Annotated in this window: 51 protein-coding genes and 1 pseudogene (1 of these 52 running past the window's edge); 39 read left to right on the top strand and 13 right to left on the bottom strand. The window is 39.0% G+C overall.

The window, feature by feature from the left end:
• The 26 genes from FC81_RS05575 to FC81_RS05450 form a co-directional block, all read left to right on the top strand.
• A protein-coding gene (locus tag FC81_RS05575; protein WP_057744034.1) for an Atu2307/SP_0267 family LLM class monooxygenase crosses the window boundary here: on the top strand, positions 1–793 show its 3' portion. 248 nt of this gene lie to the left of the window's left edge; only the last 793 of its 1,041 coding nucleotides appear in the window; its start codon lies beyond the left edge, outside the window; its stop codon occupies positions 791–793.
• 4 nt (positions 794–797) lie between these two features.
• The gene (locus FC81_RS05570; protein WP_057744031.1) at positions 798–1,451 is read left to right on the top strand and encodes an NADPH-dependent F420 reductase; all 654 of its coding nucleotides are present in this window, start codon (positions 798–800) and stop codon (positions 1,449–1,451) included.
• A 142-nt stretch (positions 1,452–1,593) separates the two neighbouring features.
• Complete coding sequence (gene hemH / locus FC81_RS05565) at positions 1,594–2,544, top strand: ferrochelatase (protein WP_057744028.1); 951 nt, start codon at positions 1,594–1,596, stop codon at positions 2,542–2,544.
• Positions 2,545–2,808: 264 nt separating this feature from the next.
• A complete protein-coding gene (gene lspA, locus FC81_RS05560; RefSeq protein ID WP_057744025.1) occupies positions 2,809–3,255 on the top strand; it encodes a signal peptidase II in 447 nt (148 codons plus the stop codon).
• Positions 3,248–4,153 (top strand): RluA family pseudouridine synthase, encoded by a 906-nt coding sequence (locus FC81_RS05555; RefSeq protein ID WP_057744022.1) that lies wholly within the window; start codon positions 3,248–3,250, stop codon positions 4,151–4,153. Before lspA ends, FC81_RS05555 begins: the two co-directional genes overlap by 8 nt.
• 149 nt (positions 4,154–4,302) lie before the next feature.
• The gene (gene pyrR / locus FC81_RS05550) at positions 4,303–4,839 is read left to right on the top strand and encodes a bifunctional pyr operon transcriptional regulator/uracil phosphoribosyltransferase PyrR (RefSeq protein WP_057744068.1); all 537 of its coding nucleotides are present in this window, start codon (positions 4,303–4,305) and stop codon (positions 4,837–4,839) included.
• 141 nt (positions 4,840–4,980) lie between these two features.
• Positions 4,981–6,264 carry a solute carrier family 23 protein gene (locus FC81_RS05545; RefSeq protein ID WP_057744019.1) on the top strand — a complete coding sequence of 428 codons (1,284 nt, stop codon included), beginning with the start codon at positions 4,981–4,983 and terminating at the stop codon, positions 6,262–6,264.
• Between the two features lie 15 nt (positions 6,265–6,279).
• Positions 6,280–7,230, top strand: coding sequence for an aspartate carbamoyltransferase catalytic subunit (locus FC81_RS05540; RefSeq protein ID WP_057744015.1), 951 nt, complete (start codon positions 6,280–6,282; stop codon positions 7,228–7,230).
• Positions 7,227–8,513: a dihydroorotase gene (locus FC81_RS05535; protein WP_057744012.1), complete on the top strand. Its 1,287-nt coding sequence runs from the start codon at positions 7,227–7,229 to the stop codon at positions 8,511–8,513. Before FC81_RS05540 ends, FC81_RS05535 begins: the two co-directional genes overlap by 4 nt.
• A 2-nt stretch (positions 8,514–8,515) precedes the next feature.
• A complete protein-coding gene (locus FC81_RS05530) occupies positions 8,516–9,601 on the top strand; it encodes a carbamoyl phosphate synthase small subunit (protein ID WP_057744009.1) in 1,086 nt (361 codons plus the stop codon).
• The gene (carB, locus tag FC81_RS05525) at positions 9,594–12,782 is read left to right on the top strand and encodes a carbamoyl-phosphate synthase large subunit (RefSeq protein WP_057744006.1); all 3,189 of its coding nucleotides are present in this window, start codon (positions 9,594–9,596) and stop codon (positions 12,780–12,782) included. The genes FC81_RS05530 and carB overlap by 8 nt, the downstream gene beginning before the upstream one ends.
• Before the next feature lie 32 nt (positions 12,783–12,814).
• Complete coding sequence (locus FC81_RS05520) at positions 12,815–13,591, top strand: dihydroorotate dehydrogenase electron transfer subunit (RefSeq protein WP_057744004.1); 777 nt, start codon at positions 12,815–12,817, stop codon at positions 13,589–13,591.
• Positions 13,588–14,535: a dihydroorotate dehydrogenase gene (locus FC81_RS05515; RefSeq protein WP_057744001.1), complete on the top strand. Its 948-nt coding sequence runs from the start codon at positions 13,588–13,590 to the stop codon at positions 14,533–14,535. The genes FC81_RS05520 and FC81_RS05515 overlap by 4 nt, the downstream gene beginning before the upstream one ends.
• Positions 14,525–15,241 carry an orotidine-5'-phosphate decarboxylase gene (gene pyrF / locus FC81_RS05510; protein ID WP_057743997.1) on the top strand — a complete coding sequence of 239 codons (717 nt, stop codon included), beginning with the start codon at positions 14,525–14,527 and terminating at the stop codon, positions 15,239–15,241. The genes FC81_RS05515 and pyrF overlap by 11 nt, the downstream gene beginning before the upstream one ends.
• The gene (gene pyrE / locus FC81_RS05505) at positions 15,241–15,864 is read left to right on the top strand and encodes an orotate phosphoribosyltransferase (RefSeq protein WP_057743994.1); all 624 of its coding nucleotides are present in this window, start codon (positions 15,241–15,243) and stop codon (positions 15,862–15,864) included. The genes pyrF and pyrE overlap by 1 nt, the downstream gene beginning before the upstream one ends.
• A 187-nt stretch (positions 15,865–16,051) precedes the next feature.
• Entirely contained in the window at positions 16,052–17,305 is a 1,254-nt protein-coding gene (glyA, locus tag FC81_RS05500; protein WP_057743991.1) for a serine hydroxymethyltransferase, read from the top strand.
• Between the two features lie 361 nt (positions 17,306–17,666).
• A complete protein-coding gene (gene pflB / locus FC81_RS05495; protein WP_057743989.1) occupies positions 17,667–19,925 on the top strand; it encodes a formate C-acetyltransferase in 2,259 nt (752 codons plus the stop codon).
• Positions 19,926–20,049: 124 nt separating this feature from the next.
• Positions 20,050–20,847 carry a pyruvate formate-lyase-activating protein gene (gene pflA / locus FC81_RS05490; RefSeq protein WP_057743985.1) on the top strand — a complete coding sequence of 266 codons (798 nt, stop codon included), beginning with the start codon at positions 20,050–20,052 and terminating at the stop codon, positions 20,845–20,847.
• Between the two features lie 304 nt (positions 20,848–21,151).
• Positions 21,152–22,120 (top strand): LysR family transcriptional regulator, encoded by a 969-nt coding sequence (locus FC81_RS05485; RefSeq protein WP_057743982.1) that lies wholly within the window; start codon positions 21,152–21,154, stop codon positions 22,118–22,120.
• Between the two features lie 36 nt (positions 22,121–22,156).
• The gene (locus tag FC81_RS05480; RefSeq protein ID WP_057743979.1) at positions 22,157–23,077 is read left to right on the top strand and encodes a manganese-dependent inorganic pyrophosphatase; all 921 of its coding nucleotides are present in this window, start codon (positions 22,157–22,159) and stop codon (positions 23,075–23,077) included.
• Positions 23,078–23,275: 198 nt separating this feature from the next.
• On the top strand, positions 23,276–24,055 hold the full coding sequence (locus tag FC81_RS05475) for a DeoR/GlpR family DNA-binding transcription regulator (protein ID WP_057743977.1): 780 nt from the start codon (positions 23,276–23,278) through the stop codon (positions 24,053–24,055).
• Between the two features lie 491 nt (positions 24,056–24,546).
• Entirely contained in the window at positions 24,547–24,876 is a 330-nt protein-coding gene (locus FC81_RS05470; RefSeq protein ID WP_057743973.1) for an ASCH domain-containing protein, read from the top strand.
• Positions 24,877–25,155: 279 nt separating this feature from the next.
• Positions 25,156–25,698, top strand: coding sequence for a biotin transporter BioY (locus FC81_RS05465; RefSeq protein WP_057743970.1), 543 nt, complete (start codon positions 25,156–25,158; stop codon positions 25,696–25,698).
• A 234-nt stretch (positions 25,699–25,932) separates the two neighbouring features.
• Complete coding sequence (locus tag FC81_RS05460; RefSeq protein ID WP_057743968.1) at positions 25,933–27,099, top strand: pyridoxal phosphate-dependent aminotransferase; 1,167 nt, start codon at positions 25,933–25,935, stop codon at positions 27,097–27,099.
• Positions 27,100–27,263: 164 nt separating this feature from the next.
• Entirely contained in the window at positions 27,264–28,052 is a 789-nt protein-coding gene (gene murI / locus FC81_RS05455; RefSeq protein ID WP_057743965.1) for a glutamate racemase, read from the top strand.
• A 265-nt stretch (positions 28,053–28,317) separates the two neighbouring features.
• On the top strand, positions 28,318–28,986 hold the full coding sequence (locus FC81_RS05450) for a helix-turn-helix transcriptional regulator (RefSeq protein WP_057743963.1): 669 nt from the start codon (positions 28,318–28,320) through the stop codon (positions 28,984–28,986).
• A gap of 184 nt (positions 28,987–29,170) precedes the next feature.
• On the opposite strand, the gene FC81_RS11130 is transcribed toward FC81_RS05450, so the two are convergent.
• On the bottom strand, positions 29,171–30,319 hold the full coding sequence (locus FC81_RS11130) for a CobW family GTP-binding protein (RefSeq protein WP_057743961.1): 1,149 nt from the start codon (positions 30,317–30,319) through the stop codon (positions 29,171–29,173).
• A gap of 240 nt (positions 30,320–30,559) precedes the next feature.
• On the opposite strand from FC81_RS11130, the gene FC81_RS05440 reads away from it, so the two are divergent.
• The gene (locus tag FC81_RS05440; RefSeq protein ID WP_057743958.1) at positions 30,560–30,916 is read left to right on the top strand and encodes a hypothetical protein; all 357 of its coding nucleotides are present in this window, start codon (positions 30,560–30,562) and stop codon (positions 30,914–30,916) included.
• Between the two features lie 50 nt (positions 30,917–30,966).
• On the opposite strand, the gene FC81_RS05435 is transcribed toward FC81_RS05440, so the two are convergent.
• Positions 30,967–32,667, bottom strand: a complete 1,701-nt coding sequence (locus FC81_RS05435) for an MFS transporter (RefSeq protein ID WP_057743955.1) — start codon at positions 32,665–32,667, stop codon at positions 30,967–30,969.
• A gap of 106 nt (positions 32,668–32,773) precedes the next feature.
• Between FC81_RS05435 and FC81_RS05430 the strand changes: the two genes are divergently transcribed.
• Positions 32,774–33,313, top strand: coding sequence for a DUF6262 family protein (locus FC81_RS05430; RefSeq protein WP_057743952.1), 540 nt, complete (start codon positions 32,774–32,776; stop codon positions 33,311–33,313).
• Between the two features lie 126 nt (positions 33,314–33,439).
• On the opposite strand, the gene FC81_RS05425 is transcribed toward FC81_RS05430, so the two are convergent.
• Entirely contained in the window at positions 33,440–35,080 is a 1,641-nt protein-coding gene (locus FC81_RS05425) for a peptide ABC transporter substrate-binding protein (RefSeq protein WP_057743948.1), read from the bottom strand.
• A 323-nt stretch (positions 35,081–35,403) separates the two neighbouring features.
• Here FC81_RS05425 and FC81_RS05420 point away from each other — a divergent pair, with 323 nt between their 5' ends.
• Entirely contained in the window at positions 35,404–35,982 is a 579-nt protein-coding gene (locus FC81_RS05420; protein WP_057743945.1) for a VanZ family protein, read from the top strand.
• A gap of 268 nt (positions 35,983–36,250) precedes the next feature.
• Here the strand turns inward: FC81_RS05420 and FC81_RS05415 are convergent, their stop codons facing one another.
• From FC81_RS05415 to FC81_RS05400, 4 genes are all read right to left on the bottom strand, one after another.
• Positions 36,251–38,167 carry a copper-translocating P-type ATPase gene (locus tag FC81_RS05415; protein WP_057743942.1) on the bottom strand — a complete coding sequence of 639 codons (1,917 nt, stop codon included), beginning with the start codon at positions 38,165–38,167 and terminating at the stop codon, positions 36,251–36,253.
• Positions 38,167–38,538: a cupredoxin domain-containing protein gene (locus FC81_RS05410; RefSeq protein ID WP_057743939.1), complete on the bottom strand. Its 372-nt coding sequence runs from the start codon at positions 38,536–38,538 to the stop codon at positions 38,167–38,169. Before FC81_RS05410 ends, FC81_RS05415 begins: the two co-directional genes overlap by 1 nt.
• A 25-nt stretch (positions 38,539–38,563) precedes the next feature.
• Entirely contained in the window at positions 38,564–39,013 is a 450-nt protein-coding gene (locus FC81_RS05405; RefSeq protein WP_157054718.1) for a CopY/TcrY family copper transport repressor, read from the bottom strand.
• A gap of 325 nt (positions 39,014–39,338) precedes the next feature.
• Entirely contained in the window at positions 39,339–40,211 is an 873-nt protein-coding gene (locus FC81_RS05400) for a carotenoid biosynthesis protein (protein ID WP_057743937.1), read from the bottom strand.
• 170 nt (positions 40,212–40,381) lie between these two features.
• Here FC81_RS05400 and FC81_RS05395 point away from each other — a divergent pair, with 170 nt between their 5' ends.
• The 5 genes and pseudogenes from FC81_RS05395 (at position 40,382) to FC81_RS05375 (ending at position 45,929) form a co-directional block, all read left to right on the top strand.
• On the top strand, positions 40,382–40,957 hold the full coding sequence (locus tag FC81_RS05395; RefSeq protein ID WP_057743934.1) for a TetR/AcrR family transcriptional regulator: 576 nt from the start codon (positions 40,382–40,384) through the stop codon (positions 40,955–40,957).
• 1,023 nt (positions 40,958–41,980) lie between these two features.
• Positions 41,981–43,627: a peptide ABC transporter substrate-binding protein gene (locus FC81_RS05390; RefSeq protein ID WP_057743931.1), complete on the top strand. Its 1,647-nt coding sequence runs from the start codon at positions 41,981–41,983 to the stop codon at positions 43,625–43,627.
• Positions 43,628–43,636: 9 nt separating this feature from the next.
• Complete coding sequence (gene pepT, locus FC81_RS05385) at positions 43,637–44,890, top strand: peptidase T (RefSeq protein WP_057743928.1); 1,254 nt, start codon at positions 43,637–43,639, stop codon at positions 44,888–44,890.
• 263 nt (positions 44,891–45,153) lie between these two features.
• Positions 45,154–45,695 (top strand): annotated as a pseudogene (locus tag FC81_RS05380) (ATP-binding cassette domain-containing protein); the annotation flags it as partial.
• A gap of 3 nt (positions 45,696–45,698) precedes the next feature.
• The gene (locus FC81_RS05375) at positions 45,699–45,929 is read left to right on the top strand and encodes a P-loop NTPase family protein (RefSeq protein ID WP_057743922.1); all 231 of its coding nucleotides are present in this window, start codon (positions 45,699–45,701) and stop codon (positions 45,927–45,929) included.
• 423 nt (positions 45,930–46,352) lie between these two features.
• On the opposite strand, the gene FC81_RS05370 is transcribed toward FC81_RS05375, so the two are convergent.
• The 3 genes from FC81_RS05370 to FC81_RS05360 all read right to left on the bottom strand — a co-directional run bounded on the left by FC81_RS05370 (position 46,353) and on the right by FC81_RS05360 (position 49,269).
• Positions 46,353–46,610, bottom strand: a complete 258-nt coding sequence (locus FC81_RS05370; protein ID WP_057743919.1) for a hypothetical protein — start codon at positions 46,608–46,610, stop codon at positions 46,353–46,355.
• Between the two features lie 793 nt (positions 46,611–47,403).
• On the bottom strand, positions 47,404–48,861 hold the full coding sequence (locus FC81_RS05365; RefSeq protein WP_268871908.1) for a glucose PTS transporter subunit IIA: 1,458 nt from the start codon (positions 48,859–48,861) through the stop codon (positions 47,404–47,406).
• Positions 48,862–49,269, bottom strand: a complete 408-nt coding sequence (locus FC81_RS05360; RefSeq protein ID WP_057743914.1) for a PTS transporter subunit EIIB — start codon at positions 49,267–49,269, stop codon at positions 48,862–48,864.
• A 199-nt stretch (positions 49,270–49,468) separates the two neighbouring features.
• On the opposite strand from FC81_RS05360, the gene rpe reads away from it, so the two are divergent.
• From rpe to FC81_RS05345, 3 genes are all read left to right on the top strand, one after another.
• Positions 49,469–50,119, top strand: a complete 651-nt coding sequence (gene rpe / locus FC81_RS05355; RefSeq protein WP_057743911.1) for a ribulose-phosphate 3-epimerase — start codon at positions 49,469–49,471, stop codon at positions 50,117–50,119.
• 12 nt (positions 50,120–50,131) lie between these two features.
• Positions 50,132–50,626: a ribose 5-phosphate isomerase B gene (rpiB, locus tag FC81_RS05350; protein ID WP_057744062.1), complete on the top strand. Its 495-nt coding sequence runs from the start codon at positions 50,132–50,134 to the stop codon at positions 50,624–50,626.
• Between the two features lie 81 nt (positions 50,627–50,707).
• A complete protein-coding gene (locus FC81_RS05345; protein ID WP_057743908.1) occupies positions 50,708–51,730 on the top strand; it encodes a LacI family DNA-binding transcriptional regulator in 1,023 nt (340 codons plus the stop codon).
• Positions 51,731–52,069: 339 nt separating this feature from the next.
• Here the strand turns inward: FC81_RS05345 and FC81_RS05340 are convergent, their stop codons facing one another.
• From FC81_RS05340 to FC81_RS05330, 3 genes are all read right to left on the bottom strand, one after another.
• On the bottom strand, positions 52,070–52,495 hold the full coding sequence (locus FC81_RS05340; RefSeq protein WP_057743905.1) for a hypothetical protein: 426 nt from the start codon (positions 52,493–52,495) through the stop codon (positions 52,070–52,072).
• Positions 52,496–52,572: 77 nt separating this feature from the next.
• Positions 52,573–53,406 carry a helix-turn-helix domain-containing protein gene (locus FC81_RS05335; protein WP_235804636.1) on the bottom strand — a complete coding sequence of 278 codons (834 nt, stop codon included), beginning with the start codon at positions 53,404–53,406 and terminating at the stop codon, positions 52,573–52,575.
• A 107-nt stretch (positions 53,407–53,513) separates the two neighbouring features.
• Entirely contained in the window at positions 53,514–54,455 is a 942-nt protein-coding gene (locus FC81_RS05330; RefSeq protein WP_057743902.1) for a LysR family transcriptional regulator, read from the bottom strand.
• A 194-nt stretch (positions 54,456–54,649) separates the two neighbouring features.
• Here FC81_RS05330 and FC81_RS05325 point away from each other — a divergent pair, with 194 nt between their 5' ends.
• A complete protein-coding gene (locus FC81_RS05325) occupies positions 54,650–55,978 on the top strand; it encodes a D-serine ammonia-lyase (RefSeq protein WP_057743899.1) in 1,329 nt (442 codons plus the stop codon).
• Between the two features lie 483 nt (positions 55,979–56,461).
• Complete coding sequence (locus FC81_RS05320) at positions 56,462–57,475, top strand: acyltransferase family protein (RefSeq protein ID WP_057743894.1); 1,014 nt, start codon at positions 56,462–56,464, stop codon at positions 57,473–57,475.
• Positions 57,476–57,671: the final 196 nt, after the last annotated feature.

The raw sequence follows: 57,671 nt of genomic DNA, 5'->3' as shown, positions 1-57,671 counted from the left end.
TGTAACCGTTCTTAGTTCAGATGATCCGGTCCGTGTCTATGAACGATTTGCAACACTTGATGCACTTTCTAACGGACGGGCAGAAGTCGTTTTAGGTCGTGGTTCATTTACAGAATCTTTCCCGCTATATGGTTATGATCTAAGTGACTACAACTTACTTTTTGAAGAAAAAATTGAACTTTTTACAAAACTGCTAACGGAAAAAGCTGTTACGTGGTCTGGAAAAACAAGGGCTGCTTTGACTGATGTTGAAGTTTATCCAAAAACAGAGCGAGGTAGACTAGCTGCACGAATCGCAGTTGGAGGTTCACCGGAGTCTGTTGTCCGGGCTGCCCGTTATGGGTTTCCAATTACGTTGGCGATTATTAGTGGATCACCCAAGCGTTTTGTATCTTACGTTGAGCTGTACCGCAAAGCAGCTCAAAAATTTGCGACGCAAGCTTTCCCAATCGGTATTCACTCCCATGGTGTGATTGCTGAAAGTGATGAGGAAGCGGTTGATCTAGCTTGGAAACACATTCGTAAAAGCTTTGTTCGTATTGGGAAAGAGCGTGGTTGGAGACCAATGGGGAAAGCTCAATTTGAAAAAGAGGTTAAGAACGGGTCAATTTATGCTGGAGCACCGGAGACGGTAGCCCAGCGATTGGCAGCAACAATTAAACAGCTTGATGCAGGCCGGTTTGAACTGGCATATGGAGCAGGTGAATTGCCGGTGCAAGCACGTCTTAAAACGATTGAATTATATGCAACTAAAGTAGTTCCGCGGGTCAAAGAGCTTTTAGCGAAGGAGTAAGCATATGACAACGACGATTGGGATCTTAGGTGCAGGTAAGTTAGGAACGGTTTTAGCCCAGTTAACAACAGCAGCGGGCTATCATGTTTTGATTGCCGGGTCAGGCCATGTAGCTAAGATCCAACTGACGGTTGAAGTTTTGATTCCTGCAGCGGTTCCGACAACGATTGCTGAGGTCTGCCACCAAGCTGACATCGTTATTTTGGCCTTGCCGCTCAGTAAATACCAGACTTTGTCACCAGCAGCTTTAGCAGGGAAGTTGGTTATTGACGCAATGAACTATTGGTGGGAAACAGATGGAAACCGGGAGGATCTAACTAACACACACTATTCATCTAGTGAACAAGTTGCTCGCTATTTTCATAAAAGTCATGTTGTTAAAGCCTTGAACCATATGGGCTACCATGATTTATTTGATGAACCACGGTTGCAAGGACAGCCGGGACGCAAGGCGATTGCAATTGCAGGGGATGAAGAGAAATACGTTGAAGAAACGGTAAAATTAGTTGACCGGTTGGGCTTTGATCCGGTTCGTGCTGGTTCTCTAGCTGACAGCGGTAAGATGGAACCAGGTAGTGCGGTTTTTGGGGCGAATGTTACGAAAAAGGAATTAAAGAAACTGTTGACAGATTTTTCTAAAACAAAATATGGACAGTAAATACTGATTAAGTGTACGTCAAAAATCTCTAATTAAGTTATGTTAAGAAGAAAGACGGATTCTAGCCAGTTTAGATGATAAGATGAGCTGGTTTAAAAGAATTCATAGAGCTTTAAAAGAATGAGAGTGATGGGGGATCATAATGCATAAAGCTGTCTTATTAGTAAATACTGGCACACCTGCAACGTCTACCCGCGAAGATGTGCGTTCCTATTTAAAATGTTTTTTAAGTGATCCACATATTATTAATATGCCGTACTGGCAGTGGCAACCAATTTTAAGGTTGATGATCTTGCCATGGCGGCCTTTTAAATCAGCTAAATTATATCAGCAGATTTGGCTAGCCGAAAAGGGCTCACCGTTAGAATATTATACCAAACAGCAGGCGAGAAAACTGCAGACGCAGCTGCCTGAGTACATAGTTAAGTATGCTATGAGTTATAGTAAACCGACTATTGCAGAAGTTTTAAAAACATTTGAGCAAATAGGTATAGATTCTTTAACGGTCATCCCACTGTATCCACAGTACTCGCGGACTACAACTGGAGCTGTAATCGATGAGATTCATCGCTTCTATACACAAAAGGCTGCTAAACCAGTACTGCATATAGTGAAAGACTTTTGCAGTACCGAAGAATATATTAAAGCATTGACGACTCAGATAAAAGAAGGAGTTGCAACATTTAAACCTGATAAAGTTCTTTATTCATATCACGGGATTCCTGTCAGTTATGTTGTTAAGGGTGATATTTACCAAATGCGGTGTAACCTCACGACCAAGTTGTTAGCGAAAAGCTTGCCACAGATTTCTGCTATTCAAACTTATCAATCACGTTTTGGGTTTGCACCATGGTTGGAACCGGCGACTAAGGCGACTTTAAAACAGCTGCCAGCTAAGGGGATTAAGCATGTCTTAGTTGTTGCCCCTAGCTTCGTTGCCGATTGTTTAGAGACACTAAATGAATTGGCAATCGAAAATCGAGCGGCCTTTCTGAAGAGTGGCGGAACGGATTATCATGTTTTGCCAGCCTTGAATGACAGCCAGATGTTTATTGATGTTCTTGAACAACTAGTCAGACGAGTGGAAGAATAAGAACTAGTTAGGGTTAAGTAAACTAACTAGGGAGCTGTCTTAAAAAATTGAATTTGTTTTTAAGATAGTCGACAAAAAAGGAAGTTTTAATTACAGTTTACAAAAAAAGAATCATAGGATTGCTTTATGCCAATAAAAGTGTTAATTGTTCGGTATTAGGCGCTAGTTGTGAAAAAGATTTGAAGAGTTGTTCTTAATTGTTGTATAATTAACTATCCGTGTTTAAACGATCTGGACAAAAAAGAAAAGAGGTGCCCTCCGGTAATGGTGATTTATTTGTTATTGATATGTGCAATAGTGTTACTTGATCAGTTAGTAAAATTTTATGTTGTACATAATGTTCCACTTAATACAAGTTATGATTTTATTCAACATTTCTTGGGGATCGCGCATATTAGGAATTATGGAGCAGCTTGGAATATCTTTACTGGTCAAAAATGGTTGCTGTTTATCATAACGGTGGTTGCGCTTGGTGTCTTAGTTTATCTGTTTAAAAAAATGTGGACTAACTGGATATACGCGTTAGGGCTCAGTCTGATCATTGGGGGAACGATTGGTAATTTTATTGATCGAATTCGTTTGGGATACGTAGTTGATATGTTTCAACTGCTATTTATTAACTTTCCAGTCTTTAATGTGGCTGATGCATCCTTAAGTATCGGAGTGGTTATTTTTCTGATAGCGTTACTGCGAGATGATAAGGATGACTGAGCGTCAGCGAGTTAACTCACAAACAGGACGCTTAGATAAAGTTGCTGCACAGCTCTTCCCTACCTATTCGCGTTCGCAGATCAAAGACTGGCTTTTAACAGGCAGAATGGTGGTCAATGGGCAACCAAAAAAACCTAAATACCAAGTAGTCAGTGGTGACTTAATAGAATTAGACCGTCCTGAAGTACAGCATATTGCAGTTGTGCCTGAGGATCTCCCGTTGGATATTATCTATGAAGATAAGGATGTTTTGGTAGTTAATAAACCACAAGGGATGGTCGTTCATCCCGCACCAGGTCATCCTAACCATACGTTAGTTAACGCGTTGTTGTATCATAGTCCTTTGTCGACGATCAATGGTGAATACCGTCCAGGGATCGTCCATCGGATCGACAAAGATACTTCCGGATTATTGATGGTAGCTAAAAATGATTTAGCACACCGCAGTCTCGCGGCACAATTAAAAAAGAAAACCAATATCCGTGAATACACAGCACTCGTTCATGGCAGAATCAAGCCGAATAAAGGAAAAATTGATGCTCCACTGGGTCGTTCGCCTAAAAACCGCAAAAAACAAGCTGTTGTCGCCGGTGGACGTAATGCTGTCACTTATTTTGAAGTAGTAAAACGATACCGTGATTATACGCTGATCAAGTGTATTTTGGAAACAGGCCGGACGCATCAAATCAGGGTGCACATGAAATATATTGGTCATCCTTTGGTTGGCGATCCACTCTATGGTCCAACTAAAACAATTAAGGGACAGGGACAGTTTTTGCATGCTGGCAAACTTGGATTTAAGCATCCTGTGACAGGTGAAGAAATGGTTTTTGAAGTACCATTACCAGTTATTTTTAGAAAAACGTTAGATAGGCTTGACAAAACTAATGACATTTAGTAGATTAAATGTAATAAAGGTCCTTTAAAGATAGTCCCGTGAGGCTAGGAAGGCAGCGTCTTATTCGAACTTGAGATAAAGACAACGGTCTGACCACTTAGCTTAACGCTAGGTGGTCTTTTTTAATGGATAAAAAAGGGGAGAAGAAAATGGCAAAAGAAGTTATTGATTCAATGGCAATGAAACGTGCTTTGACAAGAATGACCTATGAAATTATTGAGAAGAATAAAGGGATCGATGATTTAGTATTGGTTGGAATCAAAACACGCGGAATATATTTGGCACAGCGTATCGCAGACCGTTTAAAACAATTAGAAGGCGCTGCTGTTCCGGTAGGCGAATTAGATATTTCACTTTACCGGGATGATCGGCATGATTTATCACAAAAGCAAGATCCAGTAATCAACTCATCTAAGTTGGGTATCGATATTACGAATAAACAAGTTATTTTGGTAGATGACGTTTTATTCACCGGCAGAACGATTCGCGCGGCCTTAGATGCTTTGATGGACCAGGGACGACCACAAAAGATTAATGTTGCTGTTTTAGTTGACCGTGGTCACCGTGAGTTGCCTATTCGTGCTGATTTTGTCGGTAAAAACATCCCAACATCGCTTGATGAACAGATTTCGGTTTCTGTTGAAGAGATCGATCAAAAAGATGCGATTGAGATTAAAAAAATTTAAATTGGAACAACCATTTTAATTGACTCCAGAGAGGGCAAAAAGGTTGATATATACTTTGAAAAAACTTTTCAAGGGAAACCTTATGCTAGCCTGGATCAATAAAGATTCAGGTTTTTTTGTATAGAAGGGGAGATTTTTTCTGTGAACGGTAAGAAAGAGGAATTTAGAAACGAAGAGGCAATCTTAGATATTCAAGATAGACCCACATTTACGCATTGGCTTGTCTTATCAATTCAGCATTTATTTACAATGTTTGGGGCAACGGTTTTAGTCCCTTTGCTGGTAGGGATCAACCCTAGTATTGCGCTTTTTAGTTCAGGTGTGGGGACACTTGTTTATATCCTATGTACCAAGGCTAAGATCCCAGCTTACCTCGGATCAAGTTTTGCATTTGTTGGGACTATGCAGGTTCTAATGAAAGTAGATGGGTATCCAGCAATTGGACAGGGTGCGATTGCAGCAGGGTTGGTTTATGTGATCGTATCACTAGTGATTGGCCGTTTCGGTTCAGAATGGGTCGATAGTCTTTTACCACCAGTTGTCGTTGGACCGATTATTATTGTAATTGGGCTCTCACTTGCAACTACGGCCGCTAACGATGCAATGATGAACAATTCACATTATGACTTAAAGTATTTTGGAGTAGCACTTTTTACGCTGATCATCACAATTATTTTCAATATGTTTCTTAAAGGTTTTGCAAGCATGATCCCAGTCTTGCTGGGGATCGTTTGCGGGTATATCTGTGCTGTTCTGGCCGGAATCGTTGATTTTCAAAGTGTTGAAGCAGCTAAGTGGTTCTCACTGCCAGCATTTAACGTAATGTTTGTTAATTATGATTTCAAGTTATATCCGGGAGCTATTCTTGCAATGGCCCCGATCGCCTTTGTCACAATGACTGAACACATGGGTCATGTGATGGTTTTGAATAAGTTAACTAAACGGAATTTCTTTAAAAAGCCTGGTCTACATCGAACACTATTCGGTGATGGGCTTTCCTCTATCATTGCCGGTTTTGCTGGTGGACCACCAACTACTTCATATGGTGAAAACATTGGTGTGTTGGCAATGACGAAGGTCCACAGTGTGTGGGTACTAGGCGGTGCGGCAATTTTTGCAGTCCTTTTCAGTTTTGTTGGCAAAGTCAGTGCGTTGATCCAGTCTATCCCAACACCAGTTATCGGTGGGATCAGCTTCTTGCTTTTTGGAATGATCGCATCGAATGGATTACGGATCTTAGTTGATAATAAGGTCGATTATGAGTTAAAACGCAATTTAATTATTACAGCTGTTATTTTAGTAATTGGAATTGGAGGAACTTATCTACAGATTGGACAGTTCCAGCTAACGAGCATCGCCTTAGCAACGATCTTTGGAATTGTTGCCAACCTCGTGTTACCTGAGAAAGCCAATAGCGAAAGATAGTAAGGAGATAAAATGATGCTGAACACGCAAAAACGTTTAAAGCTTCAACATTTCTTGACCATAAAAAATTTACAGAATGAACAAGTCAACAGCTTGATTGAACGTGCTGAATATTTTAAGGCTGGTGGAAAGGTTCTGAACTATGAACAGCCAGTTTATGCAGTTAATATGTTTTTCGAAAATAGTACGCGAACACACTGCAGTTTTGAAATGGCTGAAAGAAAACTTGGGATTGAAACGATTCCTTTTGATCCAGCTGCTAGTTCGGTTAAAAAGGGTGAAACACTTTACGATACCTTACTGGCATTGAACTCAATTGGAGTTGAACTGGCAGTAATTAGACATCCGCATAATGAATACTATAGAAAACTAGTTAACTTATCTGCTGCTCAAAAACTTAATATTGGTATCATTAATGCCGGAGACGGCAGTGGACAGCATCCCTCACAATCTTTATTAGATATGATGACGATCCATGAACAATTTGGTGGCTTTAAAAGGTTAAAGGTTGCAATTATTGGCGATCTAACGAATTCGCGAGTGGCTCGTAGTAATATGCGTTTACTAAAGCAATTAGGGGCAGAGGTATATTTTTCCGGTCCTGAATATTGGTACTCCCAAGAGTTTGCGGAGTATGGAACCTATGGTAAGGTTGATGATCTGCTGGATCAGATGGATGTGGTTATGTTATTGCGGGTGCAGCATGAACGCCACCAACAGGAAACAGCTTTTTCAACAGAACGATATCATCAACAGTATGGGTTGACGCTCGAACGTTATGAACGCTTGAAGAAACAAGCAATTATTATGCATCCTGGTCCTATAAATCGTGGGGTGGAACTGGCATCGGAACTGGTTGAAGCTTCACAATCACGTTTTACAACGCAAATGCAGAATGGTGTGTTTATGAGAATGGCGATGATTGAAGCGGTAGTTGAGGGACGAAACTTAGGAGGAAAAAGATGAACATTTTATTAGAAAACGGATTGGTTTACCAAGCAGGGCAGCTGCAGCAGCTTGATATCTTGATTATAGACGATAAGATCGCGGCACTTGGGCAGGATTTAGCTGAATTAGGAATTGACCTTCAAAAAAGAATTGATCTTACCGGTAAATTAGTGACTCCTGGTTTAGTTGATGTTCACGTTCATTACCGTGAACCGGGTTTTACGTATAAAGAGACGATCAAAACAGGCAGTCAAGCAGCTGCCCATGGTGGATTTACCACTGTTTGTGCAATGCCTAATCTTGATCCAGTTCCTGATAATCCAGCACAACTGCAGAAGATCCAAGCACGCAATGTTGCAGATGGTGTCGTACACATCAAACAATATGCTTCTATTACATTAGGGCGCCAAGGCGAAAAAATAGCCGATTTTAAGGCACTCAAAGCAGCTGGAGCTTTCGCCATTAGTGATGATGGTAGTGGCATCCAAACAGCTGGAACGATGTACCTAGCGATGAAACAAGCGGCAGCATGCGGGATTCCGTTAGTTGAACATACCGAAGATAATTCACTGCTTTTTGGGGGTGTTATGAATGAAGGCGAGCGTGCAACCGAATTAAAGTTGCCTGGGATGCTCGGGCTCAGCGAATCATCACAACTAGCACGTGATTTGATTCTAGCACAACAAACTGGGGTGCATTACCATGCTTGCCATCTCTCAACAAAGGAAAGTGTTGCATTGGTCCGCTGGGCTAAAGCACAGGGAATCCATGTGACTTGTGAAGTTGCACCACATCATTTACTGCTTGCCGATTGTGATATTCCAGCTGATGACGCTATGTATAAGATGAATCCACCGTTGCGTTCTAAGGAAGATCAGCAGGCGCTTATTGCTGGCTTATTGGACGGAACGATTGATATGATTGCAACAGATCATGCACCACACAGTGAAGATGAGAAACAAGGAAGTATGTGTGAAGCATCCTTTGGAATTACTGGCAGTGAAACGGCCTTCTCCTTGTTATATACACATTTTGTTAAAACAGGGATCTTTAAATTAGAACAGTTACTAGACTGGATGAGTGCTGCACCAGTTCAGAAATTTCAAATAGAGGATGCAGGCTTTATCTTACCAGGGAAAACGGCTGATATCGCTGTCTTTAACTTAAATGATGAATTTGAACTTAAAGAGGAAGATTATCTATCTAAGGGAACGAATACCCCATTTACAGGAACAAAAGCGTATGGTGAAACAGTAATGACACTCGTTGCAGGCGAAATTGTTTACCAGAAGGAGGACTGACAGTGAAACGTTATTTACTTTTAGAAGACGGAACGATCTTTGAAGGCGAAGGTTTTGGTGCACCTAGTACTACTAGTGGTGAAGTCGTTTTTACGACTGGGATGACTGGTTATCAAGAAGCAATTACTGACCAATCATTTTCAAACCAGATTTTAGTTTTTACTAATCCCCTAATTGGAAATTATGGAGTCAACTTTGATGATTATGAGTCGATTGAGCCAACGTGCAAAGGGGTCATCTGCCATGAAGTAGCACGTGTTTCAAGTAGCTGGCGGCAACAGACTTCACTTCCTGCTTTTTTGGAGCAGATGGATATCCCTGGGATTACAGGAATTGACACCCGTGCGTTAACTAAAAAACTACGTTCACGCGGAACAATGAAGGGTAGTATTGTCGATGCGAAATCCGACTTAGACCATGCTTTTGACCAGCTGAACGCGATGGTGATCAATCATAATCTCGTTCAACAAGTATCAACTAGCAAGCCTTATCCTAATCCGGGTGATAAAAGAAATGTCGTTGTGGTTGATTATGGTCTCAAACACAGTATTTTACGGGAATTAGCCAAACGTGGCTGCAATACGATCGTCTTACCATACACGGCGACAGCGGAGGACATTTTCAAGCTGCGACCAGATGGTGTCCTCTTGTCGAATGGGCCGGGGGATCCCAAATCATTGCCGCAAGCAATTGAGATGGTAAGCGAAGTTGAGAAGAAACTGCCACTTTTTGGAATATGTTTAGGGCATCAACTTTTCGCGCTTGCTAACGGAGCGGATACTTACAAAATGAAATTCGGACACCGTGGCTTTAATCATCCAGTCAAAGAAGTGGCAACCGGACGAATCTGCTTTACCTCGCAAAATCATGGCTTTGCGGTTGAACCAGCGTCAATCGATAACCAGAAACTAAATGTAACTTACCGTGAGATCAACGATGATACGGTTGAAGGATTGCGGCATAAAAATTATCCAGCCTTCAGTGTTCAGTTTCATCCGGACGCAGCTCCTGGCCCACATGATGCAGCAGACCTGTTTGATGATTTCATGCACATGATCGATGTAAGAAAGGATGAAAAAAATGCCTAAGAGAACGGATATTCATAAGATAATGGTAATTGGTTCTGGACCGATTATTATTGGTCAAGCAGCAGAATTCGATTATTCAGGGACACAAGCATGTCTAGCATTACGTGAAGAAGGATATGAAGTTGTGTTAGTCAATTCAAATCCGGCAACGATCATGACAGATACTGAGATCGCAGATCGTGTATACATTGAGCCCTTGACAACGGAGTCAGTCTCACGGATTATCCGACAAGAATATCCTGATGCTATTTTACCGACGTTAGGTGGGCAAACCGGTTTAAACTTAGCAATGTCACTTTCTAAGACGGGTATCCTAGAAGAACTTGAGATTGAATTGTTAGGGACGAAGCTTGATGCAATTAATCAAGCTGAAGATCGTGAATTATTTAAGGAACTAATGAACGAACTTGGTGAACCTGTTCCAGATTCAAAAACAGTCAGCACGATAGAAGAAGCGTTAGACTTCGCAGCCGAGATCGGTTACCCAGTTATCGTTCGTCCCGCGTTTACAATGGGTGGAACTGGTGGTGGTCTATGTGATAATAAAGAGCAATTAGCTGAGATCGCTGCTAACGGTTTAGACCTTTCGCCAGTAACACAGTGTCTAATTGAAAAAAGTATTATGGGTTATAAAGAAGTCGAATTTGAAGTAATGCGTGATAGTGCTGATAATACAATGGTTGTTTGTTCGATGGAAAACTTCGACCCGGTAGGAATCCATACAGGAGACTCAATCGTGTTAGCACCAACTCAAACTTTGTCGGACCGTGAATACCAGATGCTGCGGGATGTGTCACTCCGGTTGATTAGCGCATTGAAAATCGAAGGCGGTTGTAACGTTCAGTTAGCTCTTGATCCATACAGCTTTAATTATGATGTTATTGAAGTCAATCCGCGGGTCAGTCGCTCATCAGCTTTAGCTTCTAAAGCTACTGGATATCCAATTGCCAAAATGGCAGCTAAGATTGCGGTCGGTTTAACACTTGATGAGATTAAAAATCCAGTTACTGGAACAACTTTTGCAGAGTTTGAACCAGCCCTAGATTATGTTGTTGCTAAGATCCCCCGGTGGCCTTTTGACAAGTTTCCGCGTGCTAACCGTAAGTTAGGAACGCAAATGAAGGCTACAGGTGAAGTAATGGCAATTGGGAGAACGGCAGAAGAAGCAATTCAAAAGGCAGTTCGTTCACTAGAGATTGATGAAACTGATCTATTATCACCAGAAGCTCACGAAGCGAGTGATGATAAATTAGAAGAAAAACTAGTGCACGCGCAAGACGACCGGCTCTTTTATATTGCGGAGGCATTCAGACGTAGTTATACACTAGATGAGGTTAATGAATTAACCAAGATCAATCACTATTTCCTTGATTTAATTAAACATATTACTGAACTTGAAGTTGAGATCTGCAAGAATCCCGAAGATAAAGATCTTTTGCCAAAGGTTAAAAGATATGGTTTTAGTGATGCTACGATTGCTAAACTATGGAATATTACAGAGAGAAAAGTCCGCGCATTACGTAAAGAGACCCAAGTCTTGCCAACGTATAAAATGGTGGATACTTGTGCTGCGGAGTTTGAATCGCAGACACCGTATTTTTACAGTACTTATGATTTAGAAAGTGAAAGCCATCCAAGCTCAAAAGATTCTGTCTTGGTTATCGGCTCAGGGCCAATTCGAATCGGACAAGGTGTGGAGTTTGATTATGCAACAGTTCATAGTGTAAAGGCTATTCAACGGTTAGGCTATGAAGCGATTGTTATGAATAGCAATCCCGAAACAGTGTCAACTGATTTCTCCATCTCTGACAAGCTTTATTTTGAACCGTTAACACTGGAAGATGTTCTAAATGTGATTGAACTTGAACATCCCTTGGGGGTCATCGTTCAATTTGGTGGGCAAACGGCGATTAATTTAGCTGCCGATCTGCAGGCTAATGGAGTCAAAGTGCTTGGAACAAAAGTTGAAGATGTTGATCGTGCGGAAGACCGTGAACTTTTCGATCAAGTTATCAATAACCTGGGGTTGAAACAACCAGTCGGCAAAACGGCAACGACTCAGGAAAAGGTTATCGCAACGGCTAAAGAGATTGGCTACCCAGTTTTGGTTCGTCCAAGTTATGTGCTAGGTGGTCGTGCAATGGAAATTGTAAATAATGAAGCTGAGCTGGAAGACTATCTTGAACAGAATGTGACGGCAGCAATTGACCATCCGATCTTAGTTGATGCATATCTTGAAGGTCGGGAATGTGAAGTTGATGCAATTTGTGATGGTGAACGAGTCTTACTACCAGGAATTATGGAACATATTGAACATGCGGGCGTTCATTCGGGTGATTCAATGGCGGTTTACCCCCCACAATCTTTTTCAGAAAAAATCAAGCAGCAGATTGTTGATGCTACGCAAAAATTAGCCGTTGCTTTGAAGTGTGTGGGAATTATGAATATCCAGTTTATTATTCATAATGATGAGGTTTATGTTCTTGAAGTCAATCCACGTGCGAGCCGGACAGTTCCATTCTTGAGCAAAATTACTGGAATTGAGATGGCACAAGTCGCAACCAAAGTTATTTTAGGAAAATCATTACGTGAGTTAGGTTATGAAACTGGGCTCTATCCTGAAAGCAAGTCGATCCATGTCAAAGCACCAGTCTTTTCATTCAGCAAATTAGAAGATGTTGATAGCTACCTTGGACCGGAGATGAAATCAACAGGAGAAGTTATGGGGAGTGATCGGACCTTTGAGAAGGCACTTCTTAAGGCCTTTGCAGGTGCTAAAATGGAATTACCACTTAGCGGCAGTGTCCTGCTAACGATTGACAGCCATGATAAAGATATCGTTTTACCACTCGCTAAAAAGTTTAGCCAAATTGGTTACCGACTCTATGCAACTAGTGGGACAGCACAGTTCTTGAATGATAACGGGTTACGGGTAAAAACAGTTAATAAGATCGGTGAGGATGCTGTAGATCGGATGGGGATCCTACAGCTGATAAAAGAAGGTAAGATACAGCTGGTCATTAATACGATGGGGCATGATCATGAGGTAACTTCGGATGGTTTCACGATTAGACAAACGGCGATTGAACACAATATTCCGCTGATAACCTCACTCAACACGGCAGAAGCCCTTGTCAAAGCACTTGAAAACCGGACTTTTGCAACGGATGTAATGAAGTAAAGGGAAATCTGATCGTATGGAAGGGGCTGAAAATGCTTACGAAAAGTGATATGCGAATTATTGCGCAAGAGGAATTAGCACCTAGTATTTACCGGATCGTTTTGTACGGAAAATTTGATTATGCTCAGGCAAGACCAGGATGCTTTGTGATGCTGAAACTTCCGGATGGAACCTATCAGTTGCGGCGCCCACTGGCAATTGCGGCGCTTGCTCCACTGCAAGAGACAATTACTTTGATTTACCGGGTGGTTGGCGATGGAACACATTTGTTACAGCAGACGGCTGTTGGGGCACAGTTAAATATTTTGGGGCCGCTAGGAAATGGGTTCCCAATAGAAAATGTAGAATCGACAGAGAACGTTTTACTCGTTGGTGGTGGAACAGGGGTGCCACCATTGATGTTGCTTGCACAGGCCTTGAAAGATAAGGGGTGTAAGGTAACAACTGCTATTGGTTTTCGGACAGCGGCACTGATTTTTGGTGAGAAAGAATTTGAAGATAATGGTCAGTTGCTCTTGGCAACAGATGATGGTTCAAAGGGTTTTCAAGGGAATGTTGGTCAGCTTCTTGCTACTCAGCCCGAGCAGACTTACACCAAGGTTTATGCTTGTGGGCCAAACGGGTTGCTTCAGATGGTCCAGACTCGTTTTGCAGGAACCACAGCCGAGATTTATCTTTCGTTGGAAAGCAGGATGGCTTGTGGCGTAGGTGCCTGTGAGGGCTGTGTTGTCTCGACTAAAGATGGCACTTATAACAAGCGAGTCTGTGTTGAAGGACCTGTTTTCAATGGTCGGGAGGTCAGACTATGACAGCGGCAAGCCGATTAGCAGTTGAACTTCCAGGTTTAAATTTAAAAAATCCAGTGATGCCGGCAAGTGGATGCTTTGGTTTTGGCGATAATCGCTACGCTGAGATGTTCGACTTGAATGAGTTGGGAGCAATTATTATTAAAGCTGCAACTCTTAAACCACGAGCAGGGAACCCCGTACCGCGGATCGCAGAGACAACAAGCGGTGTTTTGAATGCGGTCGGATTGCAAAACCCTGGTGTTGACGTTATCCTGCGAGAAAAATTGCCGGTTCTTCACCAGAAATATCCTACATTACCCGTGGTGGCCAATATCGCGGGTGCGACGCAAGCTGAATACGTTGAGGTTGCTAAGCGTATGTCTGCTTCAGGAATGGTTTCTGCACTTGAACTGAATATTTCGTGTCCTAATGTTCATGAAGGTGGAATGCTTTTTGGAACTGACCCACAGATAGCGCAACAGTTGACGAAGGCAGTCAAAGAGGTTTCACAAGTACCAGTTTATGTCAAACTTTCACCAAATGTGACGGATATCGTTGCGATTGCCCAAGCAGTTGCGGCTGGTGGAGCAGATGGTTTAAGTATGATTAATACTTTGTTAGGTATGCGAATTGATTTAAATTCACGTAAACCGATTCTGGGCAACAAAACGGGGGGGCTTTCTGGCCCAGGAATAAAGCCGATTGCTGTTCGAATGATTTACCAAGTCAGTCGGGCAGTCGATCTACCGATCATTGCCATGGGTGGGATCGAATCAGCTGCGGATGTCCTTGAGATGTACATGGCAGGTGCAAGCGCAGTTGCCATTGGGACAGCACATTTTAATAACCCAACGGCATGTCCGGATATTATTAAAGCTTTACCTTCAAAGATGGAAGATTTAAAAATTAATAGTCTAAGTGAATTAATTGCAGAAGTTAGGGGGGGATATCCGAATGACGATTAAGCGACCGATTATTGCATTAGATTTTCCAGATCGACAAGCAGCAGCTGTTTTTCTGAATAAATTTCCGGAAGAAGAAAAGCTATTTGTTAAAGTTGGGATGGAGCTCTTCTATAGTGAAGGGCAGGAAATGGTTAAAGCTATTTTGGATCAAGGTCATGATGTCTTCTTGGATTTGAAGTGTCATGACATTCCGCATACGGTTGAGAGTGCGATGCGCGTAATTGGTAAACTAGGCGTGACGCTGACGACTTTGCATGCAAGCGGCGGCAGTGAGATGATGCGTGCTGCTAAAGAAGGTCTGCTTGATGGTAGCGGTGGGAACAGCAATGCCAAACTACTGGCGATCACACAGTTAACTTCGACAGATCAGAAAATGGTAACAGAACAGCAGCAAGTAGTCGGTTCGCTTGAGCAAAGTGTCTTGCACTATGCGCGTTTGGCGCAGACTGCAGAGATGGACGGCGTAGTTTGTTCTGCCTACGAAGCAAATGCAATTTTAACTGCAACTGGAACTGACTTTTTGCGGGTTACACCTGGGATCAGACTAGCCGGTGGTGATCAAGGCGATCAGAAACGAGTTATGACGCCCGAACAGGCTGCGGTCAGAAAAAGTAGTGCGATCGTAGTTGGACGTGCAATTACACAGGCAGCAGATTGTGTTGCTGCATACCGATATATCAAAAAAGTGTGGGAGGAAAATATTTAATGAAGCAAGTTGCAAAAGATCTTCTAGAAATTAATGCGGTAACCCTTTCCCCGAATAAACCTTTTACGTGGGCAAGTGGGCTTAAAAGCCCGATTTATTGTGATAATCGGTTAACGATCAGTTATCCCGCAATTCGAACAAGAATCGCACGCGGGATTGCAGCTTTGATCAGAGAGTCCTTTCCAGAAGTTGAGTTGATCGCCGGAACGGCAACAGCTGGTATCCCACATGCAGCCTGGATCGCGCAAGAGTTAGCTTTACCGATGGTCTATGTCCGTTCTAAACCTAAGGACCATGGACGCGGCAAACAAATAGAAGGTCGAATGGTTGCTGGACAAAAAACTATTTTGATTGATGACTTGATCTCAACTGGCGGAAGTGTGTTGCAGGCAGTGACAGCGGCTCAAAAAGAAGGGGCAGATGTGATTGGTGTTTGTGGAATCTTTAGTTATCAACTAGTAGCAGCTACTAAAAATTTTGAAGCTGCTGAGATACCGTTCAAAACATTAACCAATTATAGTGAATTAATTGATGTTGCGGAAGAAGAGGAGCAAATAACTGTTTCTGAAAAAGAACTACTCCAAAAGTGGCGCCTTGATCCAGAAAACTGGCTTAAAAAATAGCTGAATTCAGACGAATAATTAGCTTACAAAAAAACGAGTAGGATTTATTTAATTCGTCTTTTAGAATGTTTTATAGAAAAACAAAAGTTAAAGTTCACTATTAGCACATAAATTTCATAAAACTACTGAACTTCTTTCGCACCTTTTTTGGGTCTATGGTACAATAATCGCAGGTGGAGGTGGCCTAATGGATTATAAAGAATATGATACAGAATTATGGAATGCGATCCAAAATGAAGAAAACAGACAGCAGAATAATATTGAGTTAATTGCTTCTGAAAATATCGTTTCAAAGGGTGTTATGGCAGCTCAAGGTAGTGTTTTAACTAATAAATACGCTGAAGGATACCCAGGTAAAAGATATTATGGTGGTTGTCAATATATTGATGTTGTTGAAAGTTTAGCGATTGAGCGAGCTAAAAAAATTTTTGGCGCAAAATTTGCAAACGTTCAGCCGCATTCTGGTTCGCAAGCTAATGCGGCAGCTTATTTATCCTTGATTAAGCCAGGAGATACAGTCTTAGGAATGGATTTGGCTGCAGGTGGACATCTAACTCATGGCTCACCAGTTAACTTTAGTGGTAAAACATATAATTTTATTGGTTATGGCGTTGATAAAGAGAGTGAACAGCTTGACTATGATGCAATTTTAAAATTAGCTGAAGAACATCAACCTAAGTTGATTGTTGCTGGAGCCAGTGCTTATTCACGGACTATTGATTTCCCTAAGTTCAGGGAGATTGCCGATAAAGTCAATGCAAAATTAATGGTTGACATGGCGCATATCGCCGGCTTAGTTGCGGCAGGCTTGCACCCAAGTCCTGTTCCTTATGCTGATATAACGACGACGACGACCCACAAAACCTTACGTGGACCGCGTGGTGGGATGATCTTGACTAATGACAGTGACTTAGCGAAGAAAATCAACAGTAGTATCTTTCCGGGAACACAGGGCGGACCGCTGGAACATGTCGTGGCAGCGAAAGCAGCAGCCTTTAAGGAAGCTCTTGATCCGAGTTTTACAGAATATTCACAACAAATTATTGCTAATGCGCAAGCAATGGCAACAGTCTTTGCAAATGACTCAGACGCACGATTGGTTTCGGGCGGAACAGATAATCATTTAATGTTAGTTGATGTCCGCGGGTTTGGACTTAATGGTAAGGGAGCCGAAAAACTGCTTGACACGCTCAATATTACAGTTAATAAGAATTCAATTCCTTTTGAAACACTGAGTCCCTTCAAAACAAGTGGGATTCGCTTAGGGACGCCTGCAATTACAAGTCGCGGTTTTTCAACGGCAGATGCAGCTCACGTTGCTGAATTGATCGTAGCAGCGTTGAAGAACGCACATGATGAATTCAAACTACAAGATATCAAGAAACAAGTGAAGGACTTGACGGCGGCTCATCCAATCTATGCTACCGGCGCTGTTCGTTAAGAGAAAGTTATTAAAAAATAACTGCGGGACTTAGTCAAAGAACTAATTATTGACCTAGGTCCCTTATTTATTTTTGCGTAAATAATTCATATAGCCTAGCTGTAAATTCCATAATTGAATATTTGATTTGGATAGTGGACCAATAGTTAATGTTAAAAATAATAATTATTTTATATTTTGTAAAACGTTTTGTTCAATGCTTCACGTTAGCTTTTGGGGTAATAAAGCGGCTGTTAGTGGGAAAGACTAATTTTATTTTGAAATATTTTAAATAATTAGTGAAAACGCTTGCTATAAAACTAAGCGAGTGCTATTATCTAAGTGTAGAAAGCGCTTATACATTAACGAGGAGGCTTTTAGGATGAAACAGATGGAGAGAGAAACTAGTCAAAAAGCATGGGATGATTTCAAAGGCGGAGAATGGCAATCAGAAATTGATATTCGTGATTTTATTCAGCAGAACTACCGTCAGTATAACGGGGATGAATCTTTCCTTAAAGGACCGACTGAAGATACGACTGCTCTCAATGATGAGTTGACAGAAATAAAACTTAAAGAACGTGCTGCTGGCGGTGTGCTTGATGCTGACACAAAAGTCGTTTCAACCATCACTTCTCATAAGCCAGGTTACTTAGATAAAGACCGTGAAAAGATTGTCGGTTTGCAAACAGATAAACCAATGAAGAAATCTTTGATGCCGTTCGGTGGCATTCGGATGGCAGCAGATGCTCTTAAATCTTACGGTTTCGAGATTGATCCGGAAATAACACATATTTTCACTGATATTACTAAGAGCCATAATCAAGGTGTGTTCGACGCTTATACTCCAGAGATCAGACGTGCTCGGCATTATAAAATTGTCACTGGGCTACCGGATGCGTATGGACGTGGTCGTCTTGTTGGTGATTTTCCACGTGTTGCTCTTTATGGAATTGACCGTTTAGTAGAAGCTAAGCTGAAAGATTTAGATAATTATGGCGGCAATGAAATGACTGACGATGTTATCCAGATGCGTGAAGAAATTTCTGAACAAATCAGAGCTTTGAACCAAATGAAGGAACTGGCAGCCTCATATGGCTTCGATATTTCTAAACCAGCAACAACTGCAACAGAAGCCATTCAATGGTTGTACTTCGGTTACTTAGCAGCTATTAAGCAGCAAAATGGTGCTGCAATGTCAATCGGTCGAATTGATGCTTTCCTTGATATTTATCTTGAACGTGATCTTGAACGGGGAATCTTAAATGAAATTGAAGCACAGGAGCTTATTGATCAATTTACAATGAAATTAAGAATGGTTTCATTTATCCGGACACCAGAATACAATTCCTTGTTCTCTGGGAATCCAATCTGGGCAACATTATCTTTAGCTGGGATGGGTCTGGATGGTGAACACCATGTTACTAAGACAGCCTACCGTTTCTTAAATACTTTAAGCAACATGGGAGCTGCTCCAGAACCAAATATTACCTTACTGTGGTCGAAGAAATTACCTGAAACCTTCAAGCGGTATGCAGCAAGTGTTTCGGTTGAAAGTTCGACGATTCAGTATGAAAATGATGACTTGATGGTTAAACAGTGGGGCACAGATTATTATGCGATTGCTTGCTGTGTTTCTGCACAGCCGGTTGCTGATGGGATTCAGTACTTTGGCGCACGTGCTAATCTTGCAAAAACGGTTCTTTATGCTATTAATGGTGGTAAGGATGAAGTGGGCGCAGCCCAAGTGGGTCCAGCGTATGCTCCAATTACCAGCGAATATATTGATTATGATGAGTTTATGCAAAAACTAGATGTGATGATGGATTGGTTAGCAGATGTTTATGTTAACGCATTAAACACGATTCATTATATGCATGATAAATATTACTATGAATCAGCTCAGTTAGCATTGAAAGATACACGACTTGCACGGACCTTTGCAACCGGTATTTCAGGTTTATCGGTTGCGGCTGACTCAATTTCAGCTATTAAGTATGGTCATGTAAAAGCTATCCGCGATGAGAACGGAATTGCCGTTGACTTCAAAGCAGATCATGATTTTCCAAAATATGGTAACAATGATGATCGGGTAGATAAGATTGCTGTTTGGTTAGTCAAATCATTATTTACCAAGATGAATAAGCATCATTTATATCGTGGTTCAAAACTTTCAACATCTGTTTTAACAATCACATCGAATGTTGTTTACGGTAAAAACACTGGTTCAACACCTGATGGACGTAAGAAAGGCGAACCATTCGCACCCGGAGCAAATCCTGCATACGGGGCAGAACAAAATGGAGCTTTGGCATCACTGTTATCAGTTGCTAAAATTCCTTACAAATATGCAACCGATGGTATCTCAAATACCTTTGCAGTGACACCATCGACCTTAGGCCACGATCTTAACTTGCAAGAAGATACAATGGTTAATATGATTGATGGTTATATGGCCAATAGCGGGCATCATTTGAATATCAATGTCTTCAAACGGGATACGCTACTTGATGCGCAAAAACACCCAGAGAAGTACCCAACTTTGACCATCCGTGTTTCAGGTTACTGCGTTTACTTTGCTGACCTGACCAAGGAACAACAAGATGACGTTATCTCACGGACATTCCATGAGACGATGTAGTTAATATTCATGAGTAAAATGATTAATTGATTTTATAATAAGGAGGGGCTAAGGCAAAAGACATTTTGTCCCAGTCTCTCCTTATTAGTTTTATTAAGTAGGTTCCATGAGAGGATGAGAAACAATGGCAAAATTACCTTTACGTGAAAGAAAAGTTCCTAAACGAGATGGCGATATTATCGGCTATGTCCATTCTACTGAAAGTTTTGGTGCAGTTGATGGACCTGGCATTAGGTTTGTTGCGTTTATGCAGGGATGTAATATGCGCTGTCAGTTCTGTCATAATCCTGATACTTGGAAGAAAAATGTTGGAACAGAGATGACGACTTCTGAGCTGCTTGAAAAAGCCTTACCGTTTCGTCATTTCTGGGGTGATAAAGGTGGGATTACTTTAAGCGGTGGTGAGATTCTACTGCAGATGGAATTTGCAACAGAACTCTTTACTAGGTGTAAAAAGTTAGGGATAAATACTTGTCTGGATACTTGTGGACAACCATTTACACGTCGTCAGCCGTGGTTTGATAAATTCAAAAAGCTTTTGGATGTCACTGATATCTTACTAGTGGATATTAAACATATTAACTCAGATGAACACCGTAAACTAACTGGTTATCGTAATGAAAACATTTTGGATTTGTGTCAGTATTTATCTGATATTGGTAAGCCGGTGTGGATCAGACACGTACTAATTCCTGAACGGACTGATTTTGATAATTATTTGACTGAGCTCGGTGCTTATATCAAGACACTTAAAAATGTCCAAAAAGTGGAAGTTTTACCTTATCATACAATGGGAGTGCATAAATACCACGAAATGGGGATTGACTACAAGTTAGATGGAATTGAGCCGCCAACAAGTGAGCGAGTAGCCAATGCAGAAAAATTATTGCATATTGAGGACTACAAGGGGTATCTTAACTGAAACTGCTAAAGGCTTATAGTTGAAAATTATTAATAGGAAGAATGCATAATCGAATAAGAACGAATTAATGTGGTAGGACTATGATAAGGCGGAGATTTTATCGTAGTCCTATTATTAACGCTAAGCTTTTTTTGAGAAGCAGGTCAAAAAAATAGTTCAAGCAAGTGATTGCTATCAATATTTAAATGTTAAAACTTATTTTTTTATTGTCAAAATGACCTAAATTGTTTTATGATAAAGGTATTCAATAAGTTTGAAATAGTACTTACCATTAATAAAAATTAATAGCAGTGGGAAGGATATTATGAAAACGAAACAGGAAAATATTTTTTCTTCAAAGACTCTAAGTTATTTTCTCCAACTTGCTGACACAATGAGTTATACTCAGGCAGCTCAGATTCTAGGAATTACGCAGCCTGCTTTAACGCAGCAGATCAAAAAATTAGAGCGGAACGTCGGTGCACCATTATTTTACTCAGTAGGGAAGAAACTACATCTGTCAGATGCCGGCTATACGATGCTTGATGCAACACATCAGATTTATGAAGCGCTTAACCGTGCGGCTGATGAGATTCAGCAATCAACAAGCGCGACACAAGGAGAGATCAGCATTGGGATCTTAGCCTCGATCGAGGATCGTGTTTTTAGTAATTTTGCGATTGAGTATTATAAAGAGAATCATGATATTAAAATTATTTTTCATATGCTGACGCGTAAGGAGATCTGGGAAAGGCTTGAAAAAAATACGATCGATCTGGCCGTAATGTATCTTCCAGATGATAATATCAAAAACTGGAAACCATATGCTGCTAAGAAAATTATCAAGGAAGACTTACTATTCTTACATCGTGATGAGCGCTTAGCTAAAAAGCGGCGTGTTAAGTTGAAGGAGACCCTAGATAATGATTGGGTAACTTATCCGCCACAGTATTATCTCAACAGTATTATTCGCGAATCTTACAAAAATGAATTGGTAGACAAACCAACGAGTGTTGCTCACTTCGCGACTCCAGCACAGCTTTACCGTTTTGCACTTGAAACGGGAGTGTACACGACATTACCGCAGTCTTTTGTTTTAGCGCATAATAACAGTAAAAAGGAAAAATTATGGACAGCTCTTTTTGAACCTGAGATTTCTTTTGATTTATCCTTTGTTTTCAGAAAGGACAAGGACCAGATTCCACGTATTCAACATTTTCTAAAAGCATTTGAAGAATACCTCGTTAAAAAAGATTATATCTCACGCTTGACAGAAATGAGCAATGAAGGTTAAATCAAGGTAGTACTAAAAAGAATGGAGAATAGTTTAATGAAAGAATTAGTTTTTGGACATAAAAACCCTGATACAGATGCGATTGTTGCTGCAAAAGCATTTTCATATCTACAAAATCAATTAGGGGCAGATACTGAAGCTGTCGCTTTGGGAACACCTAATGAAGAAACAAAATTTGTACTTGATTACTTTAAGGAACCGGCACCACGTATTATTAAGACAGCTAAAAATGAAGTTGCAGCTGTTATGCTGGTAGACCACAATGAGGCACAACAAAGTGTGGATGATATTGCTGAAGTTCAAGTAACACATGTTGTTGATCATCATCGAATTGCTAACTTTGAGACTGCCGCACCTTTGTTCTATCATGCTGAACCATTGGGTTGCTGTAGTACCGTTATCTACAAGTTGTTTAAACAAAATGAGGTTACTGTACCTGCTAAGTTGGCAGGATTGATGTTGTCAGCAATTATCTCTGATACGTTACTCTTCAAGTCACCTACGACAACTGCACAGGATGAACAAGCTGTTAAGGAGCTGGCTAAGATTGCGGGTGTTGACTATGAGACATATGGCTTAGACATGCTTAAGGCAGGAACTAATTTAGGTAGCAAGACTGAAGAGGAATTAATTACAGCTGATGCTAAGTCCTTTGAAATGGGCGGTAAAAAAGTCCGGATCGATCAGGTTAACACAGTTGACTTAAATGAAGTATTTGCTCGCGAAGCCGCTTTACGGACAGCGATTGAAAAGCAAAATAAAGAAAATGGCTACGATCTGTTCTTATTGATGGTAACTAATATTATGAACAGTGATACACGTTTGCTAGTAGTTGGTGAACCGCAAGAAACAGTTGCGAAAGCCTTCAACGTTAAACTGGTTGATAACAAGGCAGATTTACCAGGCGTGGTCTCACGTAAAAAACAAGTTGTACCGCCTTTAGAAAAAGCATTTTAAGTTTAGCTGAGGTCAATAAGGCTCAGTGAAAATCAAACCTGGTTTGAAGAACGGATTAAGTCCAGTTTTTTAAACCAGGTTTTTGTGTTTTCTCTTACATTAAAGTAGCTGAAAACTTGTGTTGCTTGGAATCATTTAGAAAAACAAGTATAATTAAAACTGGATTGATTTGAATATTTAGGGATTTGAGGTTGATTTATGAGCCAAGAAAAAAGAGTTGGGTTGATCAAACAACTATTAGAAGAACGTCAGGAATTAACAACCAAGGATATTATGTCAGAGTTTGGTGTTTCACAAGATACAGCTAGAAGAGATATTGTTCTCTTAGATAAACGTGGTGAAGTAAAACGGACACATGGTGGGATTCTCCCACTGGACTTTGGTAACAAGGTACCTAATTTTCAGAGCCGTTTAGCTCATTTTACACGTCAAAAGACACAAATTGCCCTGACAGCGGTTAATTACTTTCAAGCACACCATGTTTATTTTGTGGATGCTTCAACAATTCTATTAAAAACATGTCAGAACCTTAATTTACCGATGACTATTTTTACGCATTCATTGGATAATTGTATGGCATTAGCTGAAAAAAGCAAAGTTACGGTTAAGACGCTAAGTGGGACGCTTGATCATCAAAATCGTTTCTTTTATTCAAGTTCGGCAGTTGAGGAGCTAAATAAGGTTGCATTCGATACGGCTTTTATTGCGGCCTCTGGTATTGATGAGAATGGTATCTATTTACTAAATCAGGGGGATGCAGAAGTTGTCGGGACCGCGGTTAAACGTGCACGGAAAGTAATCTTGGTAGCGGAACATAAGAAGTTTGTCAATACTTCTTACTATAGCATTTGTTCACCAGATAAGATTTCACTGTTTATTACGGATAAGGTTTTGAGTGCAAAAGAACGCAGTATTTTTCCCGCAGAAACAGAAATTAAAATTGCTGGTGCGGATACAATAGAACAGAGTGTGCTCTAAGGTTGACTCTTAAACTAAGATATTATGTGCAATAATTTAGTAAGAAAAGAGCTAGCGAACTATATTTATTTAAAATAAGCGAGGGGATTAAATCAAATTAATTTTTGATATAATCTGCTCGTTTTATTTTAAGTGTCGGTTTAATCTTAATATTCAAATTTTCGCACCTATATACTGCCTTAGAAAAGTCATTTTACTTGCTTAATCTTAGTGAAAAGCATAACATCTTACTTATATGATTTGGATGATCTGGAATAGGGAGTGTTCCAATTTTTAGTAAATGGGCAGGTGAACACTTAATATTATTGGTTGTAGACCAGCCATTATGATAGATATTCAAATAACATTTTACTATTGTTTGTTTTAGCCTGTAGCTTAAACGAGCCTTATCTATAAAATACCTTATGACACTTTTACCCAAAGTATTATGCCTTATGTCAAGTAGTTTCTAAGCAACTAGTTAACTAATGTTTTGCAGGAGGTCGATTATTGTGGATATACGATTGGATGATGTTTTGTTTGAAAAGATTTCAAATGGGACAAAAACGGTGGAGATCTTTTTGAATGAAGAAGAGATGAAACACTTTAGTGTAGGTGATACACTTGCTATTCATCGTAAGAGTGACGAGGAAGATATGATTTTAGTAAGTGCTTGGAGTATCAAAAAATTTAAAAAATTAGCCGATATCTATAAGGTTTATTCAGAGACGGCGATTGGACTGAGTCTGGCTGAACTGCAAAAAGTTTATCCAGCAACAGTTGCCCAAAAACATGGTGTCTTGGCGGTCAAGATGCGTGTTTTAAAAACAAATTATGATTAAAACAATGAAGCAAGCAATTTAGATACAATAAAAAGGTGTGCGGTAAGTCGGGAGAAATTGAAATCAACCGGAGGGTTTTGACTTATGAAACACATTTATTCTGGAACTAGTGAGAAACTTGGATCAAAAGTTAACTTTTGATCTAGGTTCTTTTTTGTTTTAATCCCTTTTAGCCAGTAATCCTCTTCTTTTTAGTTAACCTATAAAAAATGCCGGTTGACGGTTAGGACGAGATACGCTATGATTGAGCTACTGAATTTAATAAAAGGAGTTTTTTGGATGCTAACAAAAGAAAAATTACATAAACTAACCCTCGCAGGCTTATTACTGGCAACATTGATTATCTGTTCTCAGATTACGATTCCACTGCCAATCGTGCCACTGACCTTACAAACCTTTGCGTTGGGGCTTATTGCCTCATTGCTTTCACCACTCTATGCGGTTGAGGTCGTGGTGGCCTACCTAGTACTTGGAGCTGTTGGTTTGCCAGTTTTTGCAGGTTTCTCAGGTGGAGCTGCTGTCCTAATTAGTCCAACAGCCGGTTATCTCTATTCCTTTGTTGTTTATGCACTGGTAACATCTCTTTACCTAAAGTTTCGTGGTCGCAAGACAATTGACTTGTTTGTCGCCAATCTCATAGGTGCGACTTTGAATCTTATTATTGGTTCCTTGTGGATGGTGCCGGTTTTGCATATGTCGGTTAAGACGGCCTTTTTAACAGGTACAGTTCCTTTCATCTTGCCAGCGATAGTTAAGCTTTTCTTTATCATAGTAATTGCTAGTCGCTTGCAAAAGATTTCTCGCTTCAATATCGCTGCTTAAGTACTTTACAATTGTTACTCAACTAAACCCCGGTCATGTGCTGATTCTTAATCAGAATGTGGCAGGGGTTTATTTTACAATAATTATTAAAAATAATTTACTTTCCAAGACGGTGTTTTTGAAATTGTCTCTGCTAAAAACGAGGTGTAAATCATTCTTTTGAGATGATTCGTGCTATAATTATAAAAAATAGCTTTCTTGGATTCTAACTTTATTTTTATGGAGAGATATAAAATGAAAAGAAATAGATTTAATAATAGGGTCGAACAAATCGCAGTTTCAGATATTCGCCAATTTGATAGTGAAGTTAGCAGTATTCCTGGGATCATTAAGCTGACTTTGGGTGAACCTGACTTTAACACGCCAGATCATATTAAAAAAGCAGCTATTAAGGCAATTGAGGATAATCATTCACACTATACTCCTAATGCTGGAATTATGGAGTTAAGGAAAGCAGCTGCTGAATATTATAATGAGAAATTTGGGTTTAACTATAAACCAGAACAAGTCGTAACAACGATTGGGGCTACAGAAGGAATTGCGGCCAGTCTGCAGGCCATCTTGAATCCAGAAGATGTTGTTATTGTGCCAACACCGATCTTCCCGATTTATATTCCTGATACATTGCTTAATCAAGGGCGGATCATTACCGTTGATACTAGTGAAGACAACTTTATTTTGACCCCTGAACGTTTACGACGAGTCTTCGATGAATATCCTTTGGCCCACGTTAAGGCGGTTGTTTTAAACTACCCTAATAATCCAACTGGTATTACGTATACGCGTGAACAATTGCGGGGACTTGCGGAAGTAGTTAAGGAGCAGGATATCTGGGCAATTAGTGATGAGATTTACGCGGAACTAACGTACAATCATAAACATGCTTCATTAGCAGAATTTGCCCCTGATAATACGGTTATTATTAATGGATTATCAAAATCACATGCAATGACAGGTTGGCGTATTGGTTATATCATGGGACCGCAAGATTTTATCGAACAAGTTATCAAGTCACATCAGTATATGGTAACGGCACCGACTGCAAATGCACAGTATGCGGCGTTAGAAGCAATGAAAAATGGTAAAAAAGATAGTGTAGCTATGCAAAAAGAATATCTTAAGCGGCGGGAACTCTTAGTCAAGGAGCTTAAGAAGGCAGGCTTTAAGATTGTCCGTCCTGATGGAGCTTTTTATATTTTCGCTAAAATTCCAGCTAAATGTCCGCAGGATTCATGGGAGTTTGTTCGCAGCCTTGCACGTGATGCAAAAGTCGCGTTGATTCCTGGGATTTCATTTGGTGCTGGTGGTGAGGGATATGTCCGTATCAGTTATGCTGCAAGTATGGAGAACTTACAGGAAGCAGTTAAACGAATTCAGCAATACGTCGCGGCACAGGCCTAAGGTGAGAAAACTTAAGGGTTAAGTGATAATCATAAATGATTGAGACTTAATTAATTTTTTCCTAAACTATTGCGATAATTGCCTAAGAATACTTATTTAATTCTTGGGCTTTTTGCTTGCTTTACTTTAAGAATGACTATAATTTTAAAAAGGAAGTAGACATTATGGAGAGCTCTAAAAAGAATCTTCCGATTGGGGTGTTTGACTCTGGTTTAGGAGGAATCAGTGTTTTACGTAATCTGCATCAGTTAATGCCGGCGGAAGATTTTATCTTTTTCGGTGATTCTAAGAATGCACCTTATGGGACCAGGCCAACTGAAGAAGTGAAAGAACTAAGTTTTACAATTGTTAAGAGCTTTATAAAAAAGCAGGTCAAGGCGATCGTGATTGCTTGTAATACGGCGACAAGTGCAGCAATCGATGATATTAGGGCTCGTTACCCGCAATTACCGGTTATTGGATTAGAGCCAGCGGTTAAACCAGCAGTTGAGCGCAAGAAGAATTCGCAGATTTTGATTATGGCGACGCCATTGACCTTGCGTGAAGCAAAGTTTACCGCGTTAATGGAAAAATATAAAAAAGATGCTACCTTAGTTCCGCTACCAGCACCTTTGTTGGTGGAGTTTGTTGAGCGTGGCGAATTAGATTCAGCCGCCGTTCATTCATATTTAGAGACATTGTTACGCCAGTATAAAGGAAAAACTGATGCGATCGTGTTGGGATGCACACATTTTCCATTTGTAGAGGATGCAATTAAAGATGTGATAGGACAACCTGAACCCTTTATTATTGATGGTGGCCCAGGGGCAGCACGTGAACTACAGCGTGAGCTGCAAAATAAGGATATACTCCGGTCGGGGGATCACCAAGGCCAAGTTACATTCTTTAACAGTAAACCTGGAAAAGCAGAGATTGAGCTAAGTGAGCGACTCTTTAACAGCTCAAAGAAATAAGCTTATTGTAGAGACAGGTTTTTTTTTAGATGCTTGTTATTTTAGTGATCAACGAATCAAGTTTCACCGGGGCGCCCAGATTATTTGCTGGGAGCCTATTTGTTTAGTATGACTTTTAAAAGTAGTGGCACAGCGGCTTGATAAAGGGTCAATTACTTTTTGCTTGTGTGAAAGGCCGGTAAATCAAGTGAAATTAGTAATGTCTAAGGTTTGTAGCTTGTTTTTAACAGCCTGTGGGATCATATTCCTATTAGGAGGTGAACGAATGGAGTTTAAATTGAAAATGAAATCATTGCGTGTCCAAAATAATTTTACGCAGGAGGAGATTGCACAAAAACTTTTTGTTTCTAGAAAAACAATTTCTAGTTGGGAAAATGGGCGTAGTTATCCTGATATTAAAACCTTAATTAAAATAAGTGATATTTATCAGATTACACTTGACCAACTACTACGAGAGGATGAGCTTATGTTAAAGCAATATAATGACGGCTTTCAAGCCAATCAACGAAACAACCGTATCTTTCACTACAGTTATCTACTGAATATTATTTTCTTATTTTTGAGTTATGCTGCCTTTGTCTGGACTATAGAGCCTCCCTATATTGGGATGATCAAAATAGCCTTTATTGCAATCTTTATTACATTGTGCGTACATTTGCCGATAAGCCTTAAGACTTTTCTTACTCACATTACATGGAAGCAGGTGGCAATTTTGATCTTTATTGGGATTGTCACCTTTGGTTTGAATGCACTTAAGGCCTTTCCAATTGTTTATTCTCAGGTTGGTAATGTTAAGGGCTTCGTTGTTGGCTACTGGGCTGGATACATTATAGAAGCAGCTTTTCAAACATTTTCATTATGGTTAGCAATTTTTCTTATGCCAGTCTTAAATGATCGAGTAGAGCGTCCAACTAAAGATAAACTAAATGGATAAAAGAAATAAATTAATATAGATAGTATCTTTGTGCAAATAAATAATTGGGCTAGGTCAAAATGTATCTTTGACTTAGCCCAATTTGATTTTGGATCAATAAATAAAATAATTTTAGCAGGGGGATTTAGAGAAGCATATCTGAGCTAGCAAGTACTGTATCCAAGCAAATACTTTTGTCGCTAGACTAATGTTTTAACTTAAAGGGATCGTTAACATCATCGATCGGTTCATTTGATTGATACAAACAGGTATCTAGATCATGCATAATTTGATCTTTATTCATGTTTTGTCCGATAAAGACTAATTCAATCATTCGATCACCAAATTCTTTATCCCAAATGGCAGCTAAGTTTTTACGTACAGTAAACATTTTTTTGATTTCCCATTCCTGTAATGTTGCGATCCAGTAACCTGAAGGGATGATGTCCATCGCTCGTCCTGACTGTGAGATAGTAAAGACTCTTGCTGGTTGCGTCTTGAGCCACATAACTCCCTTGCACCGTGTAATCTCTGGCGGCCAGTGATCAAGCCAGGAATTAAAGCGCTGAGGATGAAAGGGGCACCGGCGTCGATAAACGAAAGAATTGATTTTAAACTGGGTCTCATGAGCATGATTTAATAAGCGCAGTGGATCTGATAGATTGAGCTCATCTAAAGACTTCTTTGCATTAAAGAGGTGTGTCTGAAGAACCTTGTTAACGGCGATCTGTGAGAATTTTGTTTCATAAAACTGTGCGGTTGGTTGCATTTGCCGAACGATCTCTTGCAAATAATTCTTTTGTTCAAGTGTTAGGAGATCAATTTTGTTAAAAAGAAGGACGTCGCAAAACTCAATTTGGTTAACGATCAGCTGGTTGCTTGCGACAAAATCCTGATTGTACTCTCCTTGACCAGGTAAAAATTGCTGCAAGATCCTAAAGCCATCAACAATAGTAACGTTAGTGTCTAAATAACAGACACTTTTCAATTCCTGCGTGGTCGATGTTTTGCCCTTAACAATGCTGGCCGCGACGACATCTGGTTGAACTACACCTGAGGATTCAACTAAAATTAAATCAATTTCATCAGAAGTCGCTAAGTCATATAAAGCATCGACTAGTTTTTGCCGGTGTGAAGTACTGATGGTCCCATCAGATATAGGGATTATCCGGTCAGCTTCTGAAAAGTAGGGGCTATTGACGATCGTCTTGTGATCAACGTTAATAGCGGCTAAATCGTTAACGATAATCCCTACACGCTTATCCATCTTGCATTTTAAAAGATGCAGAATGAGTGTGGTTTTTCCAGCACCTAGGTAACCTGAAATAACTGTAATTGGAATCTTCTTAGTCATAAATACCATCCTTAGATCTAGTCTAAATTAGAATAACGCAATTATAAAAATTGCTAAACTCAATTTATTCTATCACTTATTCTATATCAAATGGTAATTATTACTGTTTAATTTTGGGAATATTAATAACTCTTTTACTAGAAGGTGTGATTATCTATTTTATTACACTAAAATCCAGATTAGTGGCATCTCATTTGTGAAACCTTTATACTTAACTTAGACAGCGAAGGAGGTACAACTATGAGACTTTTTAACCCTTATTTTTTTAAGTATGTACCGGCGAGCCATCGTGATCCTGAATTAAACGCTGCATATAAAGTCGGGATCGGTGGTGAGCAGGGTTATACTTGTCAGAAAGTTCAGCTTCTTTATAATGGAAAGATTCAACCGCGAACGATCCCTAGTTTTATCTTCACAGATGAAGATTTGTCTTCTGATAAAGCCGATTTTAAACGTCTTAGTGAGGCGATGGAAGATGTTTGGGAAAAGTATTTGGAAACACCTGCCGATTTGAGAGATAAAGTAAAAGATGTTGATTTGACTAAAAATAAAGTAAGAAAACAGCTAGGGAAAGATTATTACCCAGAAGCAGAGTAGCTTATGAAGCATATTATAAATTCAGGTTCAGATACTATGAGATTACCGGTTTAGTGCTGGTAGTCTTTTTTTCGGTAAAATAATAAACTAGCAAAGGTAGCTAGTAAGACAAAGGGAAGAGCTTTCTGATAAGGAGCTAAGAAAGCTTGTTTCAAGTTTGTTTTAACTTCTTTTTTGATCTTCTTTGTAGTGTGCAACATAATTGTTTCCTGATGTAAAATTGTTCGTTGGACTTTAGTAGCTATAGTAGCATACATTTCTTGTCTGGTTTGGCGAGAAAGCTGGGAACTATCTGGTATGTGTGCCAAAGTCGCCGTGTATTTTGCTTGAGTAATGTTTTTAGTGCGCTGCTTTATTGCTGCTTGCTGTTCTTGCGCTGAAAGCTTACCGTCACTTGCAAGGACTTTTTTGGTTGTCTTTTGAAAAGCTTTCTTAAGCGGTTTAGGTAGTGCTGTCCTTTCGATCCGTGCGGTAGCACTTTTAAGTGAATGGCTCTTAGCAGCTTGAAGATTAGCTGTCAGTGCTGAAACGAAAATTGCAACGGCTAATAAAGTTCCAATTTGTCTGAATAAACCAAGGACACTTTGCGATGCTGTTAGTAATTCACCGGTGAAACTGGCTGCACCAAGAACGACGATTGGACCAGCAATAATGCCAAAACCGCCGCCAATTAAGATAAAACTAATAAGCAGCTGATAATAATGTGCAGGATCACTGAAAGAAAGGATAAGATATCCCGCCAGTATTAGTAAAAAGCCTAATAGCATTATTAAGCGTGGACCGGTGATATCGACTAAACGGCCACTAATAGGTGATAGTAGGAAAATAGCAGCAGGAGCAGGGGTAATCATAAATGCAGCAGCTAACTCACTTTTTCCAAGAACTGTAGTAAAAAAGGTCGGCATAATGACCATAACAGCAACTAGAAAAATACCGCTTAAAATCATCGCGAGGACTGCACCGATAAATTGACGATTCTTGAATAAGGTCAGGGGGATCATAGGTGCTTGGCTCCGGCTTTCAACGATAAGAAATAGAATAAAGGTAAAGAAAGCTAGTGTAGCCAAGCTAAGAATAGAGGAACTCGACCAGCCTAGATCATTACCTTTGATCAATATAAACGTTAACGAGAATAACATCAGCATGGATAAGAGCATACCTGTAAAGTCGATTTTAGCATGTATAGTATCTTCATTTTTGAGCGGCAAGTAATTTAGTGCTAAAAAGATAGCAGCAATAGTGAGTGGTAAATTAATAAAGAAAATAAAACGCCAGCCTAAATACTGTGTAATAATTCCGCCAATCGTTGGTCCAAGCGCTGAGGCGAGGCCTTGTGTGATACCCAGAATCGTCAGCACTGTTTTTCTACTCTTCAGCCCGACCGCTGAGATACCAATTGTCATACTAGCAGGAAAAACAATGGCCGCGCCAAGGCTTTGGATTCCGCGTGCGCAGATCAATTCAATAATATTGTGGGCACTGCCTGAGAAGAATGAGCCTAGCATAAAAGCTATTAAGCCGATAAGATAAATCTTATTTCGTCCGATAAGATCCGCGATTCGAGCACAGGGAATTGTAAAAACGGCAAAGATAATCGTGTAGATATTCAACGCCCATGAAAGGTTCTCTAACCCAACATCTAATCCTGTTTGAATTTTAGGCAGTGCGATGTTCATGATAGTTGTATCTAACATACATAGAAAAATTCCAATTGTTGTTAGCAAGATAATTATTTTCTGCTTTTTGTCCATAGTACGTACACCTCATGTTTTTAATTTTTAGAGCTTGTTTCACACGATAGCACGAGGTATGCTTACTTTATATCTTTAGTTTACGAAAGGGGTCTTTTTGTTAACTATGTCGCCACAAGAAAGAAAAAGTGAAAAACTAATTGCTATTTTTCAAGCACTTATCGATTTGATGAGGATTAAAGAAGTTAACTCCATTTCAATTACCGAACTCACTCGTAAAGCTGGGGTTTCACGGACTTACTATTATAAGAACTTTACAACTTTTGATGATATCATCAGCGAGTTTGAGATGTTGAGTATTATTAGATATTTACGTTGTCTGCCTAGTCATGGGCAACTGAAATTTTCAACATTAATGGAACATTATTTTCAATTATCCTTAAATAATATTGTTTCACAAGTGACCCTGCTGCGAGCGGGGAAAGAACAAGTATTGATCAGATCTTTTGTGACAACTTATCAGTATCTTTTACAAAATAACTTACTGATCGCCTCAAGTAAAAATAGCCGAATAGACGATAAATATTGGGCGGACTTTATTGCTGGGGCAGTCATTAACACTTCATTAAGCTGGTTGCAAGCTGGTACACGTGAAACACCAAAGTACATGGGGCAAAAGTTGGCAACCTTTTTAGAATTAACTTGAAGTTAACTGCAACGCGTTGCCTTTTACCGTGCATTGCAATACCGGACGTTTACAACCAAAGAATACAAAAAAGAGTTCGAGACTGTTGTCTCAAACTCAAGTTTAATTGACTAAGATAAGCTAAATTTATTCTTTGGAAGCATATTTATAGTTCCATTGTGTCCCAGCCGTATTATGGATGATCCCCTTGATATTGTTCTTTTGCAAGTAGGCGGTGACTTGCTGGTAAACAGGTGTCATCCCTTGCTCGCTATTAAAGAGACGAGCGGCCTGAACAAGGTTCTCCCAGCGTTTACCTGGGTCATTTGCATTTTTATTTTGGGCCTGGTCGATTAGTTGATCATACTTGGCGTTGGAATATTTACCGTAATTATATGCTGTATTCGTCTGCGGAATTTGTAAGAAAGTGATAGGATCGCTGAAATCACCACCCCAACCAGAGAGATAAATATCAAAATTGCCTTTAAGTGCATTTTGCTGAGCATTGTTTGCCGGAATACTATTGACTGTAATGCTTAGCCCTGGCAAAACCTTTGTATAGGTTGATTGTAGGTATTCCGCAATTACGCTGCTATTGGCATCATCATTTGAAGCAAGCACGGTTAAGTTTAATTTCTTTTGACCAATCTCTTTCATTCCTTGGTTCCAGTACCGTTGAGCCAACTTAGTATCACGTTCAACTGTCTTTTTTACATATTGCTGGTTGGCAAAATCTTTGTTGTTACGCGGATCACGTGCAAGGCTGGATGCGACAAAGCCCCGTGGTGTCTGCGAACCATTTCCAAGGATCTTCTTGGTCAGGATATCACGATCAATGGCTAAGGATAAGGCTAACCGAATATTGCGATTATTCATAGCCGCTTGTTTAACTGAATCGCTATCCTTGAAGTTATACTGCAGATAGGAGACATAAGAATATGGATACTGTTTGAACTGTGAACTGTGTTTAAAGTTCTTAACTTGCTGTCCTGCTAAGGGTGTCAAGTCTAACTTACCTTGTTCGTAAAGCTCTTGTCCTGTAGTTGGACTGCTAACGACAAGATAGTTAATGGTCTGTAGTTTGACGGCCCTTTTATCCCAGTAGTGCTTATTTTTTACGAATTGCCATTTGTTACCGGTGCCTGTCCATTTGCTAATTTTAAAAGGTCCTGAGTAGACCATATATTTAGCCTTGGTGCCATACTTTTTACCATATTTTTGGACTGCTTTTTGACTTTGTGGTCCAAATAATGGGTAGCTCATCAAAACCTTGAAGTAAGCAATTGGTTTATTGAGTTTAACAACGACTGTCTCATTGTTGGGAGCAGAGATCCCAAGTGTGTGAGGCTTTTTCTTTCCCGCACTGATGGCCGCTGCATTTTCAATTCCGTTGAATAAATAAGCATAAGTTGATTTGGTGCTTGGATTCAAAGTCCGCCGCCATGAATAGACAAAGTCCTGAGCAGTGATTCTATCGCCATTACTCCATTTGGCATTGCGCAACTTGAAGGTCCAAGTTTTACCGTCCGCAGAAACAGAGCTACTTTTAGCTAGTCCCGCTGTAGGTTTTCCCTTTTTACCTAAGCGATAAAAACTTTCAAAAACATTACCGGTTTGACCATACCCACTTGCTTTTGAAATATCGATTGTATCGAGCGGAGCTGTTGCACTTAGATTTAAAGTGCTTTTTGATGAAGCCGCATTGTCCGTTGAACTACCGCAGGCAGTGAGCACTACAGTTAAAGTACCAATGATAGCTAATGCAAAACCTATTTTTAATTTATGCATAATATTCCTCCCTAGAAACTGAGTCGTTAAGCATTACGTTTACGATAAATGCAATTCTTGATCGACTGCTTTAATGCTTGTAAGCTACAATGTTAAATTTACCGATTTATATATAGATTGTCAATAAGCTATTATTTTTTTCTGACTTATTATAACTAAAATAGTAAAATCATTAAAAGGGTATAAATAAACTTAAGAAAGTATGATATTCATGAATGAAAGGGTTGCTTTAAGATAATTATTAGGAAAACTGTGCTAGTGTAGATTTAATCATATAAGCTGTAGTTATTAGTGGCAATCTTAAAATAAAAGGGGGGACTCAAATGGTGGAAATTGGACGTTGGGTTCCATTTATTTTAAATATGACTGGGTTGGCAGTGGCTATCAAAATGGGCCTTTCACGCTTAGCTGAGAAGAATATCTGGAAGATCTTCACTGTTGTTTCATTTGGTTTTTACTTGTTTGTTGTTGGGTACCTCGTTTTTTCACCAACACCTGATGCATATAGGGAAGTACCTTCGACATTGTATCGTCTGGGGACGATACCAATTAATGTTGTTCCTTTCAGTTACATTGATGTTGGCTTCTTCTTAAATATACTAATGACGGTTCCACTAGGTGGATACTTTTTCTTGATAAAGCGACTAAAGTTTAAGCAAGTGCTGTTGCTGGGTAGCGGGGTAGGAATGATGATCGAGTGTAGCCAATTGATTTATGATCTTCTCTTCCATATTTCACGTTGGATCGATATTAACGATGTTCTTACGAATGCTTTAGGAGTAGTAATTGGCTATAGTCTCGTTTTCTTGTTACAGAAGACTGCAATCAAAAACGTTATCCAATTATTTGAATATTCAAGCCGTTCTAAACAGACAGCGGATAAAATATCTAGCTTAAAATGAGTTATAGTCAGCATCTTTAATAAAGTAAAAAAATATTACTTGAGTCCCTAACACAGACTTAAGTAATATTTTTTTGGAGTAGTTTAATTGTTTCACTCAGATAGTTGCCTGAAAAAGGAAAATTAACCAAAAAGCTGCATTAAGAATGTTCCGGCGAGTAATGAAAAGACGACGTAGGTAAGAGCTCCAATAGTAACTAGAGCTGTAACCTTCTTAGAATTCTGTTTATCCATTTTTCAGCCTCCATTCAAACGGACTTTCAAAAGACTTATGCGGTATGTGACAGCTTAACACGATTAAGCAGTAGCGAGCTTGCAACAACAGAGATAGAACTTAATGCCATAAAGATCCCAGCTAATTCTGGACTTAGCGTTAAGCCGATTCCGGCAAAAAGACCGGCCGCAACAGGGATACCCAGTGTATTGTAAATGAATGCCCAAAATAAGTTGAGTTTAATCCGGTTAAAGGTTTTTTGGCTCAATTCTAACGCGAGAACAACATCTTGCAAATCATTTTTAACAAGTACGATCCCTCCAGATTCAATTGCAATATCTGTTCCTGAACCCATTGCAATTCCGACATTGGCGGTGGTCAATGCGGGAGCATCATTGATGCCATCTCCGACAAAAGCAATGGGGGCTTGTTGCTGTAGTTTTTTGATTTTAGCGGCTTTATCACCTGGCAAAACATCAGCAAGTACTTCATCGATTCCAACTTGATCAGCAATCGCTTGGGCAACGTGCTCATTGTCGCCAGTTAGCATCACTGTGCGTAGCCCACGTTCTTTGAGAGCCGTAATGGCTGCAGCTGAGCTTTTCTTGGGTGTATCTTGAACAGCGATCAAACCAATGATCTGTCCATCAAAACCAACAAGAACAACTGTCTTGGCTTCATTTTGCAGTTCCAGCATTTTAGCGGCGGTTGCTTCATCCAGCTGATAGTCCGCCAGCAGTTTCTGATTGCCAATAAAAGCCTGTTTATTACTAATCTGAGCTTGAATTCCTTTGCCTTCTAGTGCAGTAAAGTTCTGAGCACCTTGGACCGCGATCCCAACTTCTTGTGCCTTAGTTAAAATAGCGGCCGCAAGGGGATGCTCCGAAGTTGCCTCAAGGTTGACAGCAACTTCAAGGACTTGTTGTTGGTCACCAATAATATCAGTAACTTTAGGTTTACCGGCAGTAATCGTTCCTGTCTTATCGAAGACAACGGTCTTGATACTATTAACAGCTTCAAGGATTTCACCATTTTTGATTAAAATTCCCAACTTAGCACTGCGCCCAGTCCCAACCATTAAAGCGGTGGGGGTCGCGATTCCTAGTGCGCAAGGACAGGCAATAATAATAACTGAAACAGCGAAGAGCATCGCTTGCACAAAACTGGCACTTAGAACGATATACCAGGTAACAAAGGTCAAGATAGCGATGATGATAACGATAGGAACAAAAATATCAGCGATTTTATCAACTATCTTTTGAATAGGCGCATGACTAGTCTGAGCTTTTTTGACCAGTTCAACGATTTGAGCCAATAATGTATCATCTCCGACTTTAGCAGCTTTGAAAGTGAAGGTCCCGGTGTTGTTGATAGTAGCACCAATAACAGTATCTCCAACTTTTTTAGCAACAGGAATACTTTCACCAGTGACCATTGATTCATCAATCGTTGAACTGCCTTCGGTAATGACACCATCAACAGCAATTTTTTGTCCCGGTTTGACCCGGATGATATCCCCAACATTAACTTCTGTCAGTGGTATTTTTAGTGTTTGACCATCACGAATAACTTCTGCATCTTTAGCCTGCAGATCAAGCAATTTTTCAACAGCTCCGGAAGCAGCATGTTTCATTTTTTCCTCAAAGACCTGACCTAATAAAACAAACGTGATAACAAAAGCAGCACTTTCATAAAAAACGGGTTGATGCGTCAGCATGGCGTAGATGCTGTAGAAATAAGCTGTGAAAGTTCCAATTGCAACTAATGTATCCATATTAGCGTGGTGGTTGAGGAACGATGCCCATGCACTCTGGAGAAATTGCCGACCGGAGATCACCATTACAGCAGTGGTTAGTAAAAACATTGTCCACATCCCACCGGGTAGCTCGTAGCCAAAGGGCATGATTATCATTCCAATAAACATCGGAAACGAAACGATCAAGGAGAAGATAAACCTATTTTTGATATTCATTATTTGACCACCACTTTTCCATGGTACATATTCATACCGCAAGCGTATTCAAATGTCTTGGCTTGAGATGTATCGATCTTAATGACATGGTCCTGATTTTGCGGTAAAAAATCATTGATCCCTAGGTCAGGGAAGACAACTCGTTCTAAACAACTTGATGGGTCCTTGCGATGGAAGGTGATTTGTCCAGCAAGACCTTGTTTTAAAACAATCGTACTTGGGTTGTAACCACCATTAACGACCACCGTTGCATTTTGTAGGTTACCTTGCTGTTCAGCAGTGCCTTCTTGAGCAGTGTGCTTACCGAAGAACCACCAAATAATAAAGGCAATGATAGCAAGTGCAAGAACGACGATTATAATTTTATCCATAAGTTAATTCCTCCTTTCCAAATCTTCAACAGCTTTTCTTCTGATCACAATTTCGATCATTGGATAGGCAATCACAAGCAATTGCAACAGGTGCTGTCTTGATTTTTTGGCTTAAGAGCTGTTGCATTTGCTCAATATCACTCCGACTGAGGGTCAGCTCAGATAAAAGCTTCAAGATAACACCGCCTTTTTTCATACTGCATAAATGATCGAAAAGATCACTGACAACTTTATCCATTGCAGCAGCTTCAGTTATCGTTGGTCGGTAGAAGAAGCGGCGGCCTTCTTTGATTGTTGATAACATCTTTTTCTCAACCAAGCGTCTCAGCAGCGTTTTGATGGTCGATTCGGACCAGGTACTTTTTGCCTGTATCAAGCTGATTACTTCCTTACTGCTGGCACCGCCCGTAGTCCAAATGACGCGCATAACTTCCCATTCAGAGGGTGACATCAGAGTTGTATCATTTTTTTTCAAGTGATCTGCCTCCTTTCGTTTACACTTGTAATCTACGCTTATAGTCTAGAACTTACGTTTACACTTGTCAACGTAAATGCACTTTCTTTCTTAATATTAAAAAGGATGCGCAGCGATATTTTGGCTACTAAGTAAGGAGGAGTGTAGTTTATGAAACACGTTTGTCTGTAACAAATAGAGGGAACAGATCAAAATTTAACTTTTGACCCAGTCTTTTCATCTAAAAAATGATCTATGATAAATTAGCCGTTTTGTTATAGATCATTTTTGAATGTTTTTGTTTGTTAATTAAGGAGGCAGATTGTTAATAGGCTACTTTATAGAACTAATTTAGGGAATAGCGTTTAAAGATTTTTACTAGAGCTAACAAACCAATTGGAACAATTGAATACAGTCCAACAAGTCCGCCAACTTGATATATTTGCTGGATATGCCAAGTCTGTCCGGTTAGGTCTGTTACTTTTTGATAAAAAGGTGTTCTTAATGCTTTTAGCAATAACAGGATGACCCAGGAATAGTAAACTAAAACTATTTGAATCCAATAACTGTGTTTCTTAGTGATTTCTGGAATTATGTTTTTCTGGTAGTTCTTAGTATACATAGAGAAGAAAAAGAAAATTGAAAAGACACATAGGAACCATCCCAAATAGTTAGAGAAGGGAACACCAAAATAAGCACCACCATCTCGCCAACGCCAAGCATGACTTACGGTTGAGCTCCAAGGATCAATCACTACATCCCACATGACCATTATAAAGGATGCAAGGAAAGGTTGGACAAAGAGCATTTTACCGTTAACACTATTGCTGTACTGCTCAAGAAGCGGCTCGCTTAAATTCCAGGCAACAAAAGCCATTTGAAAGTAGGCGATGTTAATAAATAAAGGGGTGTATATTAACTTAGGTCCTAGTGCGGACGTATAATAATAATTGCCAAAAGGAAAACCGGTCGCAATACTAAGATTCTCATAAAAATTACCAAATATAAAAGCTGTAACTAAAAAAATAAGAATTCCTTTCCAACCATAACGACGTGAACCTTGCCATAGAGCAAAAATTACTGATAATAATGTTAATATTGAAGCACCACCTGCAGATACAGCTTTTTCTGTACTGATTCCCGTAATGACAGAACTAAGCAGAATTAGAATTACTAATAACCAAGTAACTGATAAAGATTTGTGTTGCTTTTGATTCATGTGATTGAGACCTTTCTTTTATAGATAGAATATGTGTAGTACACTTATTCCAAAGTTACATATGGCTCAAATGTTACATATGCAACTCTTTTATAAAGAATATATTTTGAACTTGATATCGTCAATAGGAAGCAACCAACAATGGACAAAGAAGGGTGAGGTGTTACATATTGCTACCAAAAAAATTAAATCCGCAAGTTCGTCGTACGCACGAATGGACTTTTGAAGCATTAATACTTTTACTACAAGAAAAAGAGTTTGATAAGATTACTATTAAAGAAATAACTAATAAAGCAGGGATTGCTCGTCAGACTTTTTATCGCAACTATAGTGATAAGGACGATATTGTTCAGAAATACATTGATATTATTTTCATGGATTTTGTAAAACAGCTTGATGGAAAGAAAAACTCATTAGATATGTGTCTGTGTTATTTTAAGACGCTAAAGAATTATCAGCCGTCACTAATTGAACTGACGCAGCTTTATGATTCAGAAGTAATTTATAAAATGTTTAGTAGATATTTAGATGTTTTCATAAGTTTTTTAAAACAAAAAGAATCTACTGAAAAATTGCACCAGCAACCAAAATATCTTAAAAGGTATCAAATTATGTATCAAGTTGGCGGTGCGATTTTTATAACTTCCGAATGGGTTAAAGAAAAAATGGTAATATCTGTGGAAGAAATGGCGAGGATGTTGGAGTTTATCAGCAGCTCAAATTATTTTGGTGATCGAAAAAGTTAAAAATTAAGCTGCATCACTTGGGTTAGCCTTTAATTTGAAAATTGATTGTTTAAAAAAATTCTTCATGAAAAGACAAAATCGTCAAGCTTGATATTTCGGTGTAATTGACGGATGTGCTGCAAAAGATGTTGTCTTTTAGTTGTTTTTTGATTTGCAGAACATAGCCACGATTGTAATCGCTTGCAATTAAATAGAAGTAATATATAATACAGAGTGTAAGGGGTTATAGCAAACGCTATGACTGAAACTCAGTGCTAGGCTAGTCGAAGATAGTAACTGAGTAAAAAAGCTGTCGCAAGGCGGTTAGAAAAGAGGTTAGAGTTTGACTATCCCTTATGAAACAGCAGTCCAGCGAGATAATTAATGAAGTCGATGATAATCTTGGAGAGATTTAAGATTGTTAAAGGTAGAGTTAGTTAGATCGGAAGAGAAAAAGGAAAGTGTAAAAAACTTAAACTTTATCTTGCTGGACTGTTTTTGTGTGTCTTAATTAGTACAAGATTGTATCAAATAATTCTCGCAAAGGATAAAGATATTTCTCTTAAAATGTTTAAAGATGATATTTTAATAATAAAGCTTAAATAAAAATTAGTTTCACCTTAGCTGTGGTTTGAGAGGATAGACGCGATATTTAAGCTTATTATTGGCTTGACAAGCATAAAACCGTATTGTAAAATTCTCATTATTCAAATAATAATTTAACGTTGACGAGATGAGTAACGAATAGAAGCTATTTACAGAGAGCCGGTTATAATGATGAAAACGGTAATAGTCTGAAATCGTGAAGATGGTCTCTGAGTGATTGGACAGTGAACTCTGATGAGCTGTTCATGGGTTGCCCATTACAGCATTTAGGTATAGCTAATGTACCTAGTAAGGATAGAATTGTGAAGTTCTATCGAAAAATGGGTGGCAACACGAAAATAATAATAATTTCGTCCCTCTTAAGTGGTAACCAACACTTAGGAGGGACTTTTTTTGTTGTTTAACGTTAAGTTTTATTTCAAAAGGGGGAGAATTTGAATGAAAAGGTTTCTTAAAGTAAGTTTTATATTTGGGACTGTGGCACTATTTTTAACAGCTTGCGGCGGTAAGAACAATGTGCAAAGCAAAGGTAATGGTCAATATGCGGCTGACCAAACTTTAAATTGGACTGAAAGTTCAGCACTGGCAACTGCAGATCTTGCTAAAGCAACTGATACATTGAGCTTTAATGTTCTTTTAAATACACAAGAGGGGCTCTACCGCTTGGATAAGAATGGTGTCCCACAGAATGCACTTGCAACAAAGACAGTTATTTCAAATGATGGTAAAACATATACTTTTGATTTACGAAAAAAGGCTAAATGGTCTAATGGACAAGAAGTAACTGCTAAGGACTTTGTCTATTCATGGCAACGAACACTTGCTCCTAAAACTGCGTCGCAAGATGCTTTTTATCTTTACCAAGTAAAAAATGCACAGGAAATAAATGAAGGTAAGAAAAATGTAAATGACTTAGGGATAAAGGCACTAGGAAAATATAAGCTGCAGGTTCAATTAACTAAGCCTGTCAGTTATTTCAAAAAATTATTGGCATGGCCGTTATTCTTTCCAGTCAATAAAACGGCTGTTACGAAATTTGGAACAAAGTATGGTACACAAGCCCGCTATACTGTTTCAAACGGTCCGTTTAAACTTACTAACTGGACAGGGACAAATAAGAAATGGACGTTAGCTAAGAATAATGATTATTGGGCAAAAGATAGTGTGCATCTGAAACGGATCAATGAGTTAGTAACGGAAAGCACAACAACTAGTTATGAGTTGTATTCTGATAAAAAAGTAGATGAAACATTGTTAGGTGGTCAACAGGTTAAAAATAATCGCAGAAATAAGGATTTTGTGAAACGTCTACCCACAGCAACTACGAGACTTGACTTGAACCAAAACAAGGTTTCAGCTTTCAAGAATCTTAATATTCGACGTGCGCTGTCACTAGCAATTGACCGCAGCACATTGACGCAAAATGTACTTCAGGATGGTTCAGTGCCACTTAAAGGATTCGTACCTGCAGGAATGGGAAAGAATCCTGAGACACAGCAGGCCTTTAATGAAGAAGCTTATGTTAAAAAGGCAGTTTCGTATAATCTGCAAGAAGCAAAGAAATTATTGAAAAAGGGTTACCAAGAAACAGGGACACATAAACTACGATTTACGATAGTAACTGCTGATACTGACAGCAGCAAGCAAACAGTTGAGTATTTGCAGAGTGCATTGGCTAAACTACCTGGTGTTTCCATCAATGTTTCAACTATTCCGTTTGTGCAGTTGATTGCCAAACAACATGCTGGTAACTATGAAGCCTCTATTCAAACATGGCAGTCTGTGTTTGCTGATCCAATTAATTTCTTGGATATTTATGAAAGTACTTCTGCGTATAATACTTCAGGATGGAAGAGTACTGCATTTGATAAGCTAACAAATGAAGCGGAAAACACATATGGCAATCAACCACAGAAACGGTGGGCAAAGTTAGTGACTGCTGAAAAATTACTGTTAAATGAGCAGGGAACGATTCCATTGTATCAAGTTGCTAAATCACAGTTATTACGTTCGAAAGTTAAGAATGTTGTCTATAATCCAGCAGGAGTCCCTTATGACTGGAAAAATACGTATATCGCAAATTAGGAGGCTGATATGTTAGAACAACGATATTTAGAATTTATTGAACAAACTTTTATCAAGTACGCTAAAGTTAATACTAGATCTGACGAAAATAGCACTAGTATCCCAACTACAACAGGGCAAATAAAATTGGCACAGCTAATACGGGATGATTTGCGTGAAATTGGTGTTAAAAATGTAGTTTATGATAAGAATGATGGCTATCTAGTGGTGACACTTCCAGCTAATGACATCGTTGAAGCTAAACCAATTGGCTTTATTGCGCACTTGGATACAGCTGATTTTCCAGCTGAGCATATCCAGCCGCAAGTTCATCCGGCTTATGATGGTAAAGATGTTGTATTAAATGAAGCTGCTGGTATTATCATGCGGGTCAGTGATTTCCCTAATTTAAAGAATTATCGTGGACAGCGGCTAATTACCAGCGATGGAACGACACTGCTGGGTGCAGATGATAAAGCAGGGATAGCGGCGGCTATTACAGCAATTAAGTATCTGAATGAACATCCTAACATCAAACATGGAGAAGTCCGTTTCGCCTTTGGACCAGATGAGGAGATAGGTTTAGGTGCGAAAAGATTCGACGTTGAAAAGTTTAAAGTTGCTTTTGCATATACGTTAGACAATGGATTGCCTGGTCAGTTGGAAAATGAAACTTTCAATGCTGCTCAAGCAAAAATTGTCATTCAGGGAACAGCAGTACACCCTGGAAATGCTTACGGGTTAATGGTCAATGCAATTACACTAGCTAATCGGCTGGTGGCAGCATTGCCGATTGATGAAGTACCTGAAAAAAGTAAAGGTCGGGACGGCTTTTTCCTTGTAACATCATTTTCAGCAACGATTGCAGAAGCCAAATTAAATATTATTATTAGAGATTTTGATAAAGAAGCCTTTGCTAACAAGAAAAAGTTGCTCCAACAAATTGTCGCGCGCTTAAATGGCGAGTTCTTTAATGAGCAAAAGGTATTTCTGAAGATTACCGATCAATACCATAATATTGCTGATACGATTAAACAACATCCATATATTACAGATTTAATTCTGCAAGTCTATACAAAGCTAGGTTTAAAACCGGTGATCCATCCTTTTCGTGGTGGAACAGATGGCAATGCATTAACGGAAAAAGGGATTCCAACACCTAACTTGTTCAATGGAGGTGAAAACTTTCACGGACAGTATGAATTTGTAACGACGGAAGCAATGCTTCAGGTCAGTCAAACGATTCTTGCTATTCTTGCACAACATTATCAAAATAATAAATAGTAATTCAGTTTAAGCAGCTTGAAGGTGAGTTACTAAAATAAATATTCTAGTCTTAAAATACACGGCTAGTCAGTTTTTCCGCTGTGAATAACCCGAAGTTGGATAGAAAAGATTGACTTAGAGCTTAGATTTGGCCAAAATAAGTAAGGAGTTTAAAGCAAAATTAATTTTTTGACTTAAACTCCTATTTATAAGGTTGCACTTATTGGTCCATCCGGCTCAGGTAAATCATCGTTGTTGCAACTAATCCCCAATTTTTGGTGATGGATGAACCATCGGCTAACCTTGATCAACCAGAAATACTGCATATTCGTGATCTGTTATTAAAACTGTCACCACAAACGAGTCTAATTATTTCAGAACACCGCGTCCAACTATTAGCTCAAGGAGAGCGTGATCTGCTGACAGCGAAAGGAATGGGGTTTAGTTATTATCGTAGGCAAAAGAAGTTGCTGCAAGATGTTGATTTTAGTATTGCTGCAGGAGCAAGTATCGGGTTGATCGGAAAAAATGGTATTGGAAAATCAACCTTTGCAAAGTTATTAGCAGGACTGATTGCACCAAGGCATGGCAAGATCCTATTAGGAACACGGAAGGCGGCGCGCTGGCGGCTGCAAAAAGAGGTCTGGTATGTGATGCAAGAGACAACATATCAACTTTTTACTGACAGTGTGTGGCGAGAACTATTTTTGAATTTAGAACAGACCCCAGCATTGGTTACTGAAGCAGAGCAGTTGTTAGTGGATCTGAAAATCAGTCACCTGAGCAGCATCCGGCAACTTTATCTGGTGGAGAAAAGCAGCGCTTAGTGCTTGCAACGGCGCTTATTCACCACCCAAAAATATTGATCTTAGATGAGCCGTCATCTGGTTTAGATCAGGATAGCCTGCAATGTATTATCAAGGTAATCAGAAAATATCGCAGCCAATTCTCAACTACATTCTTAACGATTAGCCATGATCCCCAGTTTTTATATCAAGTGTGTGAGCAGGTACTGCTTTTTAAAGAAAATAAACAGCCTGCAATGAAACAAAAGTAATGTATAATACAGAGTGTAAGGGGTTATAGCAAACGCTATGACTGAAACCCAGTGCTAGGCTAGTGGAGATAGTAACTGAGTAAAAAAGCCGTCGCAAGGCGGTTAGAAAAGAGGTTAGAGTTTGACTATCCCTTATGAAACAGCAGTCCAGCGAGATAATTAATGAAGTCGATGATAATCTTGGAGAGATTTAAGGTTGTTAAAGGTAGAGTTAGTTAGATCGGAAGAGAAAAAGGAAAGTGTGAAAAGCTTAAACTTTATCTTGCTGGGCTGTTTTTTGTGTTTTAGTTTATGGCTTGGTGAACATATCTCTATTAAACTGGTAGCTTAAGCAGGATACTATCTTTTTTATTGCACAAAAATAGACCTCCAGAGAGTTAAGACTGGGAGCCTACGAATGAAGCAGCTCAAAAGTATAAATGCTTATTTTTCTGTGCTGAAAATAGGGCGAACCAACATTCCTAATAGGAGAATGCCTAAAGCACTAACTAATGCGCCAGCAAGAAAATTTCCGGCTAGGAAGATTCCAAGTGCGGTAGTTGTGAAAAGACCAAAAATAGTTAAAAAGATACCTAGTTTCTGAGTTAAATTAAGGCGTGCGAAGTCGCGGTAAAAGCCTACTTCTAGTAATAAGACACCAATAACAGCAATTGTTCCAAAAAGAATATGTCCAAATATCATTCGAGAGCCTTCCTTTTTTAATATTTTTAGGTTGTGTACAAAGTATAACAAGCAGCTAATAAAAGCGTCAAGCATTCTTATGCGGCATACTTAACTTGATAACATACTGAAGTTTCTACCAGCCAAATAAAAAGGTCGAAATTAAGGTTGCTAAGTTTAAAGTAGCGATACTAAATAAAACAAGTGTAATCGCTTGCAATTAAATGAAAGTAATATATAATACAGAGTGTAAGGGGTTATAGCAAACGCTATGACTGAAACCCAGTGCTAGGCTAGTGGAGATAGTAACTGAGTAAAAAAGCCGTCGCAAGGCGGTTAGAAAAGAGGTTAGAGTTTGACTATCCCTTATGAAACAGCAGTCCAGCGAGATAATTAATGAAGTCGATGATAATCTTGGAGAGATTTAAGGTTGTTAAAGGTAGAGTTAGTTAGATCGGAAGAGAAAAAGGAAAGTGTGAAAAGCTTAAACTTTATCTTGCTGGGCTGTTTTTTTGTGTAAATTTAACGAGGCAGGTGTAAAATAATGTCTCGATATATTTATTTTTGAGATAAGCTGTTCTTGAAAAAGAGTGTTTTTAATGTGTGACTATTTTATTTGAGATATATGTTCCTAGTGGATATAAATACTTTTTTAGTTATCAAATATTTTTTATTTTAAATGCCTGAATTTCTAACTAATAAGTAACAACAAAAATATTGTACTTTCATTGTAAGTAAAAAGCCGAATCATGGCTTTTGATCCGGCTTTATATTAATGTTAAAAAATATTTTTATGGAATGAAAGAAGGATAACTTAGATGATAGTTTGTAAAACCTCCCTACCATGGTCGCCAGTGTCGGCTGTGATTAGGTTGACATCGTGATATTCATTACTATTAGTTACAATTACGAATGTCGACATATCGTAGCCGGCTTTTTTTAAAGCTTCAAGATCAAATTGAATTAAAAGCTGTCCTGCTTTAACGATATCACCTTGTCTAACTTTGGCCAAGAAGTATTCACCATTTAATTTAACTGTATCAATTCCAATGTGAATTAGTAGTTCAGTTCCGTTATTTGAAGTGATGCCAAGAGCATGCTTTGTTTCAAATAACATGGATACAGTTCCATCGAAAGGAGCATATACTTTGCCAGCGGTAGGAGAGATAACCATTCCTTGCCCCATTGAACCTGATGCAAATGCAGGGTCACTTGCTTCTGCAATATCAGCAACATATCCGTCTAATGGTTGGAGAACCGTATCATTTGAAATTTGTTTTGTGTTGCCGACTTGATCAGTTTGAACCTTGCTACTAGCGGCTTCATCAATTCCAATTATTAAGGTTACAAATAGTGCAACTGCAAAACAAATAATTAACCCGATAACGTAAGAAACAAAAGTACTGCCGACGAAGGCTGGTAAAGTCGTTAATCCTCCAAAAACAAAGGCGAAAGCTTTGACATGTAACCCACCGATAAAGGCACCTCCGACTGCACCACCAATTACTGCTCCTATTAAAGGCTTCTTATATTTGATTCCAACACCATAAATGGCAGGTTCAGTGATGCCAGCAAAGAAAATAGATAGAAGTGCAGAAATAGTGTAGGCTTTCATCTTTTTATCTTTGGTTCTGAAAAAAGTACCTAAGGTTGCGCCAGCCATTCCAAAGTTAGCTGCTGCTGTTAAAGGAACGATAAAATCATAACCGGATTTACTGATATTTTGAATTATTACTGGATTAACAGCCCACTGCAGTCCAAAAATAACGAAGAGGTTCCAAGCTCCACCAACAATAGCACCAGCAAGCCAACCATTTGAGTTCATCAAGAAATTAATACCATCAGAAAGCCATTCACCTAAGTACACTCCAAATGGACCAAAAGCACCTGCTGTTAGCGGTACCATAATAAACAATGAAAGTAGAGGAACAAAAAGTAGTTGTAAACTTTCAGGAATGTATTTCTTAAGACTGTGCTCAACATATGAAAGACACCAAATTGCTAAAATTGCGGGAATAACGGTCGAAGTATAAGCCATTGTTACAATGGGGATACCGAAAAAATGTGTAATGACACCGTTCCCGTGAGAGCCCATAATTTGTGTGAATTCAGGCATAATTAGAGCTCCCATAATAGCAGCTGCAACATATTTGTTAACTTTAAATTTTTCTGCAGAAGTAACAGCTAATAGAACCGGTAAAAAGTAAAAAACGGCTGTTGAAGCTGCTGTTAGGATGTGGTAAGTTCCTGATTTGTCAGATAGCCAGCCAATTTATGTAAGTAAAAGAACAATTCCTCTTAGAACACCAGAACCGGCAAGCAGTGGTAACAAAGGAGTGAAGATACCAGCCACGATATCCAGAAAATTTGAAATTAAACCATGTTGATTTTTTTCATGTGTATTTTCCTCAGTATTTTCTTTACCCAAACTAGTTCCTTCAAGCAACTCATCATAGACATTAGCTACGGCGGGGCCAATGATAACTTGAAATTGACCTCCATTTTCAACGACACTGATAACTCCGTTTAAATCTTCAATCGCACTTTTATTATTACTTGCGATTTGTTCATTTTTTAGTAACATTCTTAATCTTGTAGCACAGCGGGAAATACCTTGAATATTATTTTCACCACCAACCAGAGCTAGTATTTTTTTCCCAAGTGTCTTTTCGCTGGTCATTGTCGATCATCCTCTCATATTTTTTGAGCAAACGATTTCTCAAAAATGAATTTAACGTGAAGCCGATAATCTGTCAACTGGATATTATAATACTAATAAAAATGTGAAAATTGAATGTTTGACGAATTATAAATTGAATGTTATATTTCTAATTGAGCAAACGATTTCTCAAATTCTATAAACGAAAAGGCTGATGAAAATGAAACGTTTAATTTGTCCGTCACTAATGTGTGCTGATTTTGCCAATATTAAAACAGAGATTCAGAATATGGAAGCTGCACAGGTTGATATCTTACACATGGATATTATGGATGGAAGCTTTGTTCCTAACCTAGCACTGGGTCTGGCAGACTATCAGACTGTCAGAAGATTGACGTCACTTCCAATGGATGTCCATCTAATGGTTCAAAATCCGCACAATTTTATACAGTTATTTAATCGTGCTGGGGCAGATATTATCTATATTCATCCCGAAGCAGATCAAATTCCTACCAGAACTTTATTGGAAATTAAGAAGTTGGGAATGCAACCAGGAATAGCACTTAACCCTGGAACATCGGTTGAAACGATTAGGGAGTTATTGTCTTTAGTTGACTATGTCCTGGTCATGACTGTAAATCCAGGTTTTGCGGGACAGAAATTTTTAGATTTTGTAATTCCAAAAATTGAACAACTTGTAGTTCAAAAGAAAGATAACTCATTTAAATTAATGGTCGATGGAGCTATTTCACCAACTAAAATTACTCAGCTTGCGGAAATGGGGGTCGATGGTTTTATTGTTGGAACATCAGCCTTATTTGGTAAGAAAAAAGTATATCAGGAAATCGTTAAAGAATTAAAAGGAGAGTAAATGATGAAAAAAATAAAAATTGCTTTTGGGTCAGATCATGTTGGTTTAGAGTTAAAGCCAACGCTTATAGAGTATGTTAGGTCGTTGGGGTATGAAACACACGATTTTGGAGCATATTCAGATCAACGTACGGATTATCCGATCTACGGTAAAAAAGTTGGACAGGAAGTTGCGGCGGGAAATTATGATTTAGGCATTATTATTTGCGGGACAGGAGTTGGAATATCGCTATCAGCTAACAAGGTAACAGGGATTAGAGCTGCCAGTGTCAGCGAACCGTATTCAGCTGAACTATCACGGCGGCATAATAATTCGAATATTCTTGCACTGGGGTCACGTGTCGTTGGATCAGAACTTGCTAAAATGATTGTGAAAGCTTGGCTTGATGCAGAATTTGAAGGTGGTCGGCACCAACGTCGAATTGATGAATTAACTGCAGAAGATGAGCACGATGAGCAAAAATTTGATAGAATTGTACACGATGATAGTGGTAAATACTCTGATTAAGATTAAGGCAGGTTTGTTTAAGCTCAAGATACAGGTTTCCACTCTCATTGCGATAAAATATGATCATTGTGGGAGTAAGCTATGGGTAAGAAAATTTCAATTAAAGAAATTGCAAAACTAAGCGGGGTTTCAGTCTCTACGGTATCAAGGGTTATTAATAATAATGGACGTTTTTCAGAGGAGACGCGGCAGCGAGTTCTGAAAATAATTAAAAAATATAATTACCACACCAATACCCTTGCGAAGGGACTACGGATGAAGCGCTCAAATACGATTGGTATTATTGTTCCTGAGTTATCGAATACTTTTTTTTCTTCGCTAGTAGAAAAGATAGAAAACCAATTTTTTTCGAAAAACTACGCAACTATTATATGTGACACAGGCAGGAATGCAGATAAAGAAGCTGCTTATATCCGAATGTTGGAAGCAAAATTAGCTGACGGGTTAATTATTATTTCGGGGAAAAAGACGTTTGATGCCAGTCTGCTTAGTCGGACGATTCCAGTTGTCTGTATTGACCGCAAACCTAACGATAAGAAGATAATTTTTATTAGTTCAAATCATTATCAAGGGGCAGTAATTGCAACAACAGAGTTATTAGAAGCCGGCACACAACCTCATTTATTTAAAGTAGCTGGCAGTTCGTCGTCAATGTTAGATAGAATTAAAGGTTTTAAGGATACATTACAGAATAAACAGCAGTTAGATGAACGTGCGATTATTAGTTTGCAGGCAGACTATCCAGCCGGATCTAATGCCCGTCGGCTAGAGATACGTACTGAATTGCGCCAACTGATGAGTTCAGAACAATTACCGCTGGGAATATTTGCTACAAGTGATACTTTAGCTGCAGACATTATGATTGCTGCAAGAGAACTGCATCTCAATATTCCAGCAGATCTTAAAATTATTGGTTTTGATGATGCACCAATCGCAAGGTATTGTTACCCACAGTTAACTACGATTCACCAGGACATTACGGAGATTGCTAGCCAAGCCAGTCAACATTTGATTGCAGCAATCAACAATTCAGAGAATATTGTGGAAGAAGTCGTTACAGATACTATTATAGACGTTCATTTGGTTAGAAGAGGAACAGTTTAAGTTAGTAACTATAGAAGATATAATAAAAAGCTCCACTAGAAAAAGTTATCTTTTTTCTAGTGGAGTATTTTTCTTGTAAGGTAGGAATTTATATCATAATATGTGGAAAATATCTATTGATTAAGGGTGTACCTCATCAGGGTGACAGCATCCTCAATAGAAGCTTTTATATAATTCTTGTACGCAGGGATTGATTCACTAAGATGAATTGATTTTCCCTTTTGTTTAGCGAGTAATGTAATGAATAATCTGTGTGCACGACAATTACCTTCTCTAAAGAGGGATGAATTATAAAATAACTTTTGATCTAGGTCCTTATTTCTACATTACCGACTATAATTAAAAATGCTGTGAAACTGACCTTTCAGCGAGGTTCTTCAAGGTATTCAAGTTTTGTTTAAAGGCATGTTTGGCAAAGGGAGCTAACAGGGTTACAGGCAAGGGCAGGGCTGTGTCATCTGATAAGAATAAGGTTTGTTCAACGATTGTTGTATCTGCTGCAGCACTGATTTTAAAAATAAGATCGCATTCAAGCCGTCCCCGTGTACTATGATACGTGATTGTTGTGGACGTTGCAGTTATAGTCAAAACTTCGTGTTGATTAAGCGCGGATGCATTACGAGCAATGTGGAATTGGTTATTACTAGTATTGATAACCTCTATATCAGGCACCCATTCAAGCAGGTGTTGTGGTTTTTTAAGAATCTCTTGGATAACCTCAGTTGTACTGTTAATGGTAGTAAGATTTGTAAATAATTCTTTCATGTTATTGGAACTCCTTTCAGTTGATGTCCTAAGCATAGCTAAAAGGAGCTGTTAGCAAAAATAAGAATACTGATATTTTAGAACTTAGTAAATATTTTTTCATCGAAAAGTTCTTGAAAGATGGTGGCACGTTGTTCAGCTTCGGTTTTTTGATTAATATTATCCAATTTCTGGGCAGCCTGTGCCAGTAAATAATAACTGTTTGCCAGCATGTAATGCGAGTCATGGGCGGTGATAAAGTCAATGCCAGTAATCAGCTGACGGGTGCAATTACTATAGTGTAGGTTCTGATAAGCTGAGAATGCTCGCAAGTAATAAAGAATATTAAGGTTGGGTGCATAGGCTGTTTGTTCTAGCACAGCTAATGCTTGTTGATACAAGGCTGTCTGTCTGGTTGAATCTTCACTAATCAAAAAAGCTAGGGTCGCTAAACAGAGCCGGTCGAGAACACTGGGAATAGAATTACTTTTGTGTTCTGCGAGTGCCAGTTTGAGGTAGCTTTGCGCACGCTCTCGTTGTTTTGAGACCTGGAACTCAGCAATGCCTAAGTAATAATAATAGGTTTGGGTCTGTTCAGCTGTAGTGATCGCGGCAATGGTGGTAGATGAACGTAAGAATGTTAATAGCTCAGCATACTGATGATTATTGCACAAGGCTGCTAATTTACGGTTAATGTTGGCTGAGTTTGCGATTGCGTAGTTTTGCGCCAAGCTTAGATTTTCCAAACCAAGTCCAAGGCGTTTGCACAGTGCAACAACCAGCTCCACATTGGGACTATACTTGTCATGTTCAATACTCGAGAGCATTGCTTGCGAACAGATTCCTGTACAGATTTCTTTTTGCGTTAGATGTTGTTGCTTCCGTGTTTGTTGTAGTAAATGTCCAATTGTTATTATGGTCGTTTCAACCACCACCTTAATTTTTATTTATCGTAGGCTAACTATAAGTAACCTATAAGCATCTTAGCGTATGTGAATTACTCTTTGTGTATGAGACTGCAGTTTATGCTAAAGGCCAATTAATGATTAGAATTACTGATTATTGTTTTAGTTTGGTGAACCGTCAAGACCTGCGAACTAATAGTCGCAATTTGGTTCTGTGTGACCTTGATTGTTTTCAAGTGAGACTGTGCCTTTCTTGAAACAAGGTAGAAATGCCGCTGCTGCATAGGTGTCAATGTTAATAATTTAGTTGCGGCTAACTGGGGAGGAATTGTAATGTTAGGCAACACACCGATACCCATATTATAAGTTATCGCCCGGCGGATAGCCGCGTAGCTTTGAAAGGTTGCAATACGATGTGGTTGATAACCTGCTGCTTGGCACAACTGCCAGACCTTATCGCTAAGATAGGCACCATCAGGTTCCATTACCCAGTCCTGCTCGTGCAAGTCGTTAATGCTGACCTTCTTTTGGTGTGCAAGATCGTTTTGTGTGTTCACCAGTACTTTGAGCTCATCAGTTCCGAGTTTTAGTGCTGTTAAATTATTCGGCAAGGGCATCATTTCACCAATATATGCCACAAGGGCAAGGTCGATTTGTTGGGTACTTAGCGCCGTCAAACTGGCTGGTGGTTCGAGTTCAGTCAGTCTGAAGTCAATTGCAGGATATTGCTGATTAACCGCCGCTATTGCCGGAATAACTAATGACTGCAACGCACTTGAAAAAGCCCCGATACGAACGATACCTTCGTATTTTGTGTCAGCACCTGTTAATGAGGTTTCAACTGCTTCTAGGCTATCAATAATTGGCCGAACCTGGGTGATAAGCTTCTTAGCAGTCGCTGTTAATTCAACGTTTCGACCGACCTTTTCTAGCAGGGTCGTATTAGTTTCCCTTTCTAATTGTTTAAGCTGTGCGGAAACAGATGATTGCGTAATTGACATTACGTTGGCTACCCGTTTCATGGTTTTGAGCGTATCAAATTGAATTAGGATCTTGAGCCGCCAGATATCTAGCATGGATAGCCCTCCTTATAAAATAGTTATTTTTTGGTGGTACACATCGATCTAACAATAGCATGTTAATTCAATTAGAGCTAAACTAATACTCAACAATTTTTTGATTTTTTTGCTGAAAAGATTAAGTTATCATGAAGTATAACTTGATGATACGGATGAGTCAATCCTTCATCAAACACCTTGGAGGTTTAAAAATGTCAGAAAATATCGAACGATTAATTCAGCAGTTCCCACTATTAAAAAATATGCGTCAGTACCAGCCAATTGATTGGCTTAATCCTGAATTTGGCATGAGTGCTGAGATCCCGTTCACCCAAGCAGAGGTCTTTGATGTAGCTGCTCGGTTTAAACGGTTTGCACCATATCTTGCAAAGGCTTTCCCAGAGACTCAAAAAACAAACGGTCAATTAGTCTCACCACTGATCGAGATTGACAAGATGCAAGCTTGCTTGACTAGAACGACTGACACTGAGATTCCTGGCAAGATCTATCTGAAAGCCGATAGTATGCTGCCAATTTCTGGGTCCATCAAGTCCCGGGGTGGCATCTACGAGGTACTGAAATTTGCTGAACACGTAGCCATGACTGAAACCAACCTTACTTACTCCGATAATTATGCTATTTTAGCAACACCTAAATATCATAAATTATTTGCAGGTTATGGCATCATGGTAGGTTCGACCGGTAATCTAGGTTTAAGTATTGGGATGGCCGCAGCTAGTTTTGGATTTAAAACAACTGTCCATATGTCTGTTGACGCTCGGCAGTGGAAGAAAGATTTGTTACGCGCTAACGGTGTAACGGTCGTTGAACATAATGATAGTGTGTCCGTTGCTATTGCTCAAGGTCGAAAAGAGGCGGCTACGGATCCACATACCTACTTCATTGATGACGAAGGATCAAAGGACCTTTTTTTAGGTTACTCTGCAGCCGGAATTGAGATTCAAAAACAACTGGCTGATGACGGAATTTATCCGGACGTAGACCACCCAGTCTTTGTTTATTTACCAGCTGGTGTTGGTGGTAGCCCAAGTGGTGTTAGTTTTGGGTTACAGATGATGATGCCTGAGGGGATCTATCCTGTTTTTGCTGAACCGACTCATGTGCCATCTGTAACGATTGGTATGATGACTCATCTGTACGATAAACTTTCCGTCAAAGATTTAGGGATTGATGGTAAGACACTAGCAGATGGTTTAGCTGTTCCCCGATCATCACGAATTGCTGGTCGTGTAATGCGGAGCTTATTATATAGTGCGCACACTTTCAACGATGATGATATTTATCGCTATCTTACTATGCTAGCAGATACACAGAGTATTTATATCGAACCATCTGCAGCTGCTGGTTTTAGTGCGCTCGTCCCGACTATCAATGGGTTCAAGAATAGAGTAGTTTTGAAGAATGCCACTCATATTGTTTGGGCTACTGGTGGAAAACTGGTGCCGAATGATGAGATGCAACGATACTATGACAAGGGTCGAGCATTATTAGCTGAACCACAACGGGAGCTAGTACGCTAAGTTGATTTAATTTTTTGACCATTAGATCGTGAGAATTACCGCCAATTAGAACGTTACTAGTATTGTTAGCCATTAAGTTATAATAAAAAATGCCGTACTTGGCTTATTTTAAGTACGGCATTTTTTATTTATTATGATGAACCGTCCCAGTGCTTTATGTAAGATTGCGGTTTTAGCGCCATTATAGCCGTAAATATAGTCTTCAATTTCGTTTATGAACTGTTCTATTCAGCAAGATAGTGGCGAAAGGGGTAGTGTACTTGATAATCATGTTCACCTGCTGATAAGGGAGTTGACTCTGTTACTGTCAAGAAGAGTGATTCGATCTTTACCGTAGATGTTTAAGCTAAGTTCCTTTAAATGTAGGTGAGCGAAAGACTTCTTTAAAAAATTAATTGACTAGAGAACGGATACATCTTAATATTATTAGCAATACTTAAAGAATATTAAGATGTTAAATTTAGGAAAAGAAGGTTTTAATTAATGAAAAGAGATATCAGAATTGATGTTCTCAGATCACTAGCGATACTTTTAATTGTACTTGCACATGTTTTGCCACCTAACCCAATCGGTCAAATTAGAATTTTTGATGTCCCACTTATGGCTTTGTTATTGGGAATGTCTTTTGCTTTGAGTAAAAAAAAGTCTTCTCATGCAACAGGCTATATACAATATTTAATTAAGCGATTTAAAAGACTCATTTTGCCAACATGGATATTTTTAACAATCTTCTTTGTGGTAGTTTTTATTTTTTGCCAGGCTACTAGTTTAGAATTTCCATATAGTATAATGACATTGCTTTCTACATATTTATTACTGACGGGTATAGGCTATGTTTGGATAATTAGAGTATTTTTTGTTATAGCAATTTTTTCGCCGTTTTTATTTTTTATTTCAAAAAAAGTAAATATATTAACACATAAGCTAGTATTACTAACATTTCTATTAATATTTCAGCAATTTTTATATTTACTTGATAAACAATTATCTGGGCATATTAAATTATTATTCGAACAGTTAATTGCTATTTCATTTGGCTATATGATAGTGGCATTAGTGGGAATATGGTTATCAAGCCAATCTTCTAAAGACACATTACATATTGCATTTTTCAATTGGATAATTTTTTTTGTTATAGCTTTATTAAATCAATTTTCGCTTTTGAGTAGTCAGAAGTATCCGCCTTCTGTATACTTTTTGACTTATGGTATAGGTGTGTCTCTATTGCTTTTCTATATTGTAAGTTTACCGACAGTTAATAATTTCTTTATAGTTAGGAGTAGGAAAATCACGTGGTTATCTACTCATTCTTTAGAGCTATATTATTGGCATATAATACCTATAACCGTTACTCAAAAATATTTAACTAATTTTAGTTGGGAGCTACGCTATATTATTGTTTTATCTATAGCACTATTAATTACTTATGTACAAGTCACCTTTTTTCCTTCGCTACTTGCACCTAAAAAATCAAGGGTTCCCAAAGAACATCAGTAATTTAAAGTATGTAGTATGTAATTAGAAAGTTTTCATTCTTTGAGTACAATGCTCGATTCTATGTATAGAAATTAAAAATTACCTTTTATATTGATTATAGTCGCTAGTCCTTAAACCATAATAAAGAATGCTACACTTAGTTTATTTGGCTCTTCGTCAACTGTTGTTGGTGAATCCACTTATAAAAGTTCTAATT

The sequence above is a fragment of the Liquorilactobacillus capillatus DSM 19910 genome, assembly GCF_001434915.1.
GTDB lineage: Bacteria > Bacillota > Bacilli > Lactobacillales > Lactobacillaceae > Liquorilactobacillus > Liquorilactobacillus capillatus.
Note: the sequence above shows the minus strand (reverse complement) of the source record. Positions and strands in the feature narration are given on the sequence as shown.

Bases quoted from the DNA above. Each gene is read 5' to 3' on its own strand.
- pepT (WP_057743928.1), top strand. From the start codon at position 43,637: ATGTTAGAACAACGATATTTAGAATTTATTGAACAAACTTTTATCAAG.
- FC81_RS05360 (WP_057743914.1), bottom strand. From the start codon at position 49,269: ATGACCAGCGAAAAGACACTTGGGAAAAAAATACTAGCTCTGGTTGGT.
- FC81_RS05370 (WP_057743919.1), bottom strand. From the start codon at position 46,610: ATGATATTTGGACATATTCTTTTTGGAACAATTGCTGTTATTGGTGTC.
- FC81_RS05325 (WP_057743899.1), top strand. From the start codon at position 54,650: ATGTCAGAAAATATCGAACGATTAATTCAGCAGTTCCCACTATTAAAA.
- FC81_RS05520 (WP_057744004.1), top strand. From the start codon at position 12,815: ATGCTTACGAAAAGTGATATGCGAATTATTGCGCAAGAGGAATTAGCA.
- FC81_RS05345 (WP_057743908.1), top strand. From the start codon at position 50,708: ATGGGTAAGAAAATTTCAATTAAAGAAATTGCAAAACTAAGCGGGGTT.
- FC81_RS05430 (WP_057743952.1), top strand. From the start codon at position 32,774: ATGTCGCCACAAGAAAGAAAAAGTGAAAAACTAATTGCTATTTTTCAA.
- FC81_RS05440 (WP_057743958.1), top strand. From the start codon at position 30,560: ATGAGACTTTTTAACCCTTATTTTTTTAAGTATGTACCGGCGAGCCAT.
- rpe (WP_057743911.1), top strand. From the start codon at position 49,469: ATGAAACGTTTAATTTGTCCGTCACTAATGTGTGCTGATTTTGCCAAT.
- FC81_RS05420 (WP_057743945.1), top strand. From the start codon at position 35,404: ATGGTGGAAATTGGACGTTGGGTTCCATTTATTTTAAATATGACTGGG.
- FC81_RS05535 (WP_057744012.1), top strand. From the start codon at position 7,227: ATGAACATTTTATTAGAAAACGGATTGGTTTACCAAGCAGGGCAGCTG.
- FC81_RS05320 (WP_057743894.1), top strand. From the start codon at position 56,462: ATGAAAAGAGATATCAGAATTGATGTTCTCAGATCACTAGCGATACTT.
- FC81_RS05540 (WP_057744015.1), top strand. From the start codon at position 6,280: ATGCTGAACACGCAAAAACGTTTAAAGCTTCAACATTTCTTGACCATA.
- FC81_RS05480 (WP_057743979.1), top strand. From the start codon at position 22,157: ATGAAAGAATTAGTTTTTGGACATAAAAACCCTGATACAGATGCGATT.
- pflB (WP_057743989.1), top strand. From the start codon at position 17,667: ATGAAACAGATGGAGAGAGAAACTAGTCAAAAAGCATGGGATGATTTC.
- pyrE (WP_057743994.1), top strand. From the start codon at position 15,241: ATGAAGCAAGTTGCAAAAGATCTTCTAGAAATTAATGCGGTAACCCTT.
- FC81_RS11130 (WP_057743961.1), bottom strand. From the start codon at position 30,319: ATGACTAAGAAGATTCCAATTACAGTTATTTCAGGTTACCTAGGTGCT.
- FC81_RS05570 (WP_057744031.1), top strand. From the start codon at position 798: ATGACAACGACGATTGGGATCTTAGGTGCAGGTAAGTTAGGAACGGTT.
- pyrF (WP_057743997.1), top strand. From the start codon at position 14,525: ATGACGATTAAGCGACCGATTATTGCATTAGATTTTCCAGATCGACAA.
- FC81_RS05410 (WP_057743939.1), bottom strand. From the start codon at position 38,538: ATGGATAAAATTATAATCGTCGTTCTTGCACTTGCTATCATTGCCTTT.
- pyrR (WP_057744068.1), top strand. From the start codon at position 4,303: ATGGCAAAAGAAGTTATTGATTCAATGGCAATGAAACGTGCTTTGACA.
- hemH (WP_057744028.1), top strand. From the start codon at position 1,594: ATGCATAAAGCTGTCTTATTAGTAAATACTGGCACACCTGCAACGTCT.
- FC81_RS05390 (WP_057743931.1), top strand. From the start codon at position 41,981: ATGAAAAGGTTTCTTAAAGTAAGTTTTATATTTGGGACTGTGGCACTA.
- FC81_RS05415 (WP_057743942.1), bottom strand. From the start codon at position 38,167: ATGAATATCAAAAATAGGTTTATCTTCTCCTTGATCGTTTCGTTTCCG.
- FC81_RS05515 (WP_057744001.1), top strand. From the start codon at position 13,588: ATGACAGCGGCAAGCCGATTAGCAGTTGAACTTCCAGGTTTAAATTTA.
- FC81_RS05425 (WP_057743948.1), bottom strand. From the start codon at position 35,080: ATGCATAAATTAAAAATAGGTTTTGCATTAGCTATCATTGGTACTTTA.
- FC81_RS05330 (WP_057743902.1), bottom strand. From the start codon at position 54,455: ATGCTAGATATCTGGCGGCTCAAGATCCTAATTCAATTTGATACGCTC.
- murI (WP_057743965.1), top strand. From the start codon at position 27,264: ATGGAGAGCTCTAAAAAGAATCTTCCGATTGGGGTGTTTGACTCTGGT.
- FC81_RS05450 (WP_057743963.1), top strand. From the start codon at position 28,318: ATGGAGTTTAAATTGAAAATGAAATCATTGCGTGTCCAAAATAATTTT.
- FC81_RS05400 (WP_057743937.1), bottom strand. From the start codon at position 40,211: ATGAATCAAAAGCAACACAAATCTTTATCAGTTACTTGGTTATTAGTA.
- glyA (WP_057743991.1), top strand. From the start codon at position 16,052: ATGGATTATAAAGAATATGATACAGAATTATGGAATGCGATCCAAAAT.
- lspA (WP_057744025.1), top strand. From the start codon at position 2,809: ATGGTGATTTATTTGTTATTGATATGTGCAATAGTGTTACTTGATCAG.
- carB (WP_057744006.1), top strand. From the start codon at position 9,594: ATGCCTAAGAGAACGGATATTCATAAGATAATGGTAATTGGTTCTGGA.
- FC81_RS05465 (WP_057743970.1), top strand. From the start codon at position 25,156: ATGCTAACAAAAGAAAAATTACATAAACTAACCCTCGCAGGCTTATTA.
- FC81_RS05460 (WP_057743968.1), top strand. From the start codon at position 25,933: ATGAAAAGAAATAGATTTAATAATAGGGTCGAACAAATCGCAGTTTCA.
- FC81_RS05435 (WP_057743955.1), bottom strand. From the start codon at position 32,667: ATGGACAAAAAGCAGAAAATAATTATCTTGCTAACAACAATTGGAATT.
- FC81_RS05555 (WP_057744022.1), top strand. From the start codon at position 3,248: ATGACTGAGCGTCAGCGAGTTAACTCACAAACAGGACGCTTAGATAAA.
- pflA (WP_057743985.1), top strand. From the start codon at position 20,050: ATGGCAAAATTACCTTTACGTGAAAGAAAAGTTCCTAAACGAGATGGC.
- FC81_RS05340 (WP_057743905.1), bottom strand. From the start codon at position 52,495: ATGAAAGAATTATTTACAAATCTTACTACCATTAACAGTACAACTGAG.
- FC81_RS05485 (WP_057743982.1), top strand. From the start codon at position 21,152: ATGAAAACGAAACAGGAAAATATTTTTTCTTCAAAGACTCTAAGTTAT.
- FC81_RS05475 (WP_057743977.1), top strand. From the start codon at position 23,276: ATGAGCCAAGAAAAAAGAGTTGGGTTGATCAAACAACTATTAGAAGAA.